General features: G+C 60.3%; 57 protein-coding genes and 1 tRNA gene. 24 read left to right on the forward strand and 34 right to left on the reverse strand.

Annotated features, from left to right (window positions below):
- Positions 1-229 precede the first annotated feature (229 nt).
- Entirely contained in the window at positions 230-802 is a 573-nt protein-coding gene (locus HWX89_RS16405) for an ATP-binding protein (protein ID WP_138795073.1), read from the reverse strand.
- Between the two features lie 136 nt (positions 803-938).
- Positions 939-2,489: a TerC family protein gene (locus HWX89_RS16410; protein ID WP_138795072.1), complete on the reverse strand. Its 1,551-nt coding sequence runs from the start codon at positions 2,487-2,489 to the stop codon at positions 939-941.
- Positions 2,490-3,050: 561 nt separating this feature from the next.
- Here HWX89_RS16410 and HWX89_RS16415 point away from each other — a divergent pair.
- The 4 genes from HWX89_RS16415 (at position 3,051) to HWX89_RS16430 (ending at position 5,557) form a co-directional block, all read left to right on the forward strand.
- Entirely contained in the window at positions 3,051-3,338 is a 288-nt protein-coding gene (locus HWX89_RS16415) for a BufA1 family periplasmic bufferin-type metallophore (protein ID WP_138795071.1), read from the forward strand.
- Between the two features lie 64 nt (positions 3,339-3,402).
- Complete coding sequence (gene bufB, locus HWX89_RS16420) at positions 3,403-4,284, forward strand: MNIO family bufferin maturase (RefSeq protein WP_138795070.1); 882 nt, start codon at positions 3,403-3,405, stop codon at positions 4,282-4,284.
- On the forward strand, positions 4,281-5,063 hold the full coding sequence (locus HWX89_RS16425) for an HvfC/BufC N-terminal domain-containing protein (protein ID WP_138795069.1): 783 nt from the start codon (positions 4,281-4,283) through the stop codon (positions 5,061-5,063). Before bufB ends, HWX89_RS16425 begins: the two co-directional genes overlap by 4 nt.
- Entirely contained in the window at positions 5,060-5,557 is a 498-nt protein-coding gene (locus HWX89_RS16430; RefSeq protein WP_138795068.1) for a DoxX family protein, read from the forward strand. Before HWX89_RS16425 ends, HWX89_RS16430 begins: the two co-directional genes overlap by 4 nt.
- Here HWX89_RS16430 and HWX89_RS16435 read toward each other — a convergent pair.
- The 11 genes from HWX89_RS16435 to HWX89_RS16485 all read right to left on the reverse strand — a co-directional run bounded on the left by HWX89_RS16435 (position 5,554) and on the right by HWX89_RS16485 (position 16,469).
- Positions 5,554-7,335 (reverse strand): chloride channel protein, encoded by a 1,782-nt coding sequence (locus HWX89_RS16435; protein WP_138795067.1) that lies wholly within the window; start codon positions 7,333-7,335, stop codon positions 5,554-5,556. The two genes, HWX89_RS16430 and HWX89_RS16435, sit on opposite strands and share 4 nt — an antisense overlap.
- 21 nt (positions 7,336-7,356) lie before the next feature.
- Positions 7,357-8,181 carry an MBL fold metallo-hydrolase gene (locus tag HWX89_RS16440; protein ID WP_138795066.1) on the reverse strand — a complete coding sequence of 275 codons (825 nt, stop codon included), beginning with the start codon at positions 8,179-8,181 and terminating at the stop codon, positions 7,357-7,359.
- A 3-nt stretch (positions 8,182-8,184) separates the two neighbouring features.
- On the reverse strand, positions 8,185-8,967 hold the full coding sequence (locus HWX89_RS16445; protein WP_138795065.1) for a TatD family hydrolase: 783 nt from the start codon (positions 8,965-8,967) through the stop codon (positions 8,185-8,187).
- Positions 8,968-8,972: 5 nt separating this feature from the next.
- On the reverse strand, positions 8,973-10,523 hold the full coding sequence (gene metG / locus HWX89_RS16450; RefSeq protein WP_138795064.1) for a methionine--tRNA ligase: 1,551 nt from the start codon (positions 10,521-10,523) through the stop codon (positions 8,973-8,975).
- Between the two features lie 104 nt (positions 10,524-10,627).
- Positions 10,628-11,653 carry a DNA polymerase III subunit delta' gene (locus tag HWX89_RS16455; protein ID WP_138795063.1) on the reverse strand — a complete coding sequence of 342 codons (1,026 nt, stop codon included), beginning with the start codon at positions 11,651-11,653 and terminating at the stop codon, positions 10,628-10,630.
- Entirely contained in the window at positions 11,650-12,321 is a 672-nt protein-coding gene (gene tmk, locus HWX89_RS16460) for a dTMP kinase (protein WP_138795062.1), read from the reverse strand. Before tmk ends, HWX89_RS16455 begins: the two co-directional genes overlap by 4 nt.
- A 77-nt stretch (positions 12,322-12,398) precedes the next feature.
- Positions 12,399-13,571, reverse strand: coding sequence for a D-alanyl-D-alanine carboxypeptidase family protein (locus tag HWX89_RS16465; protein ID WP_246705230.1), 1,173 nt, complete (start codon positions 13,569-13,571; stop codon positions 12,399-12,401).
- 79 nt (positions 13,572-13,650) lie between these two features.
- A complete protein-coding gene (locus HWX89_RS16470) occupies positions 13,651-14,733 on the reverse strand; it encodes a septal ring lytic transglycosylase RlpA family protein (RefSeq protein WP_138795060.1) in 1,083 nt (360 codons plus the stop codon).
- 324 nt (positions 14,734-15,057) lie between these two features.
- Positions 15,058-15,240 carry a hypothetical protein gene (locus HWX89_RS16475; protein WP_138795059.1) on the reverse strand — a complete coding sequence of 61 codons (183 nt, stop codon included), beginning with the start codon at positions 15,238-15,240 and terminating at the stop codon, positions 15,058-15,060.
- A 117-nt stretch (positions 15,241-15,357) separates the two neighbouring features.
- Positions 15,358-15,627 carry a hypothetical protein gene (locus tag HWX89_RS16480; RefSeq protein WP_138795058.1) on the reverse strand — a complete coding sequence of 90 codons (270 nt, stop codon included), beginning with the start codon at positions 15,625-15,627 and terminating at the stop codon, positions 15,358-15,360.
- 68 nt (positions 15,628-15,695) lie between these two features.
- The gene (locus HWX89_RS16485) at positions 15,696-16,469 is read right to left on the reverse strand and encodes an SDR family oxidoreductase (RefSeq protein ID WP_138795057.1); all 774 of its coding nucleotides are present in this window, start codon (positions 16,467-16,469) and stop codon (positions 15,696-15,698) included.
- A 137-nt stretch (positions 16,470-16,606) separates the two neighbouring features.
- Between HWX89_RS16485 and HWX89_RS16490 the strand changes: the two genes are divergently transcribed.
- Positions 16,607-17,509, forward strand: a complete 903-nt coding sequence (locus HWX89_RS16490; RefSeq protein ID WP_138795056.1) for a LysR family transcriptional regulator — start codon at positions 16,607-16,609, stop codon at positions 17,507-17,509.
- An 18-nt stretch (positions 17,510-17,527) separates the two neighbouring features.
- Here HWX89_RS16490 and HWX89_RS16495 read toward each other — a convergent pair whose 3' ends face one another.
- Positions 17,528-18,442: an alpha/beta fold hydrolase gene (locus HWX89_RS16495; protein WP_210271437.1), complete on the reverse strand. Its 915-nt coding sequence runs from the start codon at positions 18,440-18,442 to the stop codon at positions 17,528-17,530.
- Complete coding sequence (locus HWX89_RS16500) at positions 18,439-19,050, reverse strand: DUF2239 family protein (RefSeq protein WP_138795055.1); 612 nt, start codon at positions 19,048-19,050, stop codon at positions 18,439-18,441. Before HWX89_RS16500 ends, HWX89_RS16495 begins: the two co-directional genes overlap by 4 nt.
- 151 nt (positions 19,051-19,201) lie before the next feature.
- Here HWX89_RS16500 and HWX89_RS16505 point away from each other — a divergent pair, with 151 nt between their 5' ends.
- From HWX89_RS16505 to HWX89_RS16520, 4 genes are all read left to right on the forward strand, one after another.
- Complete coding sequence (locus tag HWX89_RS16505; RefSeq protein WP_138795054.1) at positions 19,202-20,641, forward strand: coniferyl aldehyde dehydrogenase; 1,440 nt, start codon at positions 19,202-19,204, stop codon at positions 20,639-20,641.
- Between the two features lie 138 nt (positions 20,642-20,779).
- Positions 20,780-21,067, forward strand: a complete 288-nt coding sequence (locus HWX89_RS16510; protein WP_138795053.1) for a hypothetical protein — start codon at positions 20,780-20,782, stop codon at positions 21,065-21,067.
- 83 nt (positions 21,068-21,150) lie between these two features.
- Complete coding sequence (locus HWX89_RS16515) at positions 21,151-21,369, forward strand: hypothetical protein (RefSeq protein WP_138795052.1); 219 nt, start codon at positions 21,151-21,153, stop codon at positions 21,367-21,369.
- A gap of 16 nt (positions 21,370-21,385) precedes the next feature.
- Complete coding sequence (locus HWX89_RS16520) at positions 21,386-21,640, forward strand: hypothetical protein (protein WP_138795051.1); 255 nt, start codon at positions 21,386-21,388, stop codon at positions 21,638-21,640.
- A gap of 95 nt (positions 21,641-21,735) precedes the next feature.
- Here HWX89_RS16520 and HWX89_RS16525 read toward each other — a convergent pair.
- The 5 genes from HWX89_RS16525 to HWX89_RS16545 form a co-directional block, all read right to left on the reverse strand.
- A tRNA-Ser gene (locus HWX89_RS16525) sits at positions 21,736-21,825 on the reverse strand.
- 103 nt (positions 21,826-21,928) lie between these two features.
- Complete coding sequence (locus tag HWX89_RS16530; protein ID WP_138795050.1) at positions 21,929-22,171, reverse strand: hypothetical protein; 243 nt, start codon at positions 22,169-22,171, stop codon at positions 21,929-21,931.
- Between the two features lie 87 nt (positions 22,172-22,258).
- Positions 22,259-22,495 (reverse strand): hypothetical protein, encoded by a 237-nt coding sequence (locus HWX89_RS16535; protein ID WP_210271514.1) that lies wholly within the window; start codon positions 22,493-22,495, stop codon positions 22,259-22,261.
- A gap of 373 nt (positions 22,496-22,868) precedes the next feature.
- Positions 22,869-23,090, reverse strand: a complete 222-nt coding sequence (locus HWX89_RS16540; RefSeq protein WP_138795049.1) for a hypothetical protein — start codon at positions 23,088-23,090, stop codon at positions 22,869-22,871.
- 28 nt (positions 23,091-23,118) lie between these two features.
- Positions 23,119-23,385 carry a hypothetical protein gene (locus HWX89_RS16545; protein WP_138795048.1) on the reverse strand — a complete coding sequence of 89 codons (267 nt, stop codon included), beginning with the start codon at positions 23,383-23,385 and terminating at the stop codon, positions 23,119-23,121.
- 188 nt (positions 23,386-23,573) lie between these two features.
- Here HWX89_RS16545 and HWX89_RS16550 point away from each other — a divergent pair, with 188 nt between their 5' ends.
- From HWX89_RS16550 to HWX89_RS16560, 3 genes are all read left to right on the forward strand, one after another.
- Positions 23,574-24,284, forward strand: a complete 711-nt coding sequence (locus HWX89_RS16550; protein ID WP_138795047.1) for a hypothetical protein — start codon at positions 23,574-23,576, stop codon at positions 24,282-24,284.
- Between the two features lie 148 nt (positions 24,285-24,432).
- Entirely contained in the window at positions 24,433-25,956 is a 1,524-nt protein-coding gene (locus HWX89_RS16555; protein WP_138795046.1) for a D-alanyl-D-alanine carboxypeptidase family protein, read from the forward strand.
- Between the two features lie 85 nt (positions 25,957-26,041).
- Positions 26,042-26,302 carry a hypothetical protein gene (locus HWX89_RS16560; RefSeq protein WP_138795045.1) on the forward strand — a complete coding sequence of 87 codons (261 nt, stop codon included), beginning with the start codon at positions 26,042-26,044 and terminating at the stop codon, positions 26,300-26,302.
- A 341-nt stretch (positions 26,303-26,643) separates the two neighbouring features.
- On the opposite strand, the gene HWX89_RS16565 is transcribed toward HWX89_RS16560, so the two are convergent.
- Positions 26,644-27,969, reverse strand: a complete 1,326-nt coding sequence (locus HWX89_RS16565) for a CoA transferase (protein ID WP_353505697.1) — start codon at positions 27,967-27,969, stop codon at positions 26,644-26,646.
- Between the two features lie 91 nt (positions 27,970-28,060).
- Between HWX89_RS16565 and HWX89_RS16570 the strand changes: the two genes are divergently transcribed.
- Complete coding sequence (locus HWX89_RS16570) at positions 28,061-29,191, forward strand: citrate synthase family protein (protein WP_138795043.1); 1,131 nt, start codon at positions 28,061-28,063, stop codon at positions 29,189-29,191.
- A gap of 21 nt (positions 29,192-29,212) precedes the next feature.
- On the opposite strand, the gene HWX89_RS16575 is transcribed toward HWX89_RS16570, so the two are convergent.
- Both HWX89_RS16575 and HWX89_RS16580 read right to left on the reverse strand, forming a co-directional pair.
- The gene (locus HWX89_RS16575) at positions 29,213-29,551 is read right to left on the reverse strand and encodes a hypothetical protein (protein WP_178340805.1); all 339 of its coding nucleotides are present in this window, start codon (positions 29,549-29,551) and stop codon (positions 29,213-29,215) included.
- A gap of 157 nt (positions 29,552-29,708) precedes the next feature.
- A complete protein-coding gene (locus HWX89_RS16580; protein WP_138795042.1) occupies positions 29,709-30,521 on the reverse strand; it encodes an aminotransferase class IV family protein in 813 nt (270 codons plus the stop codon).
- Between the two features lie 83 nt (positions 30,522-30,604).
- On the opposite strand from HWX89_RS16580, the gene HWX89_RS16585 reads away from it, so the two are divergent.
- Together HWX89_RS16585 and HWX89_RS16590 are read left to right on the forward strand one after the other, a co-directional pair.
- A complete protein-coding gene (locus tag HWX89_RS16585; protein WP_138795041.1) occupies positions 30,605-30,964 on the forward strand; it encodes a MerR family transcriptional regulator in 360 nt (119 codons plus the stop codon).
- Positions 30,965-31,114: 150 nt separating this feature from the next.
- A complete protein-coding gene (locus tag HWX89_RS16590; protein ID WP_138795040.1) occupies positions 31,115-31,897 on the forward strand; it encodes a class I SAM-dependent methyltransferase in 783 nt (260 codons plus the stop codon).
- 38 nt (positions 31,898-31,935) lie between these two features.
- Here the strand turns inward: HWX89_RS16590 and HWX89_RS16595 are convergent, their stop codons facing one another.
- From HWX89_RS16595 to HWX89_RS16620, 6 genes are all read right to left on the reverse strand, one after another.
- Positions 31,936-32,139, reverse strand: coding sequence for a DUF4287 domain-containing protein (locus HWX89_RS16595; protein ID WP_178340806.1), 204 nt, complete (start codon positions 32,137-32,139; stop codon positions 31,936-31,938).
- 325 nt (positions 32,140-32,464) lie between these two features.
- Positions 32,465-32,674, reverse strand: a complete 210-nt coding sequence (locus HWX89_RS16600) for a hypothetical protein (protein ID WP_138795038.1) — start codon at positions 32,672-32,674, stop codon at positions 32,465-32,467.
- A gap of 1 nt (position 32,675) precedes the next feature.
- Positions 32,676-33,881 (reverse strand): multidrug effflux MFS transporter, encoded by a 1,206-nt coding sequence (locus tag HWX89_RS16605; protein ID WP_138795037.1) that lies wholly within the window; start codon positions 33,879-33,881, stop codon positions 32,676-32,678.
- Entirely contained in the window at positions 33,878-35,362 is a 1,485-nt protein-coding gene (locus HWX89_RS16610) for an efflux transporter outer membrane subunit (RefSeq protein WP_138795036.1), read from the reverse strand. Before HWX89_RS16610 ends, HWX89_RS16605 begins: the two co-directional genes overlap by 4 nt.
- Before the next feature lie 25 nt (positions 35,363-35,387).
- Positions 35,388-38,522 (reverse strand): efflux RND transporter permease subunit, encoded by a 3,135-nt coding sequence (locus tag HWX89_RS16615; protein WP_138795035.1) that lies wholly within the window; start codon positions 38,520-38,522, stop codon positions 35,388-35,390.
- Positions 38,522-39,745: an efflux RND transporter periplasmic adaptor subunit gene (locus HWX89_RS16620; RefSeq protein WP_138795034.1), complete on the reverse strand. Its 1,224-nt coding sequence runs from the start codon at positions 39,743-39,745 to the stop codon at positions 38,522-38,524. The genes HWX89_RS16615 and HWX89_RS16620 overlap by 1 nt, the downstream gene beginning before the upstream one ends.
- Before the next feature lie 79 nt (positions 39,746-39,824).
- Here HWX89_RS16620 and HWX89_RS16625 point away from each other — a divergent pair, with 79 nt between their 5' ends.
- Together HWX89_RS16625 and HWX89_RS16630 are read left to right on the forward strand one after the other, a co-directional pair.
- The gene (locus HWX89_RS16625) at positions 39,825-40,475 is read left to right on the forward strand and encodes a TetR/AcrR family transcriptional regulator (RefSeq protein WP_138795033.1); all 651 of its coding nucleotides are present in this window, start codon (positions 39,825-39,827) and stop codon (positions 40,473-40,475) included.
- A 37-nt stretch (positions 40,476-40,512) separates the two neighbouring features.
- A complete protein-coding gene (locus HWX89_RS16630; RefSeq protein ID WP_138795032.1) occupies positions 40,513-41,040 on the forward strand; it encodes a DUF4269 domain-containing protein in 528 nt (175 codons plus the stop codon).
- Positions 41,041-41,128: 88 nt separating this feature from the next.
- On the opposite strand, the gene HWX89_RS16635 is transcribed toward HWX89_RS16630, so the two are convergent.
- Both HWX89_RS16635 and HWX89_RS16640 read right to left on the reverse strand, forming a co-directional pair.
- Positions 41,129-42,094 carry an alpha/beta hydrolase gene (locus tag HWX89_RS16635; RefSeq protein WP_138795031.1) on the reverse strand — a complete coding sequence of 322 codons (966 nt, stop codon included), beginning with the start codon at positions 42,092-42,094 and terminating at the stop codon, positions 41,129-41,131.
- 65 nt (positions 42,095-42,159) lie between these two features.
- Positions 42,160-43,176, reverse strand: coding sequence for an alpha/beta hydrolase (locus tag HWX89_RS16640; RefSeq protein WP_502707602.1), 1,017 nt, complete (start codon positions 43,174-43,176; stop codon positions 42,160-42,162).
- Positions 43,177-43,225: 49 nt separating this feature from the next.
- Here HWX89_RS16640 and HWX89_RS16645 point away from each other — a divergent pair, with 49 nt between their 5' ends.
- Positions 43,226-44,119, forward strand: a complete 894-nt coding sequence (locus HWX89_RS16645) for a LysR family transcriptional regulator (RefSeq protein ID WP_138795030.1) — start codon at positions 43,226-43,228, stop codon at positions 44,117-44,119.
- 130 nt (positions 44,120-44,249) lie between these two features.
- The gene (locus HWX89_RS16650) at positions 44,250-44,798 is read left to right on the forward strand and encodes a GNAT family N-acetyltransferase (RefSeq protein ID WP_138795029.1); all 549 of its coding nucleotides are present in this window, start codon (positions 44,250-44,252) and stop codon (positions 44,796-44,798) included.
- Positions 44,799-44,920: 122 nt separating this feature from the next.
- Here HWX89_RS16650 and gyrA read toward each other — a convergent pair whose 3' ends face one another.
- Positions 44,921-47,713: a DNA gyrase subunit A gene (gene gyrA / locus HWX89_RS16655; RefSeq protein ID WP_138795028.1), complete on the reverse strand. Its 2,793-nt coding sequence runs from the start codon at positions 47,711-47,713 to the stop codon at positions 44,921-44,923.
- 217 nt (positions 47,714-47,930) lie between these two features.
- Between gyrA and HWX89_RS16665 the strand changes: the two genes are divergently transcribed.
- Both HWX89_RS16665 and HWX89_RS16670 read left to right on the forward strand, forming a co-directional pair.
- Complete coding sequence (locus tag HWX89_RS16665; protein WP_138795026.1) at positions 47,931-48,563, forward strand: MarC family protein; 633 nt, start codon at positions 47,931-47,933, stop codon at positions 48,561-48,563.
- 123 nt (positions 48,564-48,686) lie between these two features.
- On the forward strand, positions 48,687-49,835 hold the full coding sequence (locus HWX89_RS16670; protein ID WP_138795025.1) for an HPP family protein: 1,149 nt from the start codon (positions 48,687-48,689) through the stop codon (positions 49,833-49,835).
- A gap of 75 nt (positions 49,836-49,910) precedes the next feature.
- Here HWX89_RS16670 and HWX89_RS16675 read toward each other — a convergent pair whose 3' ends face one another.
- Positions 49,911-50,465, reverse strand: coding sequence for a single-stranded DNA-binding protein (locus tag HWX89_RS16675; RefSeq protein WP_138795024.1), 555 nt, complete (start codon positions 50,463-50,465; stop codon positions 49,911-49,913).
- A 308-nt stretch (positions 50,466-50,773) separates the two neighbouring features.
- Here HWX89_RS16675 and uvrA point away from each other — a divergent pair, with 308 nt between their 5' ends.
- The 3 genes from uvrA to HWX89_RS16690 all read left to right on the forward strand — a co-directional run bounded on the left by uvrA (position 50,774) and on the right by HWX89_RS16690 (position 55,556).
- Entirely contained in the window at positions 50,774-53,695 is a 2,922-nt protein-coding gene (gene uvrA, locus HWX89_RS16680; RefSeq protein ID WP_138795023.1) for an excinuclease ABC subunit UvrA, read from the forward strand.
- A 53-nt stretch (positions 53,696-53,748) separates the two neighbouring features.
- Positions 53,749-54,549, forward strand: a complete 801-nt coding sequence (locus HWX89_RS16685) for a DUF72 domain-containing protein (RefSeq protein WP_138795022.1) — start codon at positions 53,749-53,751, stop codon at positions 54,547-54,549.
- Positions 54,550-54,878: 329 nt separating this feature from the next.
- Positions 54,879-55,556: a permease gene (locus HWX89_RS16690; RefSeq protein WP_138795021.1), complete on the forward strand. Its 678-nt coding sequence runs from the start codon at positions 54,879-54,881 to the stop codon at positions 55,554-55,556.
- A gap of 182 nt (positions 55,557-55,738) precedes the next feature.
- Here HWX89_RS16690 and HWX89_RS16695 read toward each other — a convergent pair whose 3' ends face one another.
- Positions 55,739-56,377 (reverse strand): hypothetical protein, encoded by a 639-nt coding sequence (locus HWX89_RS16695; RefSeq protein WP_246705197.1) that lies wholly within the window; start codon positions 56,375-56,377, stop codon positions 55,739-55,741.
- Positions 56,378-56,498: the final 121 nt, after the last annotated feature.

Below are 56,498 nucleotides of genomic sequence, written 5' to 3' on the forward strand. Positions count from 1 at the left end.
TCATGGTCTCGACCAGGCTGAAGATCGTCATCCTTGCTCCCAACGTTGGCTTTGACCAGTGCGTCGAGAGGCGAGACTGTCGCATCTCTAACTGGCCCAACTGTCGCATTACTAAATAGCCCTTACACACAAAGATCGCATAAGATAGATTATGGAACTTTTGTAGGTGCTGGAACAGGCTGAATTGGCTGGATTACGGTCTTTTCAGGCGTTTTAAGCCCCTCAGTCGTTATTCTGCGTTCTGATGTAAGCTGTGACGTAACAGCTCGTCTTCCACTTTGTGCACCAGGTCTTCTGTTGGCTCTTCGCCCTGAAGTCGCAGTGTGGGTTTGGTTTGTTTGCTCAGCCAGCGCTCGTGCTGTGCCAGGTTGCGTCCCGTAAACGACGGGTCGTCGTAGCGTGATGCCCAGTCGCGGAATGCCTGATGGGTCTCGTGCATGTCGCCGCCTGGCAGGATGCGTGTGCCGTGGCGTTCGCTCTCGCGTGCGTCGAGGCGTTGAAGCCTTGTTGGCGTTGGCGTGTGCAGGAAGATGATGAGATCGATGTTGTCCATCAGGGCGTCGCCCCAGACCATGCATGAACCGGTCAGTATCCAGCCAGCCAGTGCAGCCTGCTGTTCCTGCATCTGCCGTACGCGGTCCTGTGGTGGACGTTTGGTGGTGAATGGCGGATCGGTCGGCATCCAGTAGAAATCATCGACATCGAGCTGCGGTACGGAAAACCGCTGCGATAGCGCCGCGCCGAGCGTCGAGACGCCGCAGCAGGACGCTCCGGTGATGTGTATGCGCGGTAAAGTCGTCATCGGCTTTGGTCCTGGGTATGTTTCTGCAAGAGGATGCTGCTTTAACGCGGCTCGCCGTCGGGCTCAATCACCGGGTGGCAGACAAGCGTGCAACGCGTTTGGCGCGGCAATGGGGCTCCCATGCCGCGCCGATCTTTCAGACCGGAACGCGCTTCCAGGCCCGGACTTTTTCGATGTTGCGTTCCGAACGCGAGACGATTTCGAACTCGAATTCATCGCCGGAAACACGTTCGCCAACGTCTGGAAGACGGTTGAGACGCCACAGGATATAGCCCGCGACAGTCGAATAACGGTCGGCATCGTCGACCAGATCGATATCGAGAAGATAGGATGCGCGTCTGACGTCGACAGCGGCATCGATGATCCACGAACCGTCTTCCGCCTGCTCTGAAATGAGCTGTTCTTCGCCCTCCTCCGGAAACTCGCCGGCAATCGCCTCGAGAATGTCTGTCGGTGTGGCGATGCCCTGCAGCGTACCGTATTCGTCGATGATGACGGCCATCTGCAGCGGCGATTTGCGCATCTGTTCCATGACCTGCAGCGCCGTGGCGCTTTCATGCACGACAAGCGGTTCGCGCAACGAATGGTCGAGATCGAGCTTTCCATCGCGGAGAAGATCGCGCAGCAGATCCTTCGTTGCAGCAACGCCAAGGAAGGCATCGAGCTTGCCATCCGCCAGCAACAGCCGCGAGCGGTCGATTTCCAGCAGGCGGTGTCTCAGCACCTCAGGATCGGCGCCGATATCCAGCCAGTCGAGTTCGGTGCGCGGCGTCATGATGGAAACAACCGGGCGTTCGCCCAGTGTCAGCACGCCACGGATCATGTCCTTTTCCTCGGATTTGAACAGCTCGCCGCGCGCTGCCTGTTCGGCAATCACATCGGCGGTCTCGCCAAGCGGCTGCTCGCCGACCCGGCCGCCCAGAAGCCGCAGAATGGCGTCTGACGTCCGCTCGCGCATGTCGCCGGCGGTGATGCGCTTTTCACGATTGCGCCTGCCGATCTGGTTCGCCGCTTCGATCAGCACGGAAAAACCGATGGCGGCATAGAGATAGCCCTTGGGCAGATGGAAACCGAAACCTTCGACAATCAGGCTGAAACCGATCATCAGCAGGAAGCCAAGGCACAGAATGACGACGGTCGGGTGTTTCGAAACGAACGACATCAGCGGCTTCGACGCTGCCATCATCACGGCCATGGCCACACAGACGGCGGTAATCATGACCCAGAGATTGTTGACCATGCCAACGGCGGTAATGACGCTGTCGAGCGAGAAGACCGCATCGAGCACGACGATCTGCACGATCACCTGCCAGAAAACGGCATGAACGACCTTGCCCTCCTTGGGCTTGTGCGCGCCTTCCAGCCGCTCGTGCAGTTCAATGGTGCCCTTGGCAAGCAGGAACGCGCCACCAAGGATGAGAATGATATCCCGGCCGGAGAAGGAGAAATCCGCGATGGTGAACAGCGGACGGGTCAGTGTCACGATCCACGAGATCGAAAACAGCAGGAGAACGCGCATGACCAGCGCCAGCGACAGGCCGATAAGCCGCGCCCTGTGGCGTTGATGCGGTGGCAGCTTATCGGCAAGGATCGCGATGAAGACGAGGTTGTCGATACCGAGAACCACTTCGAGAACGATAAGCGTAACGAGGCCGATCCAGATGTTCGGATCTGCAAGGAATTCCATGTTCAGGGGCCTTTATGGGAACGGGCGCAAACGCAAAAAGCCCCGGACAAACCATCCGTGGCGAAAACCCGTCGTGTTGAGAAAAACAAGAAAGGACGAGGCTGGCTTAGCGGTTCGCAAGCCAGCCTCGTTCGGTGTCGACTACTGTCGCTACTACTGTCGCCTTCGTCAGGCATAAGGGTAAAACATCCCGTTATCAGTCAAATCTTGTGTTGGCGGACCTAGCAGATTTGCGGCGGCAACAAAAGCGGGTTTCGTCTCAGCGACCGCAGCAAGGGGCGGGAATTGACAATTTCTGCGCGCAAACAGGCGTTTTTACGGCCATAAACTTTCCGTGAAGTGCAATCTTCGCGATAGGTAAACCGCCCTCACCCATCGCACCGGTGCGGCTGCAACAGGCATCGTTGTCGCCGTTACGCCGCAGCCGGCGGCGCCTGTGCGTAGCACACATCGCCTTCACGAACTCGTGTCTGCAACCGGTGAAACATCCGGCCGTGATCGCCCGAATACAGACATACGCAGCCGATGAACGGCCTGCGGACGTTGAAGAGGAGATCACTTATGAACCGTTCCACGCTCACCCTCGCTTTGGCAGGCTCGCTCGCCAGCGCCGTCGCATCCGTGTCCTTTGCTGCACCGCTGACACCGGAACAGATGGCCGGAAACGAGAAATGCTACGGCATTGCCCTCAAGGGTCAGAATGATTGCGCTGCCGGCGCCGGCACCACCTGCGCCGGAACCTCCACCATGGATTACCAGGGCAACGCCTGGAAGGCTGTTCCCGCCGGCACCTGCACCACGATGAACGTGGATGGCCACAAGGGCATGCTGGAACCATCAAAAAGCTGAGCTGCGACAACTGGAGGCCCGCTAGCCGGGCCTCCCCTCATCCGTCAAAACCGGGAGACCAGCAATGACCGTTTCAGCAGACCGCGCCACCGTCCTGCCACCTCGCGCCGGCCTCGGCCTCAAGCCGGAGCATTATGAAACAATTCTGGAGACGAGGCCGGATATCGGCTTTTTCGAAGTCCACGCCGAAAACTACATGGGGGCCGGTGGCCCGCCGCACCGGTATCTTGAAGCCGTTGCAGCGCTTTATCCGCTGTCGCTGCATGGCGTCGGCCTGTCGATCGGTGCAGCCCGCGATCTTGACACCGAGCATCTGAAACGGCTTCGCGGACTTGTCGATCGCTACCGGCCGCAGAGCTTTTCGGAGCATCTGGCCTGGTCGACCCATGACACCGGTTTCCTGAACGATCTCCTGCCCTTGCCCTACACGGTCGAAACGCTGTCGCGGGTCATCGCCCATGTTGATGAGACCCAGCAATGGCTGGGCAGGCAACTGCTGCTCGAAAATCCCTCGACCTATGTGCTGTTTTCCGAAAGCACCATCGACGAGGTGGATTTCCTCACCGCCATCGCCAACCGAACCGGATGCGGGCTGTTGCTTGATGTGAACAATGTCATGGTCTCGGCTGTGAACCATCGCCTTGATCCCGTTGCCTATATCGACCGTTTCCCGGTCGAACTGGTGGGTGAAATCCACCTTGCCGGTTATGACGAGACCGTCGATGGCGTCGGAGACCGGCTGCTGATCGATGCCCACGGCAGCGAAGTCAGGTCTGACGTTGTCGAGCTTTACCGGCATACGCTCTCGCGCAGCGGCGTCTTGCCGACCCTGATCGAATGGGACAACGACGTGCCGGACTTTGCCACGCTTCAGGCAGAAGCGGTGCGCGCCGATGCGATGTTGAACGAAGCGGCCCTGAAGCGCCGCGCCATCAGGGCGGCATGACCATGGGATTTTTTGAAAGCCAGAACGCATTTGCCGCCGCCCTCCTCCATCCGGACAAGCCGATTCCGCACGGCATTACCACAGCGCGGGGGGCTGCCGATCCCGCACGGTTTGCCGTCTATCGCAACAATGTCTATGTCGGGCTGACAACGGCGCTGGCGCAGCGCTTTCCGGTGACAAGACGGCTTGTCGGCGCTGACTTCTTTGCCGGCATGGCGCGTGCCTATGCCGCCGATCACAAGCCGCCCTCACCGCTCATCATGCATTATGGAGATGATTTCCCGGATTTTATCGCGGCCTTTCCGCCTGCGGCGTCTCTTGCCTATCTCGCGGATGTAGCGCGGGTCGAGGTGGCGTGGACGAGGGCCTATCACGCGGCAGACAGAGTGCCGCTTGAGGTCGCACGGCTCGCCGCCATTTCGCCCGAACACCTGCTCAACAGGGCGCTTGTCCCGCATCCCTCCGCCCAGCTCGTGCAGTCGCCGTTTCCAGCCGGAAGCATCTGGAGCGCCCACCAGGGCGAAACGGTGACACCGGTTGAAAACTGGCGGGCGGAAACCGTGCTTGTCATGCGGCCGGCCATGCAGGTCGAAATCAGTGTCCTGCCACCGGCAGATGCCGCCTTCGCGGCGCGCCTGCTTGCAGGCGCACGCCTTGGCGAAGCAGCCGAGACCGCCTTGGCGGAAACATCGTCGTTTGATTTCGGATCGGCCTTGATCGGCCTGATCGGCCTTGGCGCCTTCAGCGCCGTTGAACACCGTGAAGGGGACCTTCCATGACCACAGACCTTGCCTCCACACGCAGCCTCGGTGGCGCGCTCACAGCACTTCATCGCCACGCCGAATGCCTGCTTGCCTCCATTCCGCAATCATTGCCGCTATTGGCGCTGCGGCTTGGCCTGGCAATTCCGTTCTTCAAATCGGGACTGACCAAGTGGGACGGATTTCTGACGTTATCAACCGGCGCCAGATATCTGTTCGAACAGGAATTCAGGCTGCATATCTTCGGCAGCCTTATCCCCTACCCCATGCCGCTGGTCATGGCGGCAGCATCCGGCATTGCCGAACTCGTTCTGCCCGTGCTGCTGGTTCTCGGCCTTTTCACCCGTTACGCCGCCTTGGGTCTGCTGGTCATGACGGCGGTGATCCAGCTTACCGTTCCAGACGGCTGGGCCAATTTCCACCTGCCCTGGGCCGCCATGGCACTGACCCTGGTGGTCTATGGCGGTGGCAGGATCGCGCTGGATGCGCTGTTGAATGGCCACCGGTCCTAAAGCTCGCCGGATGCCTCGCGGCGTCGCTGTTCCAGTTCTTCGCTGTAGCGGCGCAGCGTGTGGCTTTCGGTCAGCAGGCCGACGGGTCGGTTTTCGATCTTGTCGTTGACGACGACGAGCGCTTCGCTCTCGGAAGCATCGAAGGCGGCTGCGGCCTGGCGGGCGTTCATGGTCGGCAGCAGCACGTCGTTCTTGTATTGCAGATAGGTTTCAAGGCTGATGGTTTCAGGGTCGCGGTCCATCGGGTCGGCGTAGATTTCCGGCACCAGCACGATGCCCGCATAACGTCCGTCATCGTGGGTCATGATGACACGCTGCGTCGAACCCAGCGGAAACTTCTCCTTGAAGGCTGGAAGCCCCATGCTGACATTGGCCTTGCGAATGTCGGCACGCATCATCTTGCCAACCGTCAGGTCGCGTATCCAGCCGATATCATGGGCGCTGCGAATGCTCTCGCCGCGCAGGTGGAAACGCCATGTGGCAAAGGAGTAGCCGAAGGTCGTTCGCACCACGAGCGAGGTGGTGATGACGGCATCCAGCACCAGAACCGAAATCTGGAAGTCTCCGGTCAGTTCCAGCGCCAGGAATGTCATGGTCAGCGGCCCGCCGATGATGGCGGCGGCAAAGGCGCTCATGCCGATCACGGCGTAGACGATCGGCGATGTCGAACCGTAACCGATATAGGGCGCGCAGATCGCGAAGATCTTGCCCAGCAGCGCCCCCATGAACAGCGATGCGAAGAACAGGCCGCCACGGAAGTTCGAACCGATGGAGATGGCGCTGGCTGCGGCTTTCAGCAGGAACAGGCCCGCCAGCGCGTAAAACGGCAGGTCGGCATCGATGTTGAGATGCAGCGCGCCGTGGCCGCTGGACAGAACCTGTGGCGAAATCAGCGCCAGCGCACCGACCGCCGTGCCGCCGATTGCCGGGCGCAGCCAGCTTGGAATGGCGCTTTTGCGGGCCGTTTCCTCGATGAAGGATACCGCCTGCATGAGGCCGATGCCAATCACCGCGCAGAGAATGCCGAGAATGATCGTCGGCACGTAATCGGGTGCTGTCACCCGGTTTGCGTCGAAGACATCGATGGTCAGCCCATGCCCGCCGATCAGGCCGGTGACGACAGTGGCAACCAGTGCGGACACGATGAGCGGTGCCAGTGTGACGACGGTATAGGTGCCGATGATGAGTTCGATGGCGTAGAATGCCCCGGTTAGCGGCGCATTGAAGGCCGACGCGATCGCACCCGCCGCCCCGCAGCCGACGAGGATACGCATGTCCCCTCGCCGCAGTTTCAGCTTGATGCCAAGCTTCGACGCAACGCCGCTGGCGATCTGCGTGTAACCGGCCTCCAGCCCCACGGAGGCGCCAAAACCGTTGGAAACGATGTTCTGCACGCAAACGAGAATGCTGTCCGTCAGCGACAGACGCCCGCCATGCAGCGCATTGGCCTCGATGGGGTCGACCATCGGTTTCTTGCGGGTTCGCGACAGGATGAAGAGGATGATGCCGAGAATGACGCCGCCGATCATCGGCCCCAAAAGCACCACCCGCCCGGAGAGATCGCTGCTGCTTAAACGCTCGACGCCGAAGACCAGAACATGCAGCGCCGTGCTCAAGGCACCGATCAGTGACACCAGAAGACCGGCGGCAATGCCAATGACAACCGCAAGCGCCACAAGCCCCAGTTCGCCGCGCCGGAACATGGCGCGCAGACGGCTGGCACGCAGATTGTCGAAAAAGCTTGCCATACTCGGTGCACGGAAAGGCTTGGTCGACATGATGTTCCTTTGCAGGCGGTATCAGAGGGCTTCGATCTCGACCTCGAAACGCATTTGGTCGTAAGCCGGTTCAACATGATCAGGCGTTTCACGCATCACCGTATCGTAATCGAGCGGAATATGCATGTGGGTCAGGATGGCTCTTTTCGGGCCGATCCGCTCGATCCAGTCGAGGGACTGCTCCAGCGACAGATGGCTCGGGTGATAACGATACTGCAGCGCATCGATCACCAGCACATCGAGGCCCGCAAGCTTCGGCAGCGATTCAGCCGGAAAATCGCTTACATCGGTGCAATAGGCGACGTTGCCGATGCGAAACCCCAGCGAATGCACATCGCCATGCTGCTGCATGTGGGCGTGGAAGGTGATCGGCCCACCTGCCCCCTTGACCACGACAGGCTTTGCAATGTCCTCGATCAGCCGTGGCTCGACGATCGGTGGATAGTTGCTGCCCGGCGGTGTTTCCAGGCAATAGGCAAAACCCTGATGAATGCGCTTCATCGTCACCGGGTCGGCCAGTATCGGAATGCGGTTCTTCTGCAGGGCGAAATAGATGCGCAGGTCATCGATGCCGTGCAGATGGTCGGCATGGGCGTGCGTGTAGAGCACGGCATCCACGGCCTCCACCTTCGCGGCAATCATCTGCTGGCGAAAATCCGGTCCGGTGTCGATGACAACCGTGGTCTTGCCGCCATTGGGGGCAATCTGCTCCACCATGAAGGCGGCGCGCGTCCTGCGGTTCTTCGGGTTGTCGGGGTTGCAGGCGCCCCAGTCACCGTTGATACGCGGTACGCCGGGCGACGAAGCGCATCCGAGCACGGTAAAACGGCGCCGATAGCCTGCCACGCCTCACACCCTTGTCATCTTGGAAAAGCAGCGAAACGCATTTTCCGTGGTGATTTCGGCCATGCGCTCATAGGAAACGCCATGCACCTCGGCCAAAACCTCTGCCGTGTTGACGACATAGGACGGCTCGTTGCGCTTGCCGCGCCAGCGCTTCGGCGCAAGGTACGGCGCATCGGTTTCCACCAGCAGCCGGTCAAGCGGCACGGTCGCGGCGATATCGCGGATATCCTGCGATTTCGGGAAGGTCAGAATGCCGGAGAAGGAGACGTAGCCGCCCAGCTCCACGCCCACCCGGGCAAGTTCGGGCCCGGCCGAGAAGCAATGCAGGATAAAGGGGAAAGCCCCCTTGCCGCTTTCATCCGTCAGGATCGAAATCATGTCTTCATCGGCGCTGCGGCTGTGAATGACGAGCGGCAGTTTCGTGACGCGGGCAGCTTCGATATGGCGCAACAGACCGGTTTTCTGGTCTTCCGGCGTCTGCGTATCGTAGAAATAATCGAGCCCGGCCTCGCCGATCGCCACGATCTTGTCGTGGCTGTTGGCCAGCCGGATCAGGTCTTCGGCCTGAATGTCCAGCTCCTCGTTCGCACTGTTCGGGTGCGTGCCGACAGAGCAGAACACGGACGGATATTTCTCGACGATCTTCAGCAGTTCCGGCAGACGCCGCACTCTGGTCGAGATCGTCACCATCTGGCTGACGCCGGACGCGTGAGCGCGGGCGATGATCTCGTCGCGCTCAGCATCGAAGTCCGGAAAATCCAGATGGCAATGGGTATCGATCAGCATGGCGCTCAAGCCTCTGGCGCCACGTAACGCGGGAAGACCGGCTTCGGTGCTTCAAGTGGCGTGCCCGGTACCAGACGGCCAGCTTCGCCAAGCGCTGCGAAGTCGCGCTTGTCCGCCGGTGCTGCCACCAGATCCAGCAGCTTGTCGCACGATTCCGGCATGAACGGCTGCAGCAGAATGCCGATCTGGCGCACCACTTCTGCCGTTACGTAAAGCACGGTGCCCATACGCTCCGGGTCGGTCTTTTTCAGCGCCCAGGGTTCCTGGCTGGCGAAATAACGGTCGGTTTCCGAAACAACGGCAATGATGGCGGCAAGCGCGCGATGGATAAGCTGCTTGTCCATTTCCTCGCGGCAGATGGCCAAAAGCCCATCGGCGGAAGCCAGCATCGCCTTGTCTTCGTCGTTAAAGGCGCCGGGCGTCGGGATCTGGCCGTCGCAATTCTTCACGATCATCGACAGAGAGCGGCTGGCAAGGTTGCCGATACCGTTGGCAAGGTCCGCATTGATGCGGGTGGCGATGCCTTCTTCGCTGTAGCTGCCGTCCTGTCCGAAGGAAACTTCGCGCAGGAAGAAGTAACGCACCGGGTCGAGACCGAAATGGTTCACCAGATTGACCGGATCGACAACGTTGCCGAGCGACTTCGACATCTTCTCGCCCTTGTTGAGCAGGAAGCCGTGGGCAAAAACGCGCTTGGGCAGCGGCAGACCGGCGCTCATCAGGAAGGCAGGCCAGTAGACCGCGTGGAAGCGGATGATGTCCTTGCCGATGATGTGCACGTCGGCCGGCCAGTATTTGGCGCGCGGACCGTTCTTGTCTTCGATGTAGCCGGTCGCGGTGATGTAGTTGGTCAGCGCGTCGACCCACACATACATGACGTGCTTGGGATCGTTCGGAACCTTGATGCCCCAGTCGAAGGTCGTGCGCGAGATCGACAGATCCTTCAGGCCCGACTTGACGAAGGACATGATTTCGTTGCGACGCTCGGCCGGGCCGATGAAGTCGGGCTGGTCTTCATAAAGCTTCAGCAGCTTGTCCTGATATTCGGACAGCTTGAAGAAGTAGCTTGCCTCTTCCACCCATTCCACCGGCGTGCCCTGCGGCCCGTAGCGAACGCCATCGGCGCGCACTTCGGTTTCGTCTTCGGCGTAATAGGCTTCATCGCGAACGGAATACCAGCCGGCGTAGCTATCCTTGTAGATATCGCCATTGTCGGCCATCAGGTTCCAGATGTTGCGCGACGTCTCGTGGTGACGCTCTTCCGTGGTGCGGATGAAATCGTCGTTCGAGGCGTTGAGCAGCTTGCCCATTTCGCGGAACTGGTCGGAGTTGCGCTGCGCCAGTTCTTCCGGCGTGATGCCTTCGGCACGGGCCGTCTGCTGCATCTTCTGGCCGTGTTCGTCGGTTCCGGTCAGGAAGAAGACGTCCTTTCCATTCAGGCGCTGGAAGCGCGCCATGGCATCGGTCGCAATCAACTCGTAGGCATGGCCGATATGCGGCTTGCCGTTAGGGTAGGAAATCGCGGTGGTGATGTAGAAAGGTGTCTTGTCTGTCATGACGCTCGATCGGCTTTGCGGACTGTTTTTTGGATAGACCGCTCTTAAACCATTGTTCGCACCAGCGAAAGCGAAAGCCGCACGATTTGTACGATCTATCGGTTTCAGACGCCGCGAATGTCTTCGAGGATGGACAGCACCATCTGTTTCTTGTCGAGATTGTAGGCGGTTGCGACCGTAATGCGCTCCGAAAGCGTGGAAGAAAGTCGCGCATGCCGCTCTGCAGCATTGATGTCGCCGGCAATCGCCAGCGCCCTCGCCTGATCCATCAGCGCTTCGGTGGCATGTTCCATGAAGAAGCCCAGAATGACATCGCCGTCCTTCTGCGCCAGCACGTCTGCCAGCTTGTGCATCAGCTTGCGCGCTGCTGGGCCTTCCGCCGTCATCACCTCGGAAAATACCTCGACGATATCGCTGCCGCCATAGTTCACCAGCTTCAATGCCTGCGCCACGCTGCCCTTGGAGGCTGCAAGCAGCGCATCGCGCTTTTCGCCGCTGGTGCTGATGTCGAGATTGTCGAGCGCCCGGACCATGTCGTTGTCGGACAGCGGCAGCATGCGCAGCGGCATGCAGCGCGAACGGATGGTCGGCAGCAGCTTTCCCGGCGCATGCGAGAGAACCAGGAACATCGCCCGTTTCGGCGGCTCCTCGAGAATTTTCAGGATCGCGTTGGCGGCGTTACGGTTCAGATCGTCAGCCGGGTCGATGATGACGATACGCCAGTTGCCGGTGCCCGAGGTCTGCGAGAAGAAGTGTCCTGCCCGCCGCACCTCGTCCACGGTAATGGCGGATTTCACCCGACCGGTCTTTTCATCGACAGGGCGTGTCAGATGCAGAAGATTGTGCGAGGCACCGGAGGTGATCTGGCGGCTGACCAGCGATTGCGGGTCCGGATCGGCCATCTCGGCCGGCGCAAGCGCCGGGTCGGGGTGGCTCAGCACATGGTTGGCAAAACGGAAGGCCAGCGTCGCCTTGCCGATACCCTCGGGACCTTCGATCAGAATGGCATGGTGGCCTTTGCCGGACCGGTAGGATTGCGCCAGAAAGGCTTCCGCCTCGGCGTGACCGAAGAGTCTGGTATTCTGCTGCGGAGCGATGGCGCCGTCGAGAACGCCCTGAACCTCGCTCATGGTGTCTCGCTCGCGGTTTCCCTGAACCGCTCCAGCAGAGGTTCGACGAAGGACATCACGTCGTCGGTGACGCGCTCTTCCGGCTGATCGGCATTGACGATGCGGCAGCGGCGCGGTTCGGCAAGCGCAATATCGAGATAGGCTTCGCGGCGCTTTTCATGCGTCTCGATCTCTTCCTTTTCGAAGCGATCGGGCGTTGCCCCCTCATCGGCGCGCTTTCTCGCGCGTGCCAGACCCTTTTCAGCGGCGATGTCGAAGATCAGCGTCAGGTCGGGTACCAGGCCATCAACGGCGATGCGCTGCAATGTCTCGATGAAGTCCGGTTCCAGATTGCCTGTGGTACCCTGATAGACACGCGAGGAATCGAGAAAGCGGTCGCAGAGCACCACGGCACCCTTGTTCAGTGCCGGACGGATCACCTCTTCGACGTGGTCGTTGCGTGCTGCGGCAAACAGAATGGCCTCCATGCGAACGCCAAATGATTCTGCCGCACCCGACAGCAGCACATGCCGCACCGCCTCGGCGCCTGCGGAGCCGCCCGGCTCCCGCGTCACGATCACATCGAGACCACGCTTGCGCAAAGCCTCGGCAAGCGTGCGAATCTGCGTCGACTTGCCGGCTCCCTCGCCGCCTTCAAAGCTGATGAACAATCCGGTCTTTTCAGACAAAGCGATTTCCTGTGCAGTCTTCTTTTTGAATCCGGGTTCTGTTTAGACCATATCGCCGGCTTGTAAAACAGCCGCGTTCAAAGCCAGAAGAGCAGCAGTTCTTTCAGTGCGCCCGTGGCGTTCTGGGTCAGGGTGCCCTTGCCAACCGCCGTGGTGGCGTAAAGCGGCACTTCGCGCAGCAGCCGTTCGCCCGAAAATACCCGAAGCGTGCCGGCATTGGCGCCATTTTCCAGCGGCGCGCGAAGCGGCCAGTTGTAGACGATGCGGCCGGAAAGCCGATCGGGATTGTTGACCGGCACCAGCACGCTGATGTCCTCACCCGGCGCCAGATCGATATGCGAGACATCGCCGCCATAGACGCTGACCGAGCCGACCGCCTCCCCCTTTGCGAAGAGGTGGCGTTTTTCGAAGTTCGTCAGGCCCCAGTCCACCACCCGGCGGGCTTCCTCCTGACGGGTCTTTTCGTCGGCAATGCCGGCAAGCGCCAGATAAACGCGCCGTCCATCACGCCCGGCCGAAACCACGGCGGCGTAGCCACTGCCTTCGGCAAAACCGAGGCCCATGCCGTCAATGCCGACCCCAAGCGCCAGCAGCGTGTTCTTGTTGCGCTGGAAAATCCGGTTCCATTCGAAATCCGGCTTGGTGAAAAGCCCGTACTGATCCGGATAGGTATCATGCAGATGCTGGGCGAGCCGCACCATGTCCTTCGCCGTTGTCTGGTTGCCGGGGTCGGGCAAACCGGTGGAGTTGGCAAAGGTGCTGCGGTTCATGCCAAGTTCTGCCGCCCGTGTCGTCATGCGCTTTGCAAAGGCCGCATCCGATCCCGCCATGCCTTCGGCCACGATGATGCAGCCATCATTGGCGTTCTGCACGATGATGCCGGTCAGGAGATCGTTGATGCCAACGGAGGATTTGAGCTGCGCGAACATCGTCGAGGTTCTGGAGGGCGCCCCGCCCGTTCGCCAGGCGTATTCGGAAACGGGATATTGCGTCTCGGCGGAAACCTCGCCCTTTTTCAGCGCATCCAGCATCACCTCGACCGTCATCAGCTTGGCAAGCGATGCGGGAGGGAAATTCTGGCTTTCATTCTGGGTCAGAAGCACCGTGCCGGTTTCGGCATCGATCATATAGGCCTGTTCGGCCTTGGCAATGAAGGGGGCTGTCTGGGCGCCAGCGCCTGTGCTGCCGGCAACAGCGACTGCAAGCACAACGGAAAGCCGGAAGAATGACCGTTGGAATGCCTTGCCCAGATCGCCGCCCAGATCACCGCCCATGTCGCCCCGCATGGCCGCCGTTCAGATAACGGCGGCAGAAAATTCACTTTGACCGTCAGCGCTTCGCGTTCTGACGCTTTACGTAAGCGAGAATGGACTCTTCGTTGAGCGCACCGCGATCTGTCAGAACGCTGTCGAAGGCCTGAGATGCCTTGGAAACGGACGCTTCCTCGGAATAGGCGGCGGCATATTTGGACGATGGCGTCGGAACGCGCAGGTAATGACCGCCGGGATCGTTGGGCGCACGCAGGAAGTCACCATCCGGGCGCTCGGCCAGGAACGGACCGATTTCCGGCAGAACGACGAACTGCTCAAACGTCTGCGGCGCGCTGTTGACCAGCGGCATGGCCTGCAGGGCGGCATTCTTCTTGGAACCCACCAGCGCCGTCTGGGTCGAGCCGCTGTAAGACGGGCTGGACGCCGGAACGGGAACGAAATTCGGAGAGGCCGAAGCCACCATCACGCCGGTTGCGATCTGGCCTTCAGGTGCAACGCCTGGAGCGCGCGAGCCCTTCGGAATGTACGAGGCCATCAGGTAAGGCATGTCATGGCCGTCGAGCGGCGCACGTCCGGCATATTGTACGCGCACATTCGCGGTGCCGGTTCTCTTCATGTCGAGAAGGTCTGCGGTCTTGCTGGAAACGTCGATCAGGCGTCCTTCATGGAAAGGACCGCGATCGTTGACGCGCACCAGAACCGAGGAGCCGTTTTCCATGTTGGTGATGCGGGCATAGCTGGGCAGCGGGAATGTCGGGTGGGCGGCAGACAGGTGTTCCTTGTCGTAGACTTCGCCGTTCGCCGTCAGGCGACCGTGGAATGCGGAGCCGTACCAGGATGCAAGACCGGTCTTGTTGTAGCCCGGCTCTTCCTTCGGGAAATAACGACGTCCCTTCACCGTGTAGGCGTTGCCAACCAGTTCGCGGCCGCCACCCTTGGGAATGTTGTGGCCATCAGCCACACGCGGGCTGGCCTTCACGCCGTATTCCGATTCGGAGAAATACTCTTTGCTGCGCTTTTGCTTCGGTTTGGTTTCTGAGGTGGTCGAGCACGACGCTGCCGCAGCGCACAGCACGGAAATCGCAAGCAACTTAACGCCCGACTTGGCGTTGATGCCGAGTTTCTTAACCGGAGAATTCAAATCGTCTGTCCCACGCTGCTTGCAGGTCGGTGAACCGCACCCTCTTTTACTTCGATTGCATTGCCCCTGCCATCGAAGCACCTAACAGTCGTTTAATCTTGTGCATAACGTGGCGAAAATGCGAACGACTTCTGCAAAATCGATAAAATTGTAACGAACGTGGTTAATGAAGTGTTGCAAAATGAACCATCTTCACGGTGGCCTTTTCTGCATAAAGCGCTTTGATTACAGTGATTTAACGGGAAAATTGGTGTAAAGACACCCTATCCCGCCAATCCGGCGGGATTTTTGCGGCACACATGGCCCGGATTGGCCTGAAATGCCTTATTTCGATGTTGCAGCGTGCAGACGGGCCACCAGATAGTCGTAGCTTTCCATCACCTGAACACGGTCGTTCGGTCCACGAACGATCATCGCGCCCTGTGCCAAAGGCAGGATCTGCAGCACGTGATCGAAGTTGATTGCAAACTTCTGACTGTTGCCAACAGCGGTGACTTCAATCCACATAAATAGCCCCTTCGAGAATCATATTTCCGAAGGATTTTATAAAGGCAGGATTGAAACTCTCAACCGCTTATCGATGCTTGTCAGACAACGAATTGGCTGCCGCAGCACCGCCAGCCATCACGTCTTCGCCAGTTGCCAGATCAGCCCTGCCGCCAGAACGGCCGGCACGGCGAACACAACGAGCAGGATCGGCAGTTCCTGGGCAATCGTGTAGCCGGCTTTGGTCACCCCAACCGTCATGTTGGCGAGCGACATGACCAGCCACACGGGCACGAACCATTTCGCCCCGGTGACGATGCCAGCGGTATCGCCACCCCAGAGTTTGCCGAACAGGGCAAACAGACCCAACAGAACCGCGCCGCCACCGATGACTGATACCATGTGCATGTCTTGCCCTCGCCCTTTACCCTCTTGAAGAACGCGGCCTGCCTGGATGGACAGGCCGCGCCGTGATGTCACTTGGTGGTGTAACCGCCGTTGACCAGAATGGTCTGGCCCGTCATCCACCAGCCATCGGAAACCATGAAGCGGATATAGGGCACGATATCGGCGATATCGGTCAAGCCAGTCTTCGAAAAACCGGAAAGTGCGGCGGCCGTCTTGTGGTAGGCCACGGCATCCGCGCCTTCAGCGGGGTAGAAGAACGGCGTATCCATCGGCCCCGGCCCGATCGCGGTCACCGAGATACCGCGTTCGCCGAACTCCTTGGAGGCGGCGCGGGTAAAATGCTCCACCGGCGCCTTGGTGCCGGCATAGCTCGCATAGAATGGCGTATAGGCGCCAAGCAGCGAGGTTACCAGCGTCACCAGCTTGCCGTTGTCGTTCAGGTGCTTCCCCGCTTCCTTGATGAAGAAGAAGGCCGTCTTGGCGTTGACCGCGCTCATGTCGTCATATTCGGCCTCGGAGATATCGAGGATCGGCTTTTTCAGGACCTTGCCGACGGTGTTGATGGCGATGTCCGGCCGGCCGATGGCGGCGACCGCATCGGCAAACAGCCGTTCCATCGCGCCAGCCGTCGTCAGGTCTGCCTGAAGTGCGACAGCCTCGGCACCGGCCGCCTTGATGGCCGCCACCGTTGCCTCGGCATCCGCCTTGGTGGCGGCGCTGTTATAGTGCACGCCGATGGCTTTCGCGCCGTGCGCGGCCAGATCGCGGGCAATCAGCCCGCCCAGGTTTTTCGCGCCGCCGGCAATGATTACGGTTTTGCCCTTGATGCTGTGATCGGTCATGGGTGGCCTCCTTTGCCAATGGGCGGCCGCATTGCGACCGCTTTCATGCAGGAACCATATCGTCTAGGATTGGCCGATAAAGGCAGTCGTTCTGACATCACTTGTCAGGAAATCCGCACAATAAAGGTGCCCGCATCTTGGACCGTATCGACCTCTTCCGCATCTTTGCGCGTGTTGTTGAATGCTCCAGCTTCACCCGCGCCGCCGATATGCTTGGCGTGCCCCGGTCCTCGGTCTCGGCAGCGGTGCAGGAGCTGGAAGGACGTGTCGGTGCGCGGCTGCTTCACCGCACCACGCGCAGCGTTTCACCCACACAGGATGGCGTTGCCTTCTATGAGCGTTGCCAGCGGGTCATCGCCGATGTCGAGGAGACGGAAAACCTCTTCCGCCAGACGGCGGCACAACCATCCGGCCGTCTCCGGATCGACGTGCCGGGCCGCATCGGCCGGCTGATCATCGCGCCTGCCCTGCCCGGCTTTCTCGATCTTTACCCGCAGATCGACATCGATCTCGGTGTCACTGACCGGGCCATCAACCTCATTGAAGACAGCGTCGATTGTGTGCTGCGCGTCGGGCCGTTGCGCGACTCCGGGCTGATTGCACGACCGATCGGCAGATTGCCGCTCATCAACGTTGCGAGCCCCGATTATGTCGCCCGCCACGGAAAGCCGCAGACACCTGACGATCTTGAACGTCACTGGGCGGTGAATTACGCCTCACCCTCCAGCGGCCGGGTCGAGGATTGGGAGTGGATGGAGGACGGTGTGTTGCGCACCAAAGCCATGCGTGGCCGCGTCACCGCCAACAGCGCCGAAGCCTATATCGCCTGCGCACTCGCCGGCCTCGGCCTGATCCAGATCCCGGCTTATGACGTGCGCGCCCACCTGGAGGCCGGTGAACTGGTCGAAGTCATGCCCGGCCACCGTGCCGAAGCCATGCCCATGGCCCTGCTCTACCCCCATCGCCAACACCTCTCCCGCCGCCTGCAGGTCTTCGCGGACTGGCTGGAAGCCCTGCTGAAGCGGCAGCTTCTGGCTTAGGCAGACGGATGTGAGGTATCACGCGCCCGGACGCCGGGAGCTGCTGCTCGCCAGATCGCACATCGCGTCGATCACCACCTCGGCGAATGGATCGGGCAGGTCGTGGCCCATGCCCTCCACCGGCATGTAGCGCGCACCGGGGATCGAGGCCGCCGTTTCCTCGCCGCAGGCGGGCAGGATCAGCGGATCATCCGTTCCATGAATGACGAGTGCCGGTGCCGTGATTGTTGCCAGACGGGCCCGCCGGTCGCCTGCTACGGCCATTGCAGCAATCTGCCGCGCAACGCCAGCGGGATCGTGGCTGCGCCTTGCCTCTTCCATCAGGATTGCCGCAAGCGATGCTTCGTCGAACGGGCAGGCCGTTCCGGCGATCTTCCGCGCAAAGGCAAGCCGCACCGCCAGAAAGCCATCGGGATCGACAGCGGGATCGGGCGCCGGACGCATCATCATCGCCATCACCTCGGGCGCGGCCTGCGGCAAGGCCGGGTTGCCGGTGCTCGACATGATCGAGGTGAGAGACAGGGTCCGCGCGGCATTCTCACTCGCCATGATCTGCGCGATCATGCCGCCCATCGAACGTCCTGCGACATGCACCCGCTCGATATCAAGAGCATCCAGAAGACCGATTGCATCTGCTGCCATGTCATCAAGCCTGTAGGGCACGACGGGTTGGCCTCCGGCCATCAGCATGGACGCCAGTGCGGCGAAATCCGGCACGGCAGAGCTGGTGAAATGCGTGGAGCAGCCGGCATCCCGATTGTCGAAACGGATGACCCGGTAGCCCCTCGCCGCCAGCCCTTCGCAGAAGCCTGTCGTCCAGCGGATCATCTGTGTGCCAAGGCCCGAAATCAGCAGGAACGTTTCATCACCTGGATTGCCGAAACTCTCCCAGGCAATCTCGATGCCATTGGCCTTGGTGATCGTCAGGGTCATGTCTCACTCGGCCCGTTCGTGGCATCGGCTGGCACACAGGCGAGCTGCAACGCGTAAGCCCTGATATCGTCAGGCCAGGTGACGATGCGTCCTTCCAGCGCTTTCAGGTCATCGGCAAACAAAGCGCGTGTCGCGTCCTCGTAACCGGGCAGATCTCCGGCCATGGCGTGCATGAACCGATAGGCGGCCTCTTGTGAAAGCCGCTTCTGCTGGCGTGGCTGCGTTGCCTTGCGGGCATCGTCCACCAGACGCCGCAACGCCGCAGAGGCGCCGCCCGGCTGCGCCGCCAGCCACTCCCATTGTCGCGGCAGCAATGTCACCTCGCGGGCGACAACGCCGAGTTTCGGCCGCCCCCGACCCTTCTGGTCCTGCGCCTCCCCTGATATCTCCGGTGCCTGCGACATCTGCCGCAGACGCTGCACCACCTCTGTCTCACTGCCGCGGAGATCAAGGTCGATGATGCGGCCCGTTGCATCGTCAAACACCAGCAGGCTGTCCGTCGCGTCGCCGGCGCGTTTCAGCGCAACGGCCACGTCTGCAAGAGCGCCCTTTGCCATCATCGTATGGCCGGAAAATGCTGTGCAGGATTTGGTCTGGGTATCGGGCATGGCACGCTCACTCAACTGAATGCGCAGATTAATACCCGGGTATAATTATCCCGTCAATTCTATCCGGGTAAAATAGACGCGTGGAAAACTGCCTCTCGTGGCATGAGCGGACGGATGCTATGAACCATGCAAAGCCCAGGGGTTGGATGCCATGACGCAAGCCGAAGAAATAACGTTGGATATGATGAATGTGCTGGAGCGTCAGCGCCGGGCGTTTCTGCAGGATGGCCCGCCCGATCTTGCGCTGCGCAGGGCGCGGCTCTCACGGCTGCGCGCTGCCGTTCTTGCCCATCGTCGGGCAATTGGCAATGCCATTTCCCAGGATTTCGGCCATCGCTCGCACCACGAAACCGATCTCATGGAACTGGTCGGCGTTATCCAGTCGATCGATTATCTCAGCCGCAACCTGCCCCGCTTCATGAAACCGGAGCGCCGCCATGTCGATATCCTCTATCAAGGCGGGCATGCCTCCGTGGCCTATCAGCCAAAGGGTGTCATCGGCATCATGGCGCCGTGGAACTACCCGTTTTCGCTAACGATGATCCCGCTTGCCACGGCCCTTGCCGCTGGCAATCGCGCCATGCTGAAACCATCCGAACTGACGCCGCGCATCAGCGAATTGATCCGCACCATGCTTGCAGAGGCATTTTCCGCCGAGGAGGTCTCGGTGGTGCTGGGTGGGCCGGAAGCCGGTGCCGAATTCAGCCGCCTTCCCTTCGATCATCTGCTGTTTACCGGAAGCACGCAGGTCGGCCGCATGGTCATGAAGGCCGCCAGTGAAAACCTCGTGCCGGTCACGCTGGAACTGGGCGGCAAAAGCCCCGCCATCATCGCACGCGGTCACGTTGACAGGCATACGCTTGGAAGTCTGGTGTTCGGCAAACTGTCGAATGCCGGGCAAACCTGCGTCGCCCCGGATTACGCCCTCGTGCATGCGGAGGATCTGGATGCCTTCGTTGCGGGATATGATGGCACCGTCGCCCGCGCCTACCCCGATGGCCCGACGGGCAAGGATTTCACCTCCATCATCAGCGACCGGCATTATCAACGCCTCACGGGCCTGATCGACGACGCACGACAGAAAGGCGCCCGCATCCTCGAGGTCGGCGTCAAACCCCAGTCTGCTGCCGACAGGCCCAAAACCCTCGCGCCCACGCTCATTCTCGATACGACCGACGACATGGCCGTGATGCAGGAGGAAATCTTCGGGCCGATCCTGCCCGTGCGGACATGGCAGACCATCGATCAGGTCATTACCCACATAAACGCCCGCCCCCGCCCGCTGGCGCTCTATTATTTCGGTACGCGGGATGCCGATTGTGAGACGCTGCTCAGCGCCACCACATCAGGCAATGTCGGCATCAACAACACCATGATCCACGTCGCCCAGGACGACCTCCCGTTCGGCGGCATAGGCCCAAGCGGCATGGGCGCTTACCACGGCATAGAAGGCTTCCGCACCATGAGCCACGCCAAAGGCATCTTCATCCAAAGCCGCTGGAACCTCCCCAAACTGCTCCGCCCACCATTTGGCAGATTGGCAGATGCGTCTTTAGCGTTTTTGCTGGGGCGGAGGGGTGGGAAAAGATAGTTCAGGGATCGCGCTTGCGCACCACTGGCTTGCGGTTGTGGGTATGAGCGACGGACTTCGATTTCCGATTTGATTAAATCTATGCGGGTTGATACGAAATAATGATACAACCAAAGATATTTTTTATCAGGAGTTCCTATGCACATCGTTGTTTCGTGGGACGTAGCCGACGGCATTGATAGAGATGCAATTGTTGATGCTCTTTTGGCTGTCATCCAGCCCTATCAATGGGTTCGTCCACTCACTACGCTCTACATTACTCGCGCCAACTTTGCTGAGCGCAATTTGATTATAGGCGGCATGCAACAAGTTGCACTGGCCCATCCGGGAAGGGTCAACGTAGTTGTCAGTCCGGTTATGGAAGGACGTTATGACGGCGCACTCGACCAGACCTCATGGCAACAGATCAATGACGTCACCGGCTAAAACGCGGATGTAGCACGCATTTTCGAGTAATGATTCCTCGGGGAAGGCGTGCATTGTGTCCGTGGAGCAAGGAGGAAACCCTAATGGCATTGAAAACCGCAAAGCCCAGATTTCGCGTCGCTGAATTTGGAGATGGTACGCCATTCATCTTCGTTGATCCGCATGGCGGTGATGATCTGGCGTTTTTCAAAAACAATACTGACTTCCGTCTGAAGGCTGGCACCAGTTACGAGGAGGCGCAGAAAATATCTGATTTCCTAAATGAACACATAGGGTTGATCGCTGAAGACCAAACTCGATAAAAAACGGGAGATATTAATGACAGAGGAAGACATACGCGGAGTTCAGGAAGGCGTCGTCATTCTTGCCACCTGCGTCGTTCAAACACTTGAAGAGACCAACCCAGGCGTCCAAGAAAAGTTCTTATCTCGTCTTGAAGAAGCTCAGTTCTACCTGCGTGAACAGCATCCTATGCCCATCGAGAAATCCACAGAAATGCTTTTGTGGACAAGAGAACTTCTAACTGGTTTCACATGGGGAAAGGGGCAAGGGAAGCCGTTTCTCTCGAAGTAACCTCCGGCTATTGCTCGGTGGAGGTCACGTCTCGCAGCAAAATAAGGCCTTGATGGGAACTCTACAGCTTCGCATCTGCGACGGGCGTAGAAATATGGCAGATGGGGTGGGATTCGAACCCACGGTACGCTCTCACGCACGCCGGTTTTCAAGACCGGTTCCTTAAACCACTCGGACACCCATCCCTGCAGTGGTGAGGCTTTATAGCGGTTTGAAAAAAGCCGTCAATCCCGCTAACGCCATGATGCGCCCCGCCCCGTCATAATCCACCGGTGATCTGCGAAGAGCTTATTGCCCCGGCGTGGTGCCCGGTGGCAGGAGGGAGCCTTGTCCTGTGGGGACGGCCGGTATCTGCTGGCTGGTTTCGAAGAAGGCGATGCTCAGCACGATCGCGATCAGTACCAGCAGAAGCCCGACAAAAACCAAACCCGACTTGTCCATTCGTCTGCGCATGGGCGTGATGATATGTCCAAATGTGTGCAATTCGAGGCGACCGGGCAAATCCGGTGCCGCGTGCAAACCTGCGACCATCCCCGCGCCATTGCAACCGTTTATGCCGGAAACGGTGTCGGATTTTTGCAATGCAAGGGAAACGGGCCGGCATCTGCCAGGCGTTCTTCAGGCGGGAAGCTTGTTCTGATTGGCCGGCTTGCGGTTCGAAACGGGTGTCGAGGCAAGGTAGAGAACGTAATCGTCGGCAGCATCGGCCAGCGCCAGCGCCGCCTCTTCCTCCCGCCAGCCATTTGCCACGGCATTGACGATCAGGGCCCGCGCGGCAGCAATAAACGTTTCCCGGCATTCGGCGATCCGGGCCGTCTGGTCAACTGCAAAACGTGGGGGTTGAATTTGCTGCATGACGGCAGATTGCCATTACTGCCTTGCTTCCGCAAGTCATTGATTAAGTGATAGTTAATATATCAAGGTGTGAGACAGTTTTGTATCATAGTGGCACGAAATTGCGCAGCGCGGTGCCGCAAAACGCCCTTTTCAGCGGCAAATAGCCGGGCGCGCAAACCCGCCTTGCCCGATGGGTCGGGGGTGCTGACATGTTTTTTAGCAAAGCGTACCGATTGGGACGGATGTGACCTATCTCATCCACGACATAATGAGCTATTCATTATTCATCGCTCCCGGGCATTGCCCAACTTTCCCCGAGCGATCAACCTTGCCCCGCTTATCGCGGGGCTTTTTTATTTCGGGCTTGCGTGTTTCAAGCCTGCCATATGCCTCAGACGTCAATGCCCGGACGGTGCCCATCATAACGCAGCAGGTCTTCGAAGAGATCGATAATGGCGGGCGGCAGCGTATCGGAAAGCTCGGCGATGATTTCCGTGGCCCGGTTATAGGAATAGATCGCGCATAGCGTCAGAACCAGCAGCACGATCCACGGCCACATGGCTTTCTTGCGGGGTGGTCGTGGCGGGGGTGGTGGGCCTTGGTCGACAGCCATTTTTCTCCTGCCCTTCGTTCAGTGCGTGTCAGCGCGCTCTCGCACGCGGTTCGCCGCCCGGTGCATAGGCGGTCTTTTGCAGGAAGCGGAATATATTGCCGCATTGCGCACAGCGTATCATGTATTCGGAAGGATTGCCGGAAGGACGCTCGGCGCGAAACCCCCTCGGCATCTCGTCAATGCGGAAGTCCACATCCGGCAAACGCTTGTCATCCAGTTCCGAGGCTTCGGCAAAACCCTGGTGGCCGCACTTCGAACATTCGAGTTTCCGGGAATATCTGTCGCGCGCTGCCATTTGCCGTCCTTTTTACTGTCAAAGGTCAGGTAGCAGCGACGAATGGGCATTTCAATGGTTCGGGCCGGACGTTAAGAGTAAAGAGTGGCCGAATCCCCTGTCCTCTGCGGCCAGCAGACGCGTTTGCCGGCTGCGGTCGCGTCGATCTTTCCGGACAGTTTTATCGCCGTGGACGTCTTGAGGGGCCCATGCAGAACGAAACGCCCTTCTTCTCTTCCCGTTTCCGCCTCGTGCTCTCCGCTTTTGCAGCCCTGTTCCTTGTTCTTCTGGCGGCGCTGTGGTTTGCGGCGGGCTGGTACGGCGAGCAGATACTCAATGCCGGGCACACGACCTCGACCGATCCCGTCACCGTTACCATTGGCAATGACAGGCTGCAGCTTGCCAAAAACACCATCCGCGTGCCCGCGCAGCGCCAGGATGGCGAATCGGATCGGGTCGATCTCTATCTGACCTGGCCGGATTTCGGCGGATATGGCGAAGCGAATCGCAAGGTTTTCGATAATCCGGACAGCACGGCCGACCTTATCTTCATACAGATATCGCGCAGCACCATGTCGGAGGATATGTCCGGCCGCTTCCTGCCGATCTACGCGCGGCTGGCGGAAGGAGAGCCCCTGCCCCTGCGTTACGGCCTGATACTGCACCGCCTGAAAGCCGATTCCGGTTACGGCAAGGAAGTCATTCTGACTGGAAAGCGTGACGGCGAAACCGACTTCGTGGTGCGCTGCCTTTTGCCGCAAAAGCCCGAGGAATCAACAGGAAACGATTGCCAGCGGGATATTCGCGCCGGTCAGGACCTGACGATCTTCTACCGCTTTTCCGCACGCCTCTTGCCGCAATGGCAAAAACTCGACCAGGCACTGAAAACTTATGTCGAGGCCCGCCTCAATAAAGGCTGAATACTGCGGGAAGCCCCGTCCCGCAATGTGCTCGAAAAGTCGCATTTTATGGAATCCGGATACCCTTCATAAACCACTTGGTAACGCCATCTCGATAAAGTTCCGACCCATAGAGTTCGGGCGGGGCGTGTCCGAGCGGATTATGAATATGCGATTGAAGAGTTCAGCGGTGTTGAAAATTCTATCTGGAGCACATGTGCGCAAAGCGGGTGTGAAGTCTTTCGTCAGGTTCGTTGCGTTGACCCTTGCTGCGGCGTTCATGGCCGCAACATCCGTTCAGACCGCACAGGCAGAACCGAAGTATGCCGGCATCGTCATCGATGCGAAAACGGGCAAGGTTCTGTATGGCGAAGACCCCGACGGTCTGCGCTATCCGGCCTCGCTGACCAAGATGATGACGCTTTATCTTACGTTTGAAGCGTTGAGCTCGGGTCGTATCTCTCTCGACTCCAAGGTTCCGGTTTCGGCCAATGCCGCAAAGGAGCCGCCTTCCAAGCTCGGCGTTCGCGCCGGTGGCAGCATCACGGTTGAACAGGCCATTCTGGCGCTGGTCACCCGCTCTGCAAACGATATGGCGACGGCACTTGGCGAATATCTCGGCGGATCGGAAGATCGTTTCGCCCGCATGATGACGGCCAAGGCACGTGCTCTCGGCATGACACGCACGACCTACCGCAATGCCAATGGCCTGCCGAACACCGCGCAGATGACCACGGCACGCGATCAGGCCCGTCTCGGTATCGCCCTTCGCCAGCACTACCCGCAATATTACGGTTACTTCAACACCCGCACCTTTACCTTCGGCAAGCAGGTCATCGGCAACCACAATCGTCTGGTTGGCACGGTCAAGGGCGTTGACGGTATCAAGACCGGTTACACCCGCGCTGCAGGCTCCAACCTTGCAACCTCGGCACAGCTTGATGGCCGCTCCATCGTCGCCGTTGTTCTCGGTGGCCGTTCCAGCGCAGCCCGTGATGCCACCATGCGCAAGCTGGTTGCCACTTATCTGCCGCAGGCTTCGCGTGGCGGTAACTCCAACCTGATTGCCCAGACGCGTTCCGCGCCGATTGAAGAGCCGATTGCACCAGCCGCACCGGTGGCCATTGCTGCCGCTGTGCCTTCCGCACCGGTTGCCGCAGCCTCCGCTGGCGGTCTGCCGCACTCCGGCCCGGTTCCACAGGCCCGTTACGGCGATGAAGCACCTGTCAGCGCCTTTGCCGGTTCGTCTTCCAACGCGGCTGTCAACGCCATGGAAATGGCAACGACCCGCCAGAAGGCAAAGACGCAAGCACCCGTTCCAGTCGCCCCGATTGCGCCGGATCGCAGCCTGATCACCAACTCCACCAAGGTCGACAACATCGTCACCGCGTCCGTTGCAGCCTCTGCAGCCAAGCCTGCCATTGCCCCGAAGATGGAAGCACCGGCCAGCGGCTGGGTCATCCAGATCGGCGCTTCGCCAGACGAAACCTCGGCCCGCAACCTGTTGCAGTCGGCGCAGGAAAAAGGCGGCGCGGCACTGCGCTCTGCCAAGCCCTTCACCGTCGCCTTCAACAAGGACGGCTCCCAGTTCTACCGCGCCCGCTTCGGTGGCTTCGATGGTCAGAACGCTGCGGTCAATGCGTGTAATGCGTTGAAGAAGAAAGGCGTAAGCTGCTGGGCCTCGGCACAGTAGTCGTCACCCTGAACGGGCGGTGCCTCAAGGTTTTGGCACCGCTCAAATCCCCTCGAATTTGTATTGTGTAACGAGGCGTTCAAAGATGGCAATCAACGAGAATTTTTCGGACATTGCAGCAGGCAACGGTCAGGGCAGCCTTTCCGTTCTGCACCCCATTCATGAGGCCGCAATGCGCATTGCCGATATCGGCCTCAACCGTTCCCGGCATAAGACGCGTGATCTGGTCAACCTGCTGCTTTCGCACGGCGCCCGCGCATGGCGCAGCAACCAGCCGGAAGCGAAGATCCATCTTCACATTTCCGGCCGCTCCGGCCGCGCGCCCATTCACATGAAGCTGCGCTGAAACGCGACTGTCCGAACAGGAATCACAAAACCCCGCGGCGCCATCGGTTCCGCGGGTTTTTTTGTCTCTTCAGCCGGGTTGGCCATGATGCACCTGCCCTGCCGGCCCGTTTCTCGGTCAGGCGTTCTTATCACCGTTATCAGGTAGTCGCGGTCGGCGGTGTTGTTTTGCAAGCACGGCGACGCGCAGCCACTTGTGGCCGCTGGCACGCTCTAGGCGCTTGCATCCGCCAATTCCCGCGCGGAAGCCGCGTTCGGCTGTGCTGACGAAATGCGGCCGGGAAAGCCAGAGGGGAAAGCGATCTGCTCTCGCCATGTCGATGGAGGAAGGACGCCGGGTGTTCACCAGCGCGCCGCATCGATGCGCAGCAGGCCCGCCGGCAGCACCCATTCTGGTCCCTTGCCATCGACGCGCACCGGGAAGGTCAGCCGCCTCGCCGGTCCCCAGGATGTTTGTTCCAGAGCGGGAGCCAGATCGGCGTCTCTGTCCTCGAGTTTCGATCCCTGAAATGGCCGGGCACCGGCGCCCGTCAGCAAGGCCGCGGTTCTGGCAAGCGACAGGCGGGCGGAAAACCTCGTTCCGGTTGCCTGCGCATGGCGCAAGGCGCGCAGCACGGCTGCGGCGATCAGATAGCCCGTCGCATGGTCAAGCGCCTGAACCGGAAGCGGCACCGGCTGCGCGCCAGCGGATCGCGTCATGCCTTCATCTGCAATGCCGCAGCTCATCTGCACCAGACTGTCGAAACCACGCCTGCCCGCCCAGGGCCCGCTCCAGCCATAGGCATCAAGGCAGACATCGATCAGGCCGGGCGACAGGCGCTGGCGCTCATCATCGCCATAACCGAGCTTTTCCAGCGCACCGGGGCGGTAGCCATGCATCAGCACATCGGCCTCTGAGAGAAGGGCTTCAAAGGTGCGGCGGTCATCGGCACGGTGCAGATCAAGCCCGGCGCGGCGTTTGCCCACCGTCACCTCCGGTTCCACGGCCGGTTCGTTCCAGTCGGGCGGATCGATGCGCAGCACCTCAGCACCGAAACCCGCCAGAAACCGCGTTGCCACCGGCCCGGCCAGAACGCGGGTCAGGTCCAGCACCCGCAGGCCATCAAGACCGGTGATCCTGCGCCCCTGCCCGATCTCTCGCCACTGGATCAGCGGCTCAGCCGACACTGCCTGCCCTTGCGGATGCGTCCTCCATTCCTCCAGGCTGCGCATGGCGGCCGCCGCACCGCCCGCCGCCACGATCGCCGCTTCCAGCTCGTCCTTGTTCCGGGCCGCAACCGCCCCTGAAACGCTCTCCCTGTCACCGGCGCAGTCCAGCACCTGCAGCGCGGCGTTGCGGTGGTGCGGCGCATTGGTGTGCAGCCTGATCCAGCCATCGTCAGCGCGGTAATCGCCGGCAATCGGGTCCCAGATCGACGGCAGGCTCCAGCCGGCAGGGCGAAGGCTCATGCTGAACCACATCAGCGATAACCGGCGATCAACCGAAACCGCCCGCGCACCTGTCAGTCCCGCAAGCTCGCTTGCGGCGGCGCGCACCGAGGCCTCCGCCAGATCGGACACCCGGAAACACGACGGCAATTCGCCGTCACCGCTGCGTGACACCTCTGTTGCAGGGGCAAATTCCCTCCCCAGCGCCTCGTTGATCTCCCTGTCGAAATCCTGCGTCACCTTCGCCTCCATCGCTGCCTGCCTTCAATGCATGATTGGCGCATGAGACCGCCGAGTTGACCGGCTGTAAATCTTGATCAATATAATCAATATGAATTCTCTTGACTGGATCGACGCCCAGACGGCCTGTGCGATGCTCGGCGTCAAGCCGCAGACGCTTTATGCCTATGTCAGCCGTGGTCAGGTGCGGGCTGAGGCGGATGCCGAGGACGCGCGCCGCAGCCTTTATGCGCGCCCGGATGTGGATGCCCTGCTGCAACAGAACCGACGTCCCCGCGCCCGCGCGGAGATTGCAGAACAGGCGATCAGATGGGGCGAACCCTTGCTTTCCACCGCCATTTCGGAGGTGCGCGACGGCATGCTCTGGCTGCGCGGCCTGTCGATTGAACACTGCGCGGAGCATTTCACGCTTGAGGATATGGCCGCGCATCTGTGGGCCGTCAGTGCGGTCGATGCGCCGGAGAGCGAGGTGGCGTCATCCCTGCCCAGTCCGCTCGGCCGCGCGTTGGAGGTTCTCAGCCGGGAGGTGCCGGCAGCACCGGACCTGAAGCCGGATGCGGCTGCGAAACAGGGCGGCAGGCTGATGTCCCTTGTCGCCAATGCCCTTCTCGGTAAATCAGCATCGGGACCGATCCACCTGCGTCTCGGGCAGAGTTGGGGTCTGGATGCATCCGGCTGTGACGATGTGCGCCGTGCCCTGGTGCTGCTGAGCGACCACGAATTGAACCCGTCCACCTTCGCCGTGCGCATCGCCGCATCAACGGGCGCAAGCCTTCCGGCTGCCCTGCTCTCCGGTCTCGCCACACTCAGCGGCCCGCGCCACGGCGGTGTCGCCACGCTGGCGCGGGTGGCGCTGCAAGCCACGGAGAGCGGCGAAATAGAGGCCTTCCTCAAGGATCATGCCGACCAGTCACCCTATGGTTACGGCTTCGGCCATCCGCTATACCCGGAGGGTGATCCAAGGGCACGCCTCATCCTCGCCCGCCTCGGCGCGACAGCATCCCCGGTCGCCGCAGTCTGGGCGCTCTCCAGTGAACTCGGCATTCCACCCAACATAGACGCCGCCCTCGCCGCCTTGAGCCTTGTGCACAAACTACCCGACGATGCCGCTTTCACGATCTTCGCAACCGGAAGACTGATCGGCTGGATCGCCCACGCCATCGAACAACAGCAAACCGGCGAAATCATCCGCCCGCGCGCACGTTATCGCGGGAGCGTGTAGCCATGTCACTCACCAAAGACATCAGGTGACAAAGGGCATGATATCCACGCCGTCGCCGGGAAAGACGGTGATGTGCGGGTGGTCCTGAAAAAGCCTTGCGGCGGCGTCGGCGCTCTCTGCCTCAACCACCAGATAACCGCAGAACGGATTGACCGCAGCCTCTATGCCATCTCTGCTAACGCGCGTCGTCTTGCCCACCATCCCGCCGCGATCCAGAATGGACGCGGCGTTTTTCTCCTCCCACGCCGCCCATGCCTTGACGCCGACGGCATCGACAGCATCCTGCTCGGATTTCGGCATCCGCCGAAAGGCCGCGAGGTCTTCGGGCGTCATGGTGTAAACGGCTAGAAAACGCGGCATGGACCACCTCCACAGTCTGCAACGATCACCAAGCTTACACCGCAAGTCTGCAAACCAGTCACGGAATTTCAGAGTGGCCTGTGCGGGTGTCGCCGCAATGCAGGCATGAGGCGCGACCCTGCCCCATCTGCCTTCCCGCTTCGCAACCTTCGCCCGTTCAAATCCGCACTGCCGGTTCTGCCCGATAGGCGGTATGAAGCATGGCGTTGAACGCGTCCGATACGGGTATCTCAAACGAGCCGATCCTGCGGATCGCGACACCGGGCGTCCATGAATTCATCAGCGCGGCACCGGCAAAGCTTTCGGCATCTGCAAGGCTGATGTCTTCCGTTCGGGAGCGGATGCCGAGTTTCGCAAGCTGTCGCTCGACGATCTGCATGGTGACGCCGTGCAGGATATCGGCCTTCGGCCATATCACCGATTGCCCATCCCAGAATGCCAGATTCCAGATGCTGGCTTCGGCCAGACGCCCCTGTTGATCGACAAACACGGCATCGTCAAAACCGTTGCGCGCAGCCTGACGCATCGAGTAGGTCTTCATCGGCTCACCCACCTGCTTGATGCTGGCAAGCGCCCTCTGGTGGTGAACGACATCCAGCGCGACAGGTCCGCCCGGACCCGACGATGCCGGAAAGCTCCGCACCAAGATGGCCGGATCGTCATAAGACGCTTGCGCTGTGAACTCCCCATGCCGCGAAAATACAGTGGCGGTCAGAGAAAGGTTCTGCGGCCCGGCCGCAACCGCCATGCGCAGAAAACGGCTGATGTCGGCATCGCTCCGCGCGCGGCCAAAAATTGCCATCGAGGCGGTGCGAAGGCGTGTGAGATGCAGGTCCAGCCCCCGCACCTTGCCATCACGAACCTGCATTGCGGTAAAATGGGCAAAGCCCGCAAAGGCCAGCGGCGACAGATCCGTCGCGGTCGCCTCGTTTCCATCCAGCATGGTCACGAAGGAAGGATGTTCTTGCATAGTCTCTTGCTCCTCAGATGTGTTTGCATTGACGAGCAAATCCTATAGACCCTGACAGCGCTGTTAGGGTCAAGGGTGAAATCATGAAGATTGGCGACATGGCAGAGCGGACCGGCATCAGCATCCGGATGCTGCGATATTATGAAGAACAGGGCCTGCTGACGCCCGGCCGAACCGCCGCCGGCTACCGCGACTATGGCACAGAAGAACTTGCCACGATCACAAGGATCAGGAAGCTCGGCGCCTGCGGAATGACACTGCCGGTCATCCAGCAATTCCTGCCCTGCTCCCTCGACGGCCGCGACGAATTCGAACCCTGCGACGAACTGCGCGCCATCCTGCAAAAACACATCGACGGCGTCGACCAGCAGATGGCCGCACTCTCAGAAAGCCGCACCCTCCTCTCCGACCTGATGAGCGAGATCGACACAAGGCTGAAATGAGCGTGGGGAGCCTTGTCTGAAACCAGTCGGTCGCTACTGCGATGTCAGCTTGAAGGCAGGAAAAATCTGACGATCAGCACATCCGTCATCTGTCGATCACGAGCAGCGGCTAAAGAACCGTTCTCGGCTGGAACAGATATGGAGCTGAGAATGATCGAGCGGCATGGAGTATCCTTCGAAGACCCCTTGGTTGTGGAGAATTACATCCACCGCCCTCCCTATCCGCAAGGCGTGTACGACACGCTTCTGTCCATTACCCCGCATCGCAATTGCCTTCTGGATCTGGGGTGCGGGACCGGTAAAATCAGCCGCCCCCTGGCCCGGCATTTCACTGATGTCGTTGCTGTTGACCCTTCGGAAGCCATGATCGATCTGGCCCGGCGGCTCGAGGGTGGGACGGCGGCGAATATTCGATGGGTTACTGGTCTTGCTGAAGATTACGACACTGCGGCGGATGGCAGGTTCGACCTCATGGTCGCCGCTGCAAGTATTCACTGGATGGATCACAGCCGCCTGTTTCCGCGGCTCAGGATGCTGGCATCCGAACTCCACAAAGTCGCGATCGTGACGGGCGATACGCCGTTCGAGCCTGCCTGGGCTGACGACTGGCAATCGTTTCTGGCGAAATGGGTTCCCATCGCTACGGGCGAGAAGTTCGACCACGACCGGAAAGACGAAAAACGCTCCCGTTACAAGGCATTCCTGCATATCGAGGGTACGGAGTTTTTCAGTTCGGAGCCGGTCGAGCAGAGCATTGAAGACTTCATTCTCTGCCAGCATTCCAGAGACACATTCGCGCCATCTCGGCTTGGCGAACTGTTGCCCCGGTTCGATGCGGAGCTGCGCGACATTCTGGTGCCCCATGCCACCGATCAGACGCTGCGCTTTTCGGTGCGTTCGCAAGTGCTATGGGGCACGATCAGACAGGTTTAAGCCGCCTGCCACGCGAAAGTCGCGGTGGGATTATCCTCTCACTCCCGCAGCGTATCCGCCACCAGCGCGTTGGCGTGGCCATGGCCCATGCCGTGTTCCTGTTTCAGCCAGGCGACCAGTTCCATGTGTTTCTTGCCGCTCTGGGCACGGATCAGCTCTTTCCACTCGGCAATCGGCCGCCCGTATTTGGCTTCGATGGATGGAAAGTAGGATGCGGGGCCCTTTACCGGAGTGGTTGTCATGATGCCTCCCAGACATGAACGGTTCTTCCGACAAGTGATAGCACGAAAGAACGCGGTGTCACCGCCCGTGGATGCTATTGACGGCATTTGCTTCAGAACCGAAGCCTCAGCGAAACCCTGCACATCTACCATCTGGTCGGCGGTGGCATGACCATTGCCGGGATCATTCTCGTTCAACGAAAAGCCACCAGTGCGAAACCCGGCGCGAAGGCATTGGCCAGATAGATATCGCCAAGACAGAAAACCCCGCAGCGCCATCGCGCCACGGGGTTTTGATGTGTCGCACCTGAAAAGGCGCAGATCAGTCTTTCGGGTCAGGTTTTGCCTATCGGCAGACCTTTTCCTTCTTGGTGATCGGCCGGCCGAAGCGGTCTTTGGCTTTTACCAGCACCGTCTTGCAGTGAAGTTTCGGCTTTTTCGACGGGCCGCGTTCGACCTGTTTGGCCGGCTGGCGCGGCGGCGGTTCCTGGGCGATGGCCGGCAGGGCAAAGGCCGTTGCGACAACGCAAGTGATTGCGAGGGTGAGACGTCTCATTTCAAACTCTCCTGTCTTTCTGAAATCCGGCAAAACACGCAAACGCCGCCATAGCTGCCGCCGCTATGACCACGGTCATCGGCAGCGGCGAGTTGTTCGCCATCATGCCGACGAGGCCGCTGACCAGTCCGGCGATGCCGAACTGCAGAACGCCAAGTATCCCCGATGCCGCGCCCGCATCCTTGCCGCAGGCCGCCATCGCGAGAGCCGTGGAATTGGCGGCAACGACCGGCACGTTGGCAAGGCACAGGGTCAACGGGATCATCAAGGTGATGAGATCCGCCGCCCCCGAGAGCGCCACCGTTGCAGCACCGGTGACGACGAACAGCAGCAGCGAATATTTCAGGACGGTCGCGAGCGGATGCCGACGCAAGAGGTAGCCGTTGATCTGCGAGCCGACGACCATGGCCACGGCGTTGGCGGCGAACACCCAGCCATAGGTTTGCTGCGACAGGCCGTAGAGGTCCATCATCACATGCGGCGATCCGGTGATGAAGGCGAAGAGACCGCCAAGCGCAAAGCAGCCGACCAGGGTGAACAAAACAAACTGCCTGTTCTTCAGCAGCTTGAGATAGGTTCTGCCGGTCTCGCCGATCCGTTGCGGCTGGCGCTTTTCCGGCGGCAGCGTTTCGCGAAAGGCAAAGCCGATCGCAAACAGGCTGGCGGCGGCAATGGCGGCAAGCGCCACAAAGATCGCCTGCCATCCCCAGGAGATCAGGATGTAGCCGCCCAGGATCGGCGCCAGAATGGGCCCAAGTCCGGTGATCAGCATCATGTGCGAGAGCACCCGCGCGCCTTCGGTGGCATCGAACAGATCGTTGATGGCGGCGCGGCCGATGACCATGCCGGAGCACGCCCCGACCGCCTGCAGCAGACGCAACCCGTTGAAGGTGACAATGTCGGGTGCAAACGGCATTGCGACCGAACTGAGCGTGAAGACGGCCATACCCGCCATCAACGGCAGTTTGCGCCCGAACCGGTCGATCAGCGTGCCATAGATGAGTTGGCCGAACGCCATGCCGATGAAGAAGATCGACAGGCTGAACTGGACCTGCCCGGCCGAGGCCGAAAGGTCGGCGCCAATCGCCGGAAACGCCGCCAGATACATGTCCGTGGCCAAGGGCGTGACGGCTGTCATCGCCCCGAGCACCAGTATGGTGACCAGATGGCCTCGGGAGGTTGCGGGAGACGCGGTGTCCATCGTCATCGCATTGCCACCCGAGGGCCGCTGGCCGGATCGACCACCGCCGGTTTTTCGACATCGACCGTGCCCGTCCAGCCGCCACCGAGCGCCTTGTGAAGCGCAATGTAATAGGTGGCGATATTGGCCTGGCTCGAGATCAGCTCTTCCTCGGCCGAATAAAGCGAGCGTTCGGCTTCGAGAACGTCCAGACGGTCGATCGCACCATCGACATTCAACTGACGCGACAGTTCGGCCGCTCTCCGGTAGGCGGCCACCGAGGCCGACAGTCTGGCGCGGCGTTGCTGCGACTGCGTCAACGCCACGACCGCATTTTCCACGTCCTCCATCGCCGACAGCACGGCCGACTGGTAAGCTACGAAATACTGGTCGCGCTGCGCCTTCGCCACATCCACGGCAGCCTTCAACTGACCGCCCTGGAAGATCGGAATGGAAAGACTTGGCCCGAATGCCCAGCTGATCGTCGACTTTTTGCCGAGGTCGGAAACGCTGCTCGCCGTCGTGGCGATATCGCCGGTAAGGCTGATCGACGGATAACGGTCGGCTTCCGCCTTGCCGACCTTGGCGGTGTATTGCGCCAGCGCGCGTTCTGCCGAGCGTACGTCCGGACGTCCGCTCACGACATCGGCCGGAATGCCGATACCGGCCGCCATTTTCGGCGAGGGTATCTTGCCGGCCTTCGCCATCAGCGGCTGCAGCTCTGACGGTGCCTTGCCAAGCAGCACGGCGAGACGGTTGACCGACTGCATGTAGGAAATGCGGTAGGAAGGAATATCCGCCTCGGTCGAAGCCGCCTGCCCTTCAGCCGTTGCGCTGTCCACGCCCGTTGCAGCCCCAGCCTGCACCTGGTCGCGGGTCAGTACGGCTGACTGGCGTTGCGATTTTGCGGTGCGCTCGGAAAGCGCCACCAGAGCCTGATATTGCCGCGCCTGAACGTAATAGGACGTGACGTCACCGATCAGTGTCACCAGCGTATCCGCCAGATCTTCGTCTGCCGCCTGTGCCGCATAACGCGCGGCTTCCGCCGAGCGCCGGTTGCCGCCGAACAGATCGATTTCCCAGCTTGCGTCGAACCCGGCCTGCGCCTGGTTGTAGACGGCCGTTTCACCGGAGCTGGCCGTGCGGTTGCGCGTGCCGGACGCGGAACCGTTGACGCTCGGGTAGAAAGCCCCCGTCTGCTGGCGATAGGTGGCGCGGGCTTCGCGAATGCGGGCCTTTGCACTGGCGACATCCAGATTACCGTCCACCGCCTGCGCGACGAGCGTGTTCAGCAAGGGATCGTTGAGCTGGCGCCACCACTCCGTCAGGTTTGGTTTCTTCGCCGCCGCCCCGGCTTTCGCGCCGCCCCCCCAGCTGGCGGGCACAACAAGATTGGGCTTCTGGTAGTCAGGGCCGACAACGCATCCGGCAAGCAGAACTGCCAAAATGGACGCAGAGGAGGCCTTAACGCAGGTCGCAAGACCGCGCTTGAAGGTTGGATTGAGCAAATGAGCGTTCCTTACGCTGGGGTGGTTATTCTGCCGGCGCGACGGGGATCGCGGCGGGTGTTGCGGCTTTCGACCTGAAGATCCTGCGCACGATGACGAACAGCAGCGGAATGAAGAACACACCCAGCACCGTTGCCGAAATCATGCCGCCCATAACGCCGATACCGATCGAGTTCTGTGCACCGGAGCCAGCGCCATCGGCAACCGCCAGCGGCAACACGCCGAGGATGAAGGCAAGCGAGGTCATCAGGATCGGGCGAAGACGCTGGCGTGCGGCCTCGAGCGTTGCTTCCACCAGGCCCTTGCCATGCGCCTGCTGTTCGATGGCGAATTCCACGATCAGGATCGCGTTCTTCGCGGCAAGACCGATGGTCGTCAGCAGACCGACCTTGAAGTAGACGTCGTTGGTCTGCCCGAACATGGTTGCCGCAACCACCGCCCCGAAAATGCCGATCGGCACAGACAGGAGAACGGCAAAGGGAATGGTCAGGCTTTCGTAAAGTGCTGCCAGCGCCAGAAACACCACCAGAACCGAGATCGCATAAAGCTGCAGGGCCTGGTTGCCGGAAAGGCGCTCCTGCGCCGACAGGCCGGTCCATTCATGCGCATAACCGGCCGGCAGCTCCGCCATCAGGCTGTCAACCGACGACATGGCTGTACCCGAGCTGACACCGGCTGCGGCCGACCCCTGGATTTCCACGGCAGACGCACCGTTGTAACGTTCCAGACGCGGCGAACCATAGGTCCATTTGCCCGTCGAAAAGGACGAGAATGGCACCATCGTCTCGCTGGAATTACGGGCATACCAGCGGCTGAGGTCTTCAGGCTGCATGCGGAAATCCGTTGCACCCTGCACGTAGACCGGCTTCACGCGGCCACGGTCGATGAAGTCGTTGACATAGGTTCCGCCCCACGCGGTCGACAGCGTGGTGTTGATGTCGGAGAGGTCGAGGCCGAGCGCGCTCGCCTTCTTGTCATCGATCTGGATCGAATATTGCGGCGTGTCTTCCTGGCCGTTCGGTCGCGTTCCGCTCAGCTGCTTATCCTTGGCGGCAGCGGCGAGAAGCTGGTTTCGGACATCGATCAGTTGCGCGTGACCGGCACTGTTGTTGTCCATCAGGTAGAACGAGAAGCCGCCGGATGTGCCGAAGCCGGGAATGGCCGGAGGCTGCAATGCAAAAGCGCTGCCATCGGTAAATCTGGAGAATGCCGCCATGGCGCGACCGGCAATGGCACCGGCTTTCGCCTTGTCATCCGTACGTCCGGCAAAATCCTTCAGGCTGACGAAAGCGATGCCGACGTTCTGGCCCGCGCCGCCGAAGCTGAAGCCGACGGAAGACATCACGCCTTCGACATAGTCCTTCTCGTCATTGAGGAAGTAGTTGGTGACGTCGTCCAGCATCTTGCGGGTCCGGTCCTCGGTCGCACCCGGCGGAAGCTGGACGCTGGCGATGAGCACACCCTGGTCTTCATCCGGAATGAACGAGGATTCCATGCGCGTGAAGACAAGTCCCGTGACGACGACGATGGCCGCAAAGATCACCAGGAATACCGGGCTGCGGCGAATGATGCCGCCGACGCTTTTCTGGTAGCCCTGGGTGGTCTTTTCAAAGCCGCGGTTGAACCAGCCGAAAATGCCCTTGTTCTTTGCGTCATGCTTGGGTGGACGCAACAGCGTTGCGCAGAGCGCTGGTGTGAAGATCAGGGCAACGCCGACCGAAAGGACCATGGCCGAAACGATGGTGACCGAGAACTGGCGATAAATGATGCCGACCGATCCGGAGAAGAACGCCATGGGAATGAACACGGCCGACAGCACCGTAGCGATGCCGATCAGCGCGCTGGAAATTTCCTTCATCGACTTGATCGTGGCGGCCTTGGGGTCCAGCCCCTCCTCCTCCATGACGCGCTCGACGTTTTCGACAACGACAATCGCGTCGTCCACCAGAAGGCCGATGGCCAGCACCATGCCGAACATCGTCAGTGTGTTGATGGAGTAACCGAACAGCGACAGGATGCCGAAGGTCCCAAGCAGCACGACGGGAACGGCAAGGGTGGGAATGATGGTTGCGCGGAAGCTCTGCAGGAACACGAACATCACGACGAAGACCAGAACGATGGCTTCACCAAGCGTCTTGACCACGTCTTCAATCGACAGTTCCACGAACGGGGTCGTGTCGTAGGGGTAAACCACTTCGACATTCTGCGGCATCGTCGGCTTCAGCGCCTCGATGGCCGCCTTGACGCCGTTGGCGGTGTCAATGGCGTTGGCGCCGGTGGCGAGATTGACGCCGAGACCGCTGGCCGGCTGGCCATTGTATTTCGTCGTGGTGGTGTAGCTTTCCGCGCCGAGTTCGACGGTTGCCACGTCGCTCATCTGCACGACGGAGCCGTCCGTCAGGCTTTTAAGAATGATGTTCCTGAATTCTTCAGGGGTCTGGAGACGGCTTTTCGCCGTAACCGTGGCGTTGAGCTGCTGGCCTTTGCGCTGCGGCGCGGCACCGAGCTGCCCGGCCGAAACCTGGGTGTTCTGGGCCTCGATGGCCGAGGTGACATCGCCAACCGTCAGCGAATATTTCGACAGTTTGTCCGGGTCCAGCCAGATGCGCATGGCATAGCCGGAGCCGAACATCTGAGTGTCGCCAACGCCTTCAACGCGGGCAATGCGGTCCTTCAGCGTGCTGTCGATATAGTCGGAAATATCCGTGGAGCTGAGTTTGCCGTCCGTCGATACGAAGGCGGCGATCAGCAGGAAGCTGGAGGTCGACTTCGTCACGGTGATGCCGGCCGTCTGAACGGCCGTGGGCAGGTTGGACTCCACCTGCTGCAGCTTGTTCTGCACCTGCATCTGCGCGACATCGGGGTCGGCCTTGTTGGTGAAGGTCAGCTCGATCGAGGCTTCGCCGGTCGATGTGGACGTGGCAGTCATGTAGTCGAGATTGTCGATGCCGGTCATGCCCTGCTCGATGACCTTGGTCACCGAGTTTTCGACCGTCTGGGCGTCAGCGCCGGAATAGCTGGCGCTGATCGTTACCGAGGTCGGGGCGATCTGCGGATATTGCGAGATCGAGAGACCGGTGATCGACAACACGCCTGCCAGCATCACGCAGACGGCGATCACCCATGCGAAGATGGGGCGGTTGATGAAGAACAGAGACATCAGTGCTGCGCCTCCGTCAGGCTGGCGACCTTGTTGGGCGTGTTGATGGACGCAGCCTTGAGTTCGCCGGTCGCATTGTCGATGGTTACTTCCTTCACGTCGACATCCTGGCCGATCTGCGTGCGCTGCGTACCCTCGACGATCACCCGGTCGCCATCTTCGACACCTGCTGTCACCAGCCAGTTGTTGCCGATGCTGCGGTCCACCGTCAGGACGCGCTCTTCGACCTTGTTGTCCTTGCTGACGAAACGTGCGGTCGGCTCACCCTTGGTGTTGCGCGACACGCCGCGCTGCGGCACCAGATAGCTGTTTGGCGCAACGCCTTCCTGGATCACGGCACGCACATACATGCCCGGCAGCACGATGCGGTCGGGGTTTGGAAACTGCGCGCGAAGTTTGACGGTACCGGCCGATTCATCGACCGTCGCCTCGGCAAATTCCACCGTGCCGGTCTTGGCGTATTCCTTGCCGTTGTCGAGTTTCAGATTGACCGAAACGTTGATGCCCGAAAAACGCAACTGCCCCGCATCGACGGCCTCTCTGAGATCGAGGATCTTCGAGCTGGCCTGCGTCACATCGACATTGATCGGATCGAGGCTTCTGATCGTTGTCAGCGCCGTGGTCTGCTCCGCCGTGACAAGCGCGCCGACAGTAATGGCCGAGGCATCGACGCGGCCGGAAATCGGCGCGCGGATCTTGGTGTATTCGAGATTGATGCGGGCTGTCTCGACGCTCGCCTTGGCCGACGCGACATCCGCCTTGGCCTGTGCCAGCGTCGACTTCGCGTCTTCGAGGTCCTGCTCGCTAACGGCGTTGTTCGATGTCAGGCGACCGTAACGGTCGACCTTGGCCTGTGCGCTCGGCAGAGCCCCTTCCGCCTTCTGCAGCGAGGCAACGGCGCTGTCATAGCTCGCCTGGTAGGTCGCGGGGTCGAGTTCGTAGAGGACGTCGCCCGCCTTCACCTCGCTGCCCTCCTTGAAATTGCGTTTGCGGATAATGCCGCCGACCTGCGGGCGGACCTCTGCTTCCAGCGAAGCGGATGTCCGGCCCGGCAGCTCCGCCGTAATGGCCACGTCCTGCGGGTTCAGCACCACGACACTGACATTGGGCTTGGCGGCTGCGGCCGGTGGAGTTGCCGCTTTTTCGTCGCTGCAGGCGGCAAGCGCTGCACACACAAAAAACGCGAAACCTGCTGCAAAAATGGGTTTTGATCTGGGGGGCACGGGTGTTTACCTTTTTCTGTAACGGTGGGTACAAATAATCAATTTGCGGTAAGAGTCAACGCGTGGTAGGAAAACGACCATGGAAAATGCACCACCCGACACGCCAGAAAAGCCGGCGGAACGCAGCCGCGGCAGGCCGAAAATCTATAGTGATGAGCAGCGTCGACAGACGATTCTGGACGAGGCGCGGCGCACCTTCACCGAGGAAGGTTTTCGCCGCACGACCATCGCCAAGGTCGCGGCGCGCTGCAAAATTTCGAAGCAGACCATCTACGAATCGTTTGAGAGCAAGGTCGATCTGTTCAAGGCCGTGGTGGGCGATCACCGCCGCATGATGCTGGACCTGCCCCGCCCTGCCGATGAAGATGCACCTGTCGATATCGTCATCGAACGTATCTTTCGCATCGATATCGACGAGGAAATGGATGCGGAACGCGACAGCTTTCTCTCGATCATTTTTGCCGAGTCGAAAGAAGTGCCTGAACTGTTCGATTTCATCCGCGACGAAGGCGCCGATCCTTCAAGGCGCGATTTGGTCGACTGGCTGAAAAATCAGATCGAGCGTGGGAGGCTGAAGATCGACAACCCCGAAAGTGGGGCGCGCATGCTGATGGATATGCTGCTCGGCCCAACCGGACCCGGCCGCCGCGACTGGGCCACATTGGAAGACCGCCGCCGTCACCTCAGATGGTGCATCGACTTCTTCATGGCCTCGGCCGCGGCCAGGTGACGGATGCGGTGATCGCGTAAAGGAACGAACCGCCGCCATGACACGTCCTTACTATGAAGCGGCCATTCAGGCACTCGGGATCATGGAGGCGCTTGCGGCCTACGATCCACATATCGCCGGAACACCCCCTCTGGGTGTGCATACCGAAAAGAGCGATATCGACATCCTGTGCCATGCGACTGACCAGCAATCCTTCCTGCGGGACGTCGTAAATTTATATGGAGACCGCAAGGCGTTTTGTGTCTGGCAGTGGACGTCGAGCGAGCAGCCAATCATCGCAAGCTTTACTGCAGAAGATTGGGACTTCGAAATATTTGCCAGCCGCCTCCCTGTGATCGAACAGGCGGGATGGCGTCATTTTCAGATCGAGAAACGCCTTCTCGCCCTCGGCGGCAATGCATTCAAAACGAAAATTCTCTCGCTCCGAAGCGAGGGATTGAAAACCGAACCGGCGTTCTGGAGCGCTCTGCAGTCCGCCGGTGATCCCTATCTGGGATTGCTGGACCTTGAGGCTGCTTCGGACGAGGAACTGCGCGGCAGGCTCGCCGAAGCCGGATTTGTGTGACGGCTGGATATGGAATCTGCTGCAAAAGCTCTACGCTCCACCTAAAAAAACGCCCCGGAATGCGCTGGCATCCGGGGCGTCTGTCTTGTCATGCGGCTGTCTGTGTCTTGGCCGTCGATGTATCAGTCAGATGTTTTCCGAAGAACGGTACGATTTCCTTGAGCGCCTTGCCCACGGGTCCAGGCTTGTCGTAGAGGTCGTAATGCGACCAGTCTTCCAGCGAGACCAACTGGCGGTCTGCCGATGCTGTTGCGCGGCCGTAGATCTCCATGCCGTCCCGATACGCGCCGAATGCGCCGACCTTCTGGCCGATCACGACCATGACCGGCTGGGTCAGCAGGGTTTCGGCAAATGCAAAGGCATCCCATGCCAGTGTTTTCTGCGCGTGTGAGAACAGCATTCTTGTCCAGCCGCCGGGCTGTCTGCCGCGCTCCGTCTTGTAATAGTCGGTCGCTTCGAACACGTCGCGTTCGGTCAGTCCGTTCTCCCGGGCAACATCGGGGCTTGCCGGCAGCAGCTCGTTGACCTGTAACTCCCCGCCACGTGCCTCGATCGTTCGTTGCGCCGCCATGGCGCTGAGCGCGCCGAGCGGATTGTATCCGCTGAAACCTTCGCGGAACAACCGGCCGATATTGACGCCGGTGATGCTGACGACGGCCTTGATGCGCTTTTCCGTCAGGGTGGCGTTGAGGGCGTAACCACCGCCGCCGCACACCCCGAGCACGCCGATCCGGTCGTCATCGACATAAGGCAGGCTTACCAGATAATCGATCACCCTGCTGACGTCTTCGACACGCTGCGTCGGGTCCTCTATCCAGCGCGGCGCTCCGCCTGAAGCCCCTTGAAAACTTGCGTCATAGGCAATGACCACATAGCCCTGTTCGGCCAGAGCCTTGCCATAGACATTGCCCGAAGTCTGCTCCTTGCAGCTTCCGAAGGGGTGGATGCTGACGATGGCGGGATATGTTCTGGTTTCCACGAAACCAGGCGGAAAGTGAATGTCCGCCGCAATATGCCAGGCCATGTCGGCATTCTGAATCTGTACGGTTTTCATGATCTTTCTCCCGAAAAGCAGGAGCGCCTCGTCTGCCCGTTTCGCTCATGCGAGGCGCGCTGTTGTTATTCTGCAGCCGCTCTGGCGACCGATCCTTCAAGCGTCCGTGTGAAGAAAGGGGCGAGAACCGACACGGCCTCGTCGACGTATTTTTCGCCGTCATACAGCTCCATGTGGTTGGCACCTTCAACGACATGCAGCGACTTGTCTCGGCTTGCGGCACGCTTCAGGAGGTCATCGCTCATCCACTTGCTTCCGGCCTTGCTGCCGGCAACGACCTGCAACGGCTGTGTCAGATAAACCTCGGCCATGTGGTAGGCGTCATAGGTGATGATCTGGTTGAGGCTGCGCAGCGTCGCAAAACCGGGTGCGGTCGGGCATTCGGCGCGGGGCGTGTGGTAATATTCCCATGCCTGACGCAGTTCTTCATTCGGCGAGTCCTCTTCCTTCAGCGGAGCAAGCGGCATCTGTCCCTTCTGGGCGCTTGCCGCATCGGCCGTACGGGCATTCGATCCCGCCTCGATATAGGGCAAGGCGTCGATGTCCTTGACGTTGTTTTCCCAGCCGTTGCGGAACATCGAGCCGATGTTGACCGCGCTCACTGTGCCAACGGCCTTGATGCGGCGGTCCTGAATGGCGGCGTTGGCGGTGTAACCGGCGCCGGCGCAGATGCCCATCGCGCCGATGCGGGTCTGGTCGATATAGGCAAGCGTCGTCAGGTAATCGATAACGGCGCTGACATCTTCCGTGCGGATATACGGGTTTTCGAGCTGGCGCGGCTCACCGCCGCTTTCGCCCTGATAGGAGGCGTCATAGGCAATCGTCACGAAACCTGCTTCGGCAAGCTTGCGGGCATAGGTGCCGGCGGTCTGTTCCTTCACGCCGCCGCCGGGATGGGAGACGACGATGGCGGGATACTGGCGGTTCTCATCAAAGCCTGCGGGGAAGTTGATGACGGCCGACATGGTGATTTCAGGGTTATTCGAATTGGTGAAGCTGATCTTTCCCATGGTCATATCCTCCTTGTTGGTCTGGTCTGTCGTGCACCAGAAGGGATGACTGGAAATATAGATCCATCTCACCTATCACTCTATGATAGAGAATTGCATGAACCTATCACTGAGGTGATAAATGAAACGCGATGAAATGGCGGATCTGACGGCTTTTGTCGTTGTGGCGGAAGAGCGCAACTTCACCCGCGCCGCGCTGAAACTCGGCCTGTCCCAGTCCGCATTGAGCGGCATCGTCAGGCGGCTGGAAGAAAGGCTCGGCGTGCGGCTTCTGGCGCGCACCACCCGCAGCGTCGCGCCGACCGAAGCCGGGGAACGGCTGGTGCAGACGCTGGCGCCGATGCTGCGCGATCTCGACCAGCGCATTTCCGAACTCAGCGAGTTCCGCGACAGTCCGGCCGGCACGATCCGCATCACCTCGGTCGAACATGCGGCAAAAACCATCATCCGCCCCGCCGTCACCAGACTGCTGAGCCGGTATCCCGACATCAATGTCGAGGTCGTCGTCGATTACGGGCTGGTCGATGTCGTCGCCGACCGTTTCGATGCGGGTGTTCGTCTGGGAGAGCAGGTCGCGAAGGACATGATTGCCGTGCGGATGAGCCCGGATGTACCGATGGCGATCGTTGGCTCCCCTGCTTATTTTAAGCGGCACCCGCTCCCGGAAAATCCCGAACAGCTTGTCGATCATCGCGCCATCAATTTGCGGCTGCCGACCACAGGCGTGCTGAACGCGTGGCGGTTTATCGACAAGGGGCGTGAGATCAGGGTCCATGTCGATGGTCCGCTGGTCTTCAATACGATTGAACTGATCCTCGATGCGGCAATCGACGGGCTGGGGCTGGCCTATCTGCCGCTCGATCAGGTGACCGGGCATATATCCGCCGGCCGTCTCGTCAGGACGCTGGAGGAGAGCACGCCTCCCCTGCCCGGTTACCACCTCTATTACCCAAGCCGCCGACACTCCTCCCCGGCCTTCAACCTGTTTGTCGACGCGGTTCGCCACCGAAGCTGAAAACCTTCTTTGTGCCTCGTTTGGTGCTGATCCGGCGGATGCCATCAGCACCGCAATGCCAGTGCCGTCTTGTCTTGTGGCTGTGCCCTTGCGACCCCAAATAGCCGGGAGACATTTGCAGCGAGTATCCATGATCCCGACTTTGCCTCTCGAAACGCAACGCCTGATCCTTCGCCCATTCCAGCCGCAGGATTTTTCCGCCTATGCGGATTATCATGCGCGCAGCGACGTTTACCGGTTCCTCTACGCCGCGCCGCCAGCCAGGGCGGCGCTGGAAGCGCAGTTCACATCGATCCTTTCGGCGGCGTTTCAACAGGATGGCGATACGTTGCGACTTGCCGTCATCCGTCGTGATGACGATGCTTTGCTTGGCGAGGTGCTTCTGAAGATTGCCAGTACGGCAGCACTTCAGGCCGAGGTCGGTTATATTTTCAATCCGGCATATTCGGGAAAAGGCTATGCGACAGAGGCGGTGCGCGCCATGATCGGCCTCGGCTTCGACAGCCTTGGTTATCACCGGATTTTCGCGCGGCTGGACACGCTGAACCACGGCTCCATCGGCGTGGTGGAACGCCTGAAATTGCGCAGGGAAGCGCATCTTGTGCAGAACGACCGCTTCAACGGCGTCTGGGGTGACGAGTTCATTTATGCCGTTCTGAATTCTGAATGGCAGAGCTGAGATGTTGATGGTCTCCTGCCGGTGACAAGGCGGGGTCCGCAATCTCCATCAAGACAACAAAAAACCCCGCGGTGCCATCGCTCCGCGGGGTTTTGATTTTTGCGAGACCTGAAAGCTGAGGCTTATGCCTCGCCTTCCGGTGCCTCCGGCTGCTCGGTGACCTGGTCTTCGACCTCGGCACCATTGCCGTTTTCAGCGTCTTCGTCGCCTTCCGGCTCGTTGATGCGCTCGACCGAGACGACCTTTTCATCCTTGGCCGTCGAGAAGATCGTCACGCCCTTGGTGGCGCGGCTGGCGATGCGGATACCGGCAACCGGTACACGGATCAGCTGGCCGCCATCCGAGACGAGCATGATCTGGTCGTTGTCTTCAACCGGGAAGGCTGCAACCAGTTCGCCGATTTCCGTCGTCTTCGACGTGTCGGTGGCGCGGATGCCCTTGCCGCCACGGCCGGAGGTGCGGAAGTCGTAGGAGGACGAACGCTTGCCGAAGCCCTTTTCGGAAACGGTCAGCACGAACTGTTCGCGTGCCTTGAGTTCCTGATAACGGTCTTCGCCGAGCTCGCCTTCTTCCGTCACCTCTTCGCCAACCAGCGCGATGTCTTCTTCATCGACACCGGCTGCACGGCGTTCTGCGGCCGAACGCTTGAGGTAGGCTGCACGCTCCCATGGGGCCGCATCGCTGCTGCCAACGATGGTCATGGAGATGATGCGGTCGCTGTCGCCCAGATTGATGCCGCGCACGCCAACCGAGTTACGGCCGGCAAAGACGCGAACGTCATCGACCGGGAAGCGGATGCACTGGCCAAGCGCCGTCGTCAGCAACACGTCGTCACGGTCGGTGCAGGTTTCGACGGAGAGGATCTGATCGCCCTCTTCATCCAGCTTCATGGCGATCTTGCCGTTGCGGTTGACCTGCACGAAGTCGCCCAGCTTGTTACGGCGCACCGTTCCGCGCGTCGTCGAGAACATCACGTCGAGGGTTTCCCACGTCGTCTCGTCCTCAGGCAGCGGCATGATGGTGGTGATGCGTTCGCCGGGTTCCAGCGGCAGCATGTTGATCAGCGCCTTGCCCTTGGACTGTGGCGTACCGATCGGCAGGCGCCAGACCTTTTCCTTGTAGACGATGCCACGCGACGAGAAGAACAGCACCGGCGTATGGGTGTTGGCCACGAACAGACGGTTGACGAAATCTTCGTCGCGCGTTGCCATGCCCGAACGGCCCTTGCCGCCGCGACGCTGCGCCTTGTAGGTCGTCAGCGGCACGCGCTTGATGTAGCCGAGATGTGATACGGTCACGACCATGTCTTCACGGGCGATGAGGTCTTCATCGTCCATGTCGGGGCCGCCTTCGACGATTTCCGAACGGCGTGGCGTGCCGAATTCGTCACGTACGGCGGCCATCTCGTCCTTGACGATCTGCTGGATACGCACGCGCGACGACAGGATTTCGAGATACTCACTGATCTCAGCGCCGATCTTGTTCAGTTCGTCGCCGATTTCGTCACGGCCGAGTGCGGTCAGGCGGGCCAGACGCAGTTCGAGGATGGCGCGTGCCTGCTCTTCCGAGAGGTTGTACGTGCCGTCTTCGTTGATGCGGTGGCGCGGATCGTCGATCAGGCGAACGAGGCTTTCGACATCCTCGGCCGGCCAGCGGCGCGTCATCAGTTCTTCACGCGCGGACGCCGGGTCCGGCGCGTGGCGGATAACGCGGATGACTTCGTCGATGTTGGCGACGGCAATGGCCAGACCCACCAACACATGCGCGCGGTCGCGCGCCTTGCGCAGCAGGTACTTGGTGCGGCGGCTGACAACTTCCTCACGGAAGGATACGAAAGCGCGCAGCATGTCGAGCAGCGTAAGCTGTTCCGGCTTGCCGCCGTTCAGCGCCACCATGTTGCAGCCGAAGGAGGTCTGCAGCGGCGTGTAACGGTAGAGCTGGTTCAGAATGACTTCGGCATTGGCATCGCGCTTCAGCTCGATGACGACGCGGTAGCCCTGACGGTCGGACTCGTCGCGCAGGTCGGAAATGCCCTCGATGCGCTTTTCCTTGACCAGTTCGGCCATCTTTTCGATCATCGTTGCCTTGTTCACCTGGTAGGGAACTTCGGTGATGATGATCTGCTCGCGGTCGCCGCGCATCGGCTCGATGGTGGCGCGGCCGCGCATGATGACCGAGCCCCTGCCCGTCTCGTAAGCCGAGCGGATGCCGGAGCGGCCCATGATGAAGGCGCCTGTCGGGAAGTCGGGACCGGGAATGATCTGCATCATTTCGGCTAGCTCGATGGCCGGATTGTCGATGAGCGCGATACAGCCGTCGATTACTTCCGAAAGGTTGTGCGGCGGAATGTTGGTTGCCATGCCGACGGCGATACCGCCAGCACCGTTGACCAGGAGGTTCGGGAACTTGGCCGGAATGACCACCGGTTCCTGAAGCGTGCCGTCGTAGTTGTCGCGGAAGTCGACAGTTTCCTTGTCGAGATCGTCGAGCAGCGCGTGCGCGGCCTTTTCCAGACGGCACTCGGTATAACGTTCAGCCGCCGGCGGGTCGCCGTCGATCGAGCCGAAGTTGCCCTGACCGTCGATCAGCGGCAGACGCAGCGACCAGTCCTGCGCCATACGCGCAAGCGCGTCATAGATGGCAGAGTTGCCGTGCGGATGGAATTTACCCATCACGTCACCGGTGACGCGGGCGCACTTTACGTATTTCTTGTTCCAGTCGATGCCAAGTTCGGACATGCCGTACAGGATGCGGCGATGAACAGGCTTCATGCCGTCACGAACATCGGGAAGTGCGCGCGACACGATAACGCTCATCGCGTAATCGAGATACGACCGCTGCATTTCCTCGATGATGGAAATCGGCTCGATGCCTGGCGGAAGCTTTCCGCCGCCGGGGGGACTTTGGTCAGTCAAAACGGATCACATTCTCTGTTAAGAATCGGATGAATTTTTATAGCGGAAACAGCAAGGTTAAGCCAATTTCCCGGCAAGTTTTGAACAGCCTTTTGCGTCAAATGCAAGACAAACAGCGCTTTTCTCGCCTTCTCCGCCCAAAAGCACCGCTCCTCCCTTTAAAACCGCCATCGACTTGCGTAGGCTCACGGCCAAAATAACATAAGCAGGGGAAAAAATGCCTGGCAGCGAAACGCTCATCAATGCGCTCACCACCCTTCTGGTGACGCTCGATCCACCCGGCCTTGCCCCCGTATTCCTTGCCCTGACCGTGGGCATGACGCGTGACCAGCGCAAGCAGGTGGCGCTGCGCGGTTCGCTGATCGCCTTCGGCATTCTTGCCGTCTTTGCGCTGTGCGGCCTTGCCATTCTCAACCTGCTCGGCATTTCGCTCGGCGCCTTCCGCATTGCCGGTGGCCTGCTGCTGTTCTGGATCGCTTTCGAAATGATTTTCGAAAAGCGCCAGGAGCGCAAGGAAAAGACCTCCGAGATCGCCATCACCAAGGACCATCTGCACAATCTGGCGGTCTTTCCGCTGGCCCTGCCGCTGATTGCCGGGCCCGGCGCCATTTCCGCCACCGTGCTTCTGGCCGGCTCGATGAAAACCACCATCGAGATGGTCATCCTCATCCTGATCCTCGCCTTCGCCATGGCGCTGGTCTATGCGGCGCTGATCGTGGCCGAGCGCATGGACCGCTTTCTCGGCAATACCGGCCGGGCAATCCTGACGCGCCTGCTGGGCGTGCTCCTGGCAGCGCTCTCCGTGCAGTTCGTGGTGGATGGCATAAGGTCCGCCTTCGCGCTGCCATAGCCCGCCCGAAAGGCGTTTTTGCAACAAAATCCTGGAAGTCGGACGAGAGCGGAAATTCCGTTCTTTGATTGCGGCGCGTGCGCGGGTTAAAAGGCGGCCATCGACCAATCGAAAGTGCCTCCCATGCAATCCATGCTGCGCCGCCTCATCCCGGATGCCGCCCCGCCCAGTCTCAAGGAGCGCCTGCGCGCCGCGCTCGGTGCCCTCGTCGGCATTCTTGTCACCGGCCTTCTCGGCAGTCTTGCCTTTCGCTTCGATCCCGCCCTGCCCGCCATGATCGCGCCGATGGGCGCGTCCGCCGTGCTGCTATTTGCCGTGCCTTCCAGCCCGCTCGCACAGCCCTGGTCGATCCTCTGCGGAAATCTGGTGGCGGCCTTCGTCGGCGTCACGGTCGCGCTGCTGGTGCCGGATGTGTTCTTTGCCAGTGCGCTGGCCATCGGCCTTGCCATTGCGGCGATGATGGCGCTGCGCTGCCTGCACCCGCCAAGTGGCGCCGTGGCGCTGACGGCCGTTCTCGGCGGCCCTGCCGTGCACGATCTCGGTTACGGTTTCCTGCTTTGGCCGGTCGCCGGCAATTCGCTGATCCTGCTGGCGCTGGCGCTGCTCTACAACAACATGACGGGCCGCCCCTATCCGCACTCGATCAAGCCCGCAGCCTCCAGCCACGGCGCCGGCAATCTCGGTTCGATCCAGAAGATCGGTTTTGCCTCCAGCGATCTGGACGAGGTTTTGAAGGAATACGACCAGGTTCTCGATATCGACCGTGACGAGCTGGAACTGATCCTGCGCAAGACCGAACTGCGCTCCTACCGCCGCAGGGCCAGTCACCTCGATTGCGAAAGCGTCATGACCCGCGATGTCGTGGCTGTCGCGCCGGAAGATTCGCTCGCCCATGCCCATGCGCTGATGCGCAGCCACCATTTCAAGGCGCTGCCCGTGACGAATGACCGGGCCGAGATCGTCGGCATCGTCACGCAGACGGATTTTCTCGAAAAGGCGAGCTGGAACAAGGGCCGGCCGGCAATCGGCTTCGGCCAGCGGCTGCGGCTCATTCTGACCGGCGCCAGGGCGCCGAACGACACCGTCAAGGATATCATGACCTCGCCGGTGAAGACCGTCAGGCCCGACATGGCCGTGGAGGAAGCCATTATCCGCTTTGCCGAGGAAGGGCTGCACTACCTGCCGGTGACAGATCACAACGGCAAGATGGTCGGCATTGTGTCGCAGTCGGATGTCATGGTGTCGATGCTGGCCGACAAGGCCGCCGCCTGAGCACGTACCGGCAATAAAAAAGGTGGCAGCCCTTCGGCCGCCACCTTGTATTCCAGAGCCCGATAAACCCGGTTCTCAGAACGGGATATCGTCGTCCATGTCGTTGGAGAAGCCGCCCGAAGGCTGGCCGCCACGCGAGGAACCGCCACGCGACGACTGCTGGTCGTAACCGCCGCCACCGCCGTAGTTCGAACCGCCGCCGCTGCCACCGCCGTAAGAGCTGCCGCCGAAGTCGCCACCGCCGAAGTCACCGCCACGGCTTGCGCCGCCGCCTTCACCACGACCGTCGAGCATCGTCAGGGTCGAGTTGAAGCCCTGCAGAACGATTTCCGTCGAATAACGGTCGTTGCCGTTCTGGTCCTGCCACTTGCGGGTCTGCAACTGGCCCTCGATGTAGAGCTTGGCGCCCTTCTTGATGTACTGCTCGACAACCTTGCAGAGACCTTCGTTGAACACCACGACAGTGTGCCACTCGGTCTTTTCCTTGCGCTCGCCGCTGTTGCGGTCGCGCCAGGTTTCGGAGGTCGCGATACGCAGGTTCGCAATCGGGCGGCCATCCTGCGTCCGGCGAATTTCGGGATCGGCGCCCACGTTTCCGATCAGAATTACCTTGTTTACGCTGCCAGCCATCTCTTTAATCCTGTCCGCCGGTTGTTCTGCCCGGCCTTTGCATTTCAAAAAATTCCGTTCACAATAACCATCGCAGCCCGCGAAAGGCACCCGCAGACGGGACTCTATCCACAAAGAATAATCCCGTTCCGACCCGCGCGACATTGCCGCTTGATTTTTGTTCTTTTTTTGTTCTATTAAACCCCGAAATTCGAGTCAAGAGAGCTGAAAACCGATTGGCCGATTGGGAATAGACCTCGACTCCTCCGGTTGCGTGCCTACATAAGGGACCGCCCCACCAAGCCCGTTATCAATGTCCGAGCCTTGTCATGAGTGAACTGAAGACGATTTCCATCCGTGGCGCCCGCGAGCATAACCTCAAGGGCATCGATCTGGATCTGCCGCGCAACAAGCTGATCGTCATGACCGGCCTTTCAGGCTCGGGTAAATCGTCGCTCGCCTTCGACACCATCTATGCCGAAGGTCAGCGCCGTTATGTCGAAAGCCTCTCGGCCTATGCGCGCCAGTTTCTGGAAATGATGCAGAAGCCGGATGTCGACCAGATCGAAGGTCTGTCGCCGGCCATTTCCATCGAGCAGAAGACGACCTCGCGCAACCCGCGCTCGACGGTCGGCACTGTCACGGAAATATACGACTACATGCGTCTGCTGTTTGCGCGTGTCGGCGTTCCCTATTCGCCGGCCACCGGCCTGCCGATCGAAAGCCAGACCGTCAGCCAGATGGTTGACCGCATTCTGGCCTTCGAGGAAGGCACGCGTCTTTATATTCTGGCGCCGATCGTGCGTGGCCGCAAAGGCGAATATAAAAAGGAACTGGCGGAGCTGATGAAAAAAGGCTTCCAGCGCGTCAAGGTCGACGGGCAGTTCTACGAAATCGCCGATGTTCCGGCCCTCGACAAGAAATACAAACACGACATCGACGTGGTGGTGGACCGCGCCGTGGTGCGTGGCGACATGGCCGCGCGCCTTGCCGACAGCCTTGAAACCTCGCTGAAACTGGCCGATGGCCTGGCCATTGCCGAATTCGCCGACAAGCCGCTGCCCCCCGAAGAAACCGCAGCTGGCGGTTCCGCCAACAAGTCTCTGAACGAGACGCATGAGCGTGTGCTGTTTTCGGAAAAATTCGCCTGCCCGGTCTCCGGTTTCACCATTCCGGAAATCGAACCGCGCCTGTTCTCGTTTAACAACCCCTTCGGTGCATGCCCGACCTGTGACGGTCTCGGCTCGCAGCAGAAGGTCGATGAGAACCTGATTATTCCCGAACCCGCCCGTACCCTGCGTGACGGCGCGGTCGCGCCATGGGCGAAATCCTCTTCGCCTTATTACAACCAGACGCTGGAAGCGCTCGGCAAGGCCTTCGGTTTCAAGCTGTCGAGCAAGTGGACGGATCTTTCCAGGGAGGCGCAGACCGCCATCCTGCAGGGCACCGAAGAGAAGATCGAGTTCCAGTATCAGGACGGCGCCCGCTCCTACAAGACGGTCAAGAACTTCGAAGGCATCGTGCCGAACCTCGAGCGCCGCTGGAAGGAAACCGACAGCGCCTGGGCGCGTGAGGAAATCGAACGTTACATGTCGGCAGCGCCCTGCCCGGCCTGCGCCGGCTATCGCCTGAAGCCGGAAGCGCTGGCCGTCAAGATCAACAAGCTGCACATCGGCGAAGTCACCCAGATGTCGATCCGCACGGCGGGTGCCTGGTTCGAAACCCTGCCGGCGACCTTCAACGCCAAGCAGAACGAAATCGCCGTGCGCATTCTCAAGGAAATCCGCGAACGCCTGCGCTTTCTGAATGATGTGGGGCTGGATTATCTCAGCCTGTCGCGCAACTCCGGCACGCTTTCGGGTGGCGAAAGCCAGCGTATCCGCCTTGCTTCGCAGATCGGTTCCGGCCTCACAGGCGTTCTCTACGTTCTGGACGAGCCGTCGATCGGCCTGCACCAGCGCGACAATGCCCGCCTGCTGGAAACGCTGAAACATCTGCGCGACATCGGCAACACGGTAATCGTTGTCGAACATGACGAAGACGCCATTCTGACGGCTGACTATGTCGTCGATATCGGTCCCGCCGCCGGTATTCACGGCGGTCAGGTCATTGCCGAAGGCACGCCGCAGGACGTGATGGCCAATCCGAAATCGCTGACCGGCAAATATCTCTCCGGCGAAATGGGCGTGACCGTTCCGTCCGAACGACGCAAGCCCAAGAAGGGCAAGGAGATCAAGGTCGTCGGCGCACGCGGCAACAACCTCAAGAACGTCACGGCCTCCGTGCCGCTTGGCGTGTTTACGGCGGTGACAGGCGTTTCCGGCGGTGGCAAGTCCACCTTCCTCATCGAAACGCTCTACAAGTCTGCCGCACGCCGGATCATGGGTGCGCGTGAAATCCCGGCTGAACACGACCGGATCGACGGTTTCGAATTCATCGACAAGGTGATCGATATCGACCAGTCGCCGATTGGCCGCACGCCGCGCTCCAACCCGGCCACCTATACCGGCGCCTTCACGCCGATCCGCGACTGGTTCGCCGGTCTGCCGGAGGCAAAGGCACGCGGTTATGCACCGGGCCGGTTCTCCTTCAACGTCAAGGGCGGCCGCTGCGAGGCCTGCCAGGGCGATGGCGTCATCAAGATCGAGATGCACTTCCTGCCGGATGTTTACGTGACCTGCGACGTCTGCCACGGCAAGCGCTACAATCGCGAAACTCTCGACGTGACCTTCAAGGGCAAGTCGATTGCCGACGTTCTGGATATGACCGTGGAGGAAGGTGTCGAGTTCTTTGCCGCCGTGCCGGCGGTGCGTGACAAGCTGCAGTCGCTGTTCGATGTCGGTCTCGGTTACATCAAGGTCGGCCAGCAGGCCAATACCCTGTCGGGCGGCGAAGCCCAGCGCGTCAAACTGGCCAAGGAGCTGTCCAAACGCTCCACCGGCCGCACGCTCTACATTCTCGACGAGCCGACCACCGGCCTGCACTTCCATGACGTGAAAAAGCTTCTGGAAATGCTGCATGCGCTGGTGGAACAGGGCAACTCGGTGGTGGTGATCGAGCACAATCTCGAAGTCATCAAGACGGCCGACTGGATCATCGATATCGGCCCCGAAGGCGGCACCGGCGGTGGCGAAGTGGTTGCGGCCGGCACACCGGAAGCCATCGTCAAGGTGGAACGCTCCTACACCGGCCAGTTCCTGAAAGAACTTCTCGAACGCCACCCGGCGGGAAAGCAGGTGGCGGCGGAATAACCGTCGCCCCTTGAACCGATCACACCGATACATTCCCAGGGAGGAAACAGCACATGGCCACGTCAGGCACGATCCGCACCGGCATAGGCGGCTGGACATTTGAGCCCTGGGAAGGCACCTTTTACCCGGAAAAGCTGGCCAAGAAGCGCCAGCTTGAACATGCCAGCCGGCAACTGACGGCCATTGAGGTCAACGGCACCTATTATGGCAGCCAGAAACCGGCAACCTTTGCCAAATGGGCATCGGAAGTGCCTGACGATTTCATCTTCTCGCTGAAGGCCAGCCGCTTTGTCACCAACCGCAAGGTTCTGGCTGAAGCGCAGGAATCCATGACCCGGTTTCTGACGCAGGGGCTAACGGAACTGGGCGACCATCTGGGCCCGATCCTCTGGCAATTCGCGCCGACCAAGAAGTTCGAGCCAGATGATTTCGCCGCCTTCCTGGCGCTCCTGCCGGAAAAGCAGGATGGCATCAAGCTGCGCCACGTCGTTGAAGTCCGTAACCCGACCTTCCAGGTGCCGGAGTTCATAGATCTGATCGCGAAGCACAATGTCGCCGTCGTCTGCGCCGACCACCACGATTACCCGATGCTGCCGGACGTGACGGCCGATTTCGTCTATTGCCGTCTGCAAAAAGGCGAAGACGACATTCCGACCTGCTACCCTCAGACGGAAATCGACCACTGGGCAAAACGCATCAAGACCTACGCGGCCGGCGGCGCACCCGACGATCTGCCGATGATTGCCCCTGATCGCAAGGCCGAAAAACAACCCCGCGACGTCTTCGCCTTCTTCATCACCGGCGGCAAGGTCAACGCCCCGAACGGTGCACAGGCCCTGCAGAAGATCGTTTGATCGTTTCAATGGTGGCAGCGGTTCCCGTGAACCGCTCTACCCGGTTGGAGTATCCGTGGCAGTTCAGGTCCTTCCCACCGCTTTGGGCACCTGCCCCTGCCCCTGCCATTGTATCTCATCAGACGTAGACGTTGCCTCCATGCTGGCTTCGATGAGCAGCCCCATCGGAACGGGTGCATTTCGCCAATAAGAATAGCTTGAGTGCGGTTTATGGCACTCTCGCATTGACCTCCACGCGACAAGTCGGTTGTTATTCCGCGTCGACATGGGACTGGCCCGGCAAATGTGGCCGTCAGTTCTGTGGTATCGGGGCGAATGCGAGGACAGACATGGACTTCATGAAGTTGCTGAAATCCCTTGAGGATCTTCTCTACGAAATGGTGTCCTGGCTCGTTTTCTATCCCATTACGATGTGGCGGTCGCTCACCAACCCGCTGCGGATGATGCAATATGCAGACGAGGAACTGGCGGATCGTCCCGAAGAACAGTACACCGACACGCTCAGTCCCCCGCTTTTCCTGCTTCTGACCCTTCTGGTGGCGCAGGCTATCTCCGCCGCTATACCATCCATCTACGCCGATGCTGCCCTCCCAACGCTCTTGGCGCCCACCGCCAATCTGCTGCTGGCCCGGGGGGTAATCTTCGGCGTGCTGCCCTTGGTGATGGCGGTGACGCTGGTCCGGAGAAAATCCACAAGGCTGACGAGACAAACCCTGCGACCACCGTTCTACAGCCAGTGTTATGTCGCCTCGTCCTTCGTCTTCGTGGCCGGGATCGGTCTGGACCTCATGCTCATTCCCCATCATCTCGGCTTGACGGCGGGCATTGCCCTCTTTGCCGTGGCGACGCTCTGGTATGGCGTAGCTCAGGTGCGCTGGTTCAAACACGATCTCGCCATCAGCACGTTTCGTGCCGTGGCGCTGTTTGCCGGAAGGTTCGTCATCGCGATCATCGTCATCCTTGCCGTAGCGCTGATGATCGGCTGGACACTGAAAAACTGGAAGTGAAACCACGGGCCGATAGGATCGATAAAGGCGCGCTCCGAGAGGTCGCAATCCACTCTAGCAAAAATCTGCCCGCCCTTCGCAAAGGCTGGTGTTTGCTGCCGCGCGCCGGCTGGCTGTCCAGTGTGCGAGACACCCTGGCCGGATTGAAGCCTGTGGCCGCAAGCTTCACCTTGCCCACGTCTTCAGATGCCACCTCGCCGATATCGCGGCGGGAGTTCTGCGATGGGCAGATCGTCGGCCTTGAACAGCTTACCGGTGGACCATGGAATCATGTTCAGCACGACACCAAAAATCATGACGATCGCCGCAGCCACGGGTTTGCCAAAAGCCTTTGTCCAGCCAGCAAGAAGAGCTCCGAGCGGTTTGAAGATCAAAAGTGGGATAAGGGCGAACGGCGCGATCAAGAGGGTCAGCACCGTCGGGATCGCCGCCTCCATCATAGGGTCGCCGCCGTATCGAAGACGGAGACGCGGGTTACGGGCGACTGCGAACGGAATCAGTTCTTCCATGAAGCGAACATAGTCGGCGGATCGATCGAAGCCTGTCTCTCCCTGCCAATCCAGCGAGGATACCTCCCTCGACGCGAAGAATGTCCGCAAACGCGCGCTGTAAACTGGAAACCCAGTGGTGCCGACCCCACTCGTAACGTGAATGTGCAGGAAACGAAACGAAGTCCATGGGACCAGTGTGACGGACCGTCCTTGCGTTACCGAGAGGCCTTGCGCGTCGATGACGTAGGCCATCTTGATGCCTGGAGAGCTTTTATGATGCTTCTCGACTTTCGCGGTAAAGCGATAGGTCGGCGGGTCGTCCGTCTGCAATTGAACTCTCCAATACGGTCGCCAAACGGAAATTATGAGCGTCTAGCCTTAAACGCTTCAAGCTGCTTCGACAGTTCTTCTTCTTTGGCGTCTGCAGCTTTAAAGCTCCCAAACTGCAAGC

The organism is Rhizobium sp. RM (assembly GCF_013390595.1).
Taxonomy (GTDB): domain Bacteria; phylum Pseudomonadota; class Alphaproteobacteria; order Rhizobiales; family Rhizobiaceae; genus Agrobacterium.

Coding starts and splice junctions, on each gene's coding strand:
- HWX89_RS16580 (WP_138795042.1), bottom strand. CDS start 30,521: ATGCAAGAACATCCTTCCTTCGTGACCATGCTGGATGGAAACGAGGCG.
- HWX89_RS16480 (WP_138795058.1), bottom strand. CDS start 15,627: ATGCACATGGTATCAGTCATCGGTGGCGGCGCGGTTCTGTTGGGTCTG.
- HWX89_RS16645 (WP_138795030.1), top strand. CDS start 43,226: ATGAAACGCGATGAAATGGCGGATCTGACGGCTTTTGTCGTTGTGGCG.
- HWX89_RS16545 (WP_138795048.1), bottom strand. CDS start 23,385: ATGGCAGCGCGCGACAGATATTCCCGGAAACTCGAATGTTCGAAGTGC.
- HWX89_RS16600 (WP_138795038.1), bottom strand. CDS start 32,674: ATGAGACGTCTCACCCTCGCAATCACTTGCGTTGTCGCAACGGCCTTT.
- HWX89_RS16475 (WP_138795059.1), bottom strand. CDS start 15,240: ATGTGGATTGAAGTCACCGCTGTTGGCAACAGTCAGAAGTTTGCAATC.
- HWX89_RS16560 (WP_138795045.1), top strand. CDS start 26,042: ATGGCAATCAACGAGAATTTTTCGGACATTGCAGCAGGCAACGGTCAG.
- HWX89_RS16685 (WP_138795022.1), top strand. CDS start 53,749: ATGGCCACGTCAGGCACGATCCGCACCGGCATAGGCGGCTGGACATTT.
- HWX89_RS16530 (WP_138795050.1), bottom strand. CDS start 22,171: ATGGTCGCAGGTTTGCACGCGGCACCGGATTTGCCCGGTCGCCTCGAA.
- HWX89_RS16550 (WP_138795047.1), top strand. CDS start 23,574: ATGCAGAACGAAACGCCCTTCTTCTCTTCCCGTTTCCGCCTCGTGCTC.
- HWX89_RS16535 (WP_210271514.1), bottom strand. CDS start 22,495: ATGCAGCAAATTCAACCCCCACGTTTTGCAGTTGACCAGACGGCCCGG.
- HWX89_RS16430 (WP_138795068.1), top strand. CDS start 5,060: ATGACCACAGACCTTGCCTCCACACGCAGCCTCGGTGGCGCGCTCACA.
- HWX89_RS16455 (WP_138795063.1), bottom strand. CDS start 11,653: ATGAGCGAGGTTCAGGGCGTTCTCGACGGCGCCATCGCTCCGCAGCAG.
- bufB (WP_138795070.1), top strand. CDS start 3,403: ATGACCGTTTCAGCAGACCGCGCCACCGTCCTGCCACCTCGCGCCGGC.
- HWX89_RS16690 (WP_138795021.1), top strand. CDS start 54,879: ATGGACTTCATGAAGTTGCTGAAATCCCTTGAGGATCTTCTCTACGAA.
- HWX89_RS16515 (WP_138795052.1), top strand. CDS start 21,151: ATGGCATTGAAAACCGCAAAGCCCAGATTTCGCGTCGCTGAATTTGGA.
- HWX89_RS16540 (WP_138795049.1), bottom strand. CDS start 23,090: ATGGCTGTCGACCAAGGCCCACCACCCCCGCCACGACCACCCCGCAAG.
- HWX89_RS16650 (WP_138795029.1), top strand. CDS start 44,250: ATGATCCCGACTTTGCCTCTCGAAACGCAACGCCTGATCCTTCGCCCA.
- HWX89_RS16405 (WP_138795073.1), bottom strand. CDS start 802: ATGACGACTTTACCGCGCATACACATCACCGGAGCGTCCTGCTGCGGC.
- HWX89_RS16575 (WP_178340805.1), bottom strand. CDS start 29,551: ATGCCGCGTTTTCTAGCCGTTTACACCATGACGCCCGAAGACCTCGCG.
- HWX89_RS16500 (WP_138795055.1), bottom strand. CDS start 19,050: ATGCCCGATACCCAGACCAAATCCTGCACAGCATTTTCCGGCCATACG.
- HWX89_RS16555 (WP_138795046.1), top strand. CDS start 24,433: ATGCGATTGAAGAGTTCAGCGGTGTTGAAAATTCTATCTGGAGCACAT.
- HWX89_RS16485 (WP_138795057.1), bottom strand. CDS start 16,469: ATGACCGATCACAGCATCAAGGGCAAAACCGTAATCATTGCCGGCGGC.
- HWX89_RS16635 (WP_138795031.1), bottom strand. CDS start 42,094: ATGAAAACCGTACAGATTCAGAATGCCGACATGGCCTGGCATATTGCG.
- HWX89_RS16665 (WP_138795026.1), top strand. CDS start 47,931: ATGCCTGGCAGCGAAACGCTCATCAATGCGCTCACCACCCTTCTGGTG.
- metG (WP_138795064.1), bottom strand. CDS start 10,523: ATGACAGACAAGACACCTTTCTACATCACCACCGCGATTTCCTACCCT.
- HWX89_RS16410 (WP_138795072.1), bottom strand. CDS start 2,489: ATGGAATTCCTTGCAGATCCGAACATCTGGATCGGCCTCGTTACGCTT.
- HWX89_RS16520 (WP_138795051.1), top strand. CDS start 21,386: ATGACAGAGGAAGACATACGCGGAGTTCAGGAAGGCGTCGTCATTCTT.
- HWX89_RS16570 (WP_138795043.1), top strand. CDS start 28,061: ATGAATTCTCTTGACTGGATCGACGCCCAGACGGCCTGTGCGATGCTC.
- HWX89_RS16595 (WP_178340806.1), bottom strand. CDS start 32,139: ATGACAACCACTCCGGTAAAGGGCCCCGCATCCTACTTTCCATCCATC.
- HWX89_RS16605 (WP_138795037.1), bottom strand. CDS start 33,881: ATGACGATGGACACCGCGTCTCCCGCAACCTCCCGAGGCCATCTGGTC.
- HWX89_RS16495 (WP_210271437.1), bottom strand. CDS start 18,442: ATGACCCTGACGATCACCAAGGCCAATGGCATCGAGATTGCCTGGGAG.
- HWX89_RS16510 (WP_138795053.1), top strand. CDS start 20,780: ATGCACATCGTTGTTTCGTGGGACGTAGCCGACGGCATTGATAGAGAT.
- HWX89_RS16435 (WP_138795067.1), bottom strand. CDS start 7,335: ATGTCGACCAAGCCTTTCCGTGCACCGAGTATGGCAAGCTTTTTCGAC.
- HWX89_RS16425 (WP_138795069.1), top strand. CDS start 4,281: ATGACCATGGGATTTTTTGAAAGCCAGAACGCATTTGCCGCCGCCCTC.
- HWX89_RS16630 (WP_138795032.1), top strand. CDS start 40,513: ATGACACGTCCTTACTATGAAGCGGCCATTCAGGCACTCGGGATCATG.
- HWX89_RS16415 (WP_138795071.1), top strand. CDS start 3,051: ATGAACCGTTCCACGCTCACCCTCGCTTTGGCAGGCTCGCTCGCCAGC.
- HWX89_RS16590 (WP_138795040.1), top strand. CDS start 31,115: ATGATCGAGCGGCATGGAGTATCCTTCGAAGACCCCTTGGTTGTGGAG.
- HWX89_RS16505 (WP_138795054.1), top strand. CDS start 19,202: ATGACGCAAGCCGAAGAAATAACGTTGGATATGATGAATGTGCTGGAG.
- HWX89_RS16445 (WP_138795065.1), bottom strand. CDS start 8,967: ATGCTGATCGATACCCATTGCCATCTGGATTTTCCGGACTTCGATGCT.
- HWX89_RS16670 (WP_138795025.1), top strand. CDS start 48,687: ATGCAATCCATGCTGCGCCGCCTCATCCCGGATGCCGCCCCGCCCAGT.
- HWX89_RS16625 (WP_138795033.1), top strand. CDS start 39,825: ATGGAAAATGCACCACCCGACACGCCAGAAAAGCCGGCGGAACGCAGC.
- HWX89_RS16585 (WP_138795041.1), top strand. CDS start 30,605: ATGAAGATTGGCGACATGGCAGAGCGGACCGGCATCAGCATCCGGATG.
- HWX89_RS16675 (WP_138795024.1), bottom strand. CDS start 50,465: ATGGCTGGCAGCGTAAACAAGGTAATTCTGATCGGAAACGTGGGCGCC.
- HWX89_RS16615 (WP_138795035.1), bottom strand. CDS start 38,522: ATGTCTCTGTTCTTCATCAACCGCCCCATCTTCGCATGGGTGATCGCC.
- uvrA (WP_138795023.1), top strand. CDS start 50,774: ATGAGTGAACTGAAGACGATTTCCATCCGTGGCGCCCGCGAGCATAAC.